The organism is Gaetbulibacter sp. M240, from assembly GCF_043876815.1.
Taxonomy (GTDB): domain Bacteria; phylum Bacteroidota; class Bacteroidia; order Flavobacteriales; family Flavobacteriaceae; genus Gaetbulibacter_A.
The window spans coordinates 115343-173013 of the sequence record NZ_JBAWKA010000003.1; the positions used below are offsets into that span (position 1 = coordinate 115343).

45 protein-coding genes and 1 tRNA gene (2 of these 46 running past the window's edge) are annotated in these 57671 nt (G+C 38.2%); 18 read left to right on the plus strand and 28 right to left on the minus strand.

Features of this window, described 5'->3' with window-relative positions:
• Nucleotides 1–715: the 5' portion of a porin gene (locus V8G61_RS09700; protein ID WP_394875394.1), read on the minus strand. It extends 476 nt beyond the left edge of the window; the window shows 715 of its 1191 coding nt (coding positions 1–715); the start codon lies at nt 713–715; the stop codon falls past the left edge of the window.
• A gap of 376 nt (nt 716–1091) precedes the next feature.
• On the opposite strand from V8G61_RS09700, the gene V8G61_RS09705 reads away from it, so the two are divergent.
• On the plus strand, nt 1092–1409 hold the full coding sequence (locus V8G61_RS09705; protein WP_394875395.1) for a toxin-antitoxin system YwqK family antitoxin: 318 nt from the start codon (nt 1092–1094) through the stop codon (nt 1407–1409).
• A gap of 73 nt (nt 1410–1482) precedes the next feature.
• Here V8G61_RS09705 and V8G61_RS09710 read toward each other — a convergent pair whose 3' ends face one another.
• The 3 genes from V8G61_RS09710 to V8G61_RS09720 all read right to left on the minus strand — a co-directional run bounded on the left by V8G61_RS09710 (nt 1483) and on the right by V8G61_RS09720 (nt 6141).
• Nucleotides 1483–2652 carry a multidrug transporter gene (locus V8G61_RS09710; protein ID WP_394875396.1) on the minus strand — a complete coding sequence of 390 codons (1170 nt, stop codon included), beginning with the start codon at nt 2650–2652 and terminating at the stop codon, nt 1483–1485.
• Nucleotides 2653–2691: 39 nt separating this feature from the next.
• Nucleotides 2692–5502, minus strand: coding sequence for a TonB-dependent receptor domain-containing protein (locus V8G61_RS09715; protein WP_394875397.1), 2811 nt, complete (start codon nt 5500–5502; stop codon nt 2692–2694).
• A gap of 258 nt (nt 5503–5760) precedes the next feature.
• Entirely contained in the window at nt 5761–6141 is a 381-nt protein-coding gene (locus V8G61_RS09720; RefSeq protein ID WP_394875398.1) for a carboxypeptidase-like regulatory domain-containing protein, read from the minus strand.
• Nucleotides 6142–6300: 159 nt separating this feature from the next.
• Here V8G61_RS09720 and V8G61_RS09725 point away from each other — a divergent pair, with 159 nt between their 5' ends.
• The gene (locus tag V8G61_RS09725) at nt 6301–7641 is read left to right on the plus strand and encodes a deoxyguanosinetriphosphate triphosphohydrolase (protein WP_394875400.1); all 1341 of its coding nucleotides are present in this window, start codon (nt 6301–6303) and stop codon (nt 7639–7641) included.
• A gap of 350 nt (nt 7642–7991) precedes the next feature.
• Here the strand turns inward: V8G61_RS09725 and V8G61_RS09730 are convergent, their stop codons facing one another.
• Both V8G61_RS09730 and V8G61_RS09735 read right to left on the minus strand, forming a co-directional pair.
• The gene (locus tag V8G61_RS09730) at nt 7992–8441 is read right to left on the minus strand and encodes a nucleoside deaminase (RefSeq protein WP_394875401.1); all 450 of its coding nucleotides are present in this window, start codon (nt 8439–8441) and stop codon (nt 7992–7994) included.
• 61 nt (nt 8442–8502) lie between these two features.
• Complete coding sequence (locus tag V8G61_RS09735) at nt 8503–11202, minus strand: T9SS-dependent M36 family metallopeptidase (protein ID WP_394875402.1); 2700 nt, start codon at nt 11200–11202, stop codon at nt 8503–8505.
• A 184-nt stretch (nt 11203–11386) separates the two neighbouring features.
• Between V8G61_RS09735 and dxs the strand changes: the two genes are divergently transcribed.
• Nucleotides 11387–13147 carry a 1-deoxy-D-xylulose-5-phosphate synthase gene (dxs, locus tag V8G61_RS09740; RefSeq protein ID WP_394875404.1) on the plus strand — a complete coding sequence of 587 codons (1761 nt, stop codon included), beginning with the start codon at nt 11387–11389 and terminating at the stop codon, nt 13145–13147.
• Nucleotides 13148–13622: 475 nt separating this feature from the next.
• On the opposite strand, the gene V8G61_RS09745 is transcribed toward dxs, so the two are convergent.
• From V8G61_RS09745 to aspS, 3 genes are read right to left on the minus strand one after another with little or no spacing between them, the layout of a single operon-like run.
• Complete coding sequence (locus tag V8G61_RS09745; protein WP_394875405.1) at nt 13623–13871, minus strand: hypothetical protein; 249 nt, start codon at nt 13869–13871, stop codon at nt 13623–13625.
• A 1-nt stretch (nt 13872) separates the two neighbouring features.
• Nucleotides 13873–15660, minus strand: a complete 1788-nt coding sequence (locus V8G61_RS09750; protein ID WP_394875406.1) for a chloride channel protein — start codon at nt 15658–15660, stop codon at nt 13873–13875.
• 43 nt (nt 15661–15703) lie between these two features.
• Nucleotides 15704–17458, minus strand: a complete 1755-nt coding sequence (gene aspS / locus V8G61_RS09755) for an aspartate--tRNA ligase (RefSeq protein WP_394875407.1) — start codon at nt 17456–17458, stop codon at nt 15704–15706.
• A 311-nt stretch (nt 17459–17769) separates the two neighbouring features.
• On the opposite strand from aspS, the gene V8G61_RS09760 reads away from it, so the two are divergent.
• Complete coding sequence (locus tag V8G61_RS09760) at nt 17770–20571, plus strand: TonB-dependent receptor domain-containing protein (protein ID WP_394875408.1); 2802 nt, start codon at nt 17770–17772, stop codon at nt 20569–20571.
• 317 nt (nt 20572–20888) lie between these two features.
• Here the strand turns inward: V8G61_RS09760 and V8G61_RS09765 are convergent, their stop codons facing one another.
• From V8G61_RS09765 to V8G61_RS09780, 4 genes are read right to left on the minus strand one after another with little or no spacing between them, the layout of a single operon-like run.
• Complete coding sequence (locus tag V8G61_RS09765; protein ID WP_394875409.1) at nt 20889–24404, minus strand: efflux RND transporter permease subunit; 3516 nt, start codon at nt 24402–24404, stop codon at nt 20889–20891.
• 20 nt (nt 24405–24424) lie between these two features.
• Nucleotides 24425–25600 carry an efflux RND transporter periplasmic adaptor subunit gene (locus V8G61_RS09770; protein ID WP_394875410.1) on the minus strand — a complete coding sequence of 392 codons (1176 nt, stop codon included), beginning with the start codon at nt 25598–25600 and terminating at the stop codon, nt 24425–24427.
• Between the two features lie 15 nt (nt 25601–25615).
• Nucleotides 25616–26959 carry a TolC family protein gene (locus tag V8G61_RS09775; RefSeq protein ID WP_394875411.1) on the minus strand — a complete coding sequence of 448 codons (1344 nt, stop codon included), beginning with the start codon at nt 26957–26959 and terminating at the stop codon, nt 25616–25618.
• Nucleotides 26960–26978: 19 nt separating this feature from the next.
• The gene (locus V8G61_RS09780; RefSeq protein ID WP_394875413.1) at nt 26979–27599 is read right to left on the minus strand and encodes a TetR/AcrR family transcriptional regulator; all 621 of its coding nucleotides are present in this window, start codon (nt 27597–27599) and stop codon (nt 26979–26981) included.
• A gap of 122 nt (nt 27600–27721) precedes the next feature.
• Between V8G61_RS09780 and V8G61_RS09785 the strand changes: the two genes are divergently transcribed.
• The 4 genes from V8G61_RS09785 to odhB all read left to right on the plus strand — a co-directional run bounded on the left by V8G61_RS09785 (nt 27722) and on the right by odhB (nt 33248).
• A complete protein-coding gene (locus V8G61_RS09785) occupies nt 27722–28696 on the plus strand; it encodes a polyprenyl synthetase family protein (RefSeq protein WP_394875414.1) in 975 nt (324 codons plus the stop codon).
• Nucleotides 28696–29046 carry a hypothetical protein gene (locus tag V8G61_RS09790; RefSeq protein WP_394875415.1) on the plus strand — a complete coding sequence of 117 codons (351 nt, stop codon included), beginning with the start codon at nt 28696–28698 and terminating at the stop codon, nt 29044–29046. The genes V8G61_RS09785 and V8G61_RS09790 overlap by 1 nt, the downstream gene beginning before the upstream one ends.
• Before the next feature lie 199 nt (nt 29047–29245).
• Nucleotides 29246–31987, plus strand: a complete 2742-nt coding sequence (locus V8G61_RS09795) for a 2-oxoglutarate dehydrogenase E1 component (protein WP_394875416.1) — start codon at nt 29246–29248, stop codon at nt 31985–31987.
• Nucleotides 31988–32021: 34 nt separating this feature from the next.
• Complete coding sequence (gene odhB, locus V8G61_RS09800) at nt 32022–33248, plus strand: 2-oxoglutarate dehydrogenase complex dihydrolipoyllysine-residue succinyltransferase (RefSeq protein WP_394875418.1); 1227 nt, start codon at nt 32022–32024, stop codon at nt 33246–33248.
• A 380-nt stretch (nt 33249–33628) separates the two neighbouring features.
• Here odhB and V8G61_RS09805 read toward each other — a convergent pair whose 3' ends face one another.
• The gene (locus V8G61_RS09805) at nt 33629–34069 is read right to left on the minus strand and encodes a retropepsin-like aspartic protease (RefSeq protein ID WP_394875419.1); all 441 of its coding nucleotides are present in this window, start codon (nt 34067–34069) and stop codon (nt 33629–33631) included.
• A gap of 82 nt (nt 34070–34151) precedes the next feature.
• Here V8G61_RS09805 and V8G61_RS09810 point away from each other — a divergent pair, with 82 nt between their 5' ends.
• From V8G61_RS09810 to V8G61_RS09845, 8 genes are all read left to right on the plus strand, one after another.
• Nucleotides 34152–34919, plus strand: a complete 768-nt coding sequence (locus V8G61_RS09810; protein ID WP_394875420.1) for a TatD family hydrolase — start codon at nt 34152–34154, stop codon at nt 34917–34919.
• Nucleotides 34920–34921: 2 nt separating this feature from the next.
• On the plus strand, nt 34922–35953 hold the full coding sequence (locus tag V8G61_RS09815; protein WP_394875421.1) for an asparaginase: 1032 nt from the start codon (nt 34922–34924) through the stop codon (nt 35951–35953).
• Nucleotides 35954–36029: 76 nt separating this feature from the next.
• Nucleotides 36030–36117: transfer RNA gene (locus tag V8G61_RS09820), tRNA-Ser, on the plus strand.
• Nucleotides 36118–36192: 75 nt separating this feature from the next.
• A complete protein-coding gene (locus V8G61_RS09825) occupies nt 36193–36969 on the plus strand; it encodes a MotA/TolQ/ExbB proton channel family protein (protein WP_394875422.1) in 777 nt (258 codons plus the stop codon).
• Between the two features lie 24 nt (nt 36970–36993).
• Nucleotides 36994–37422 (plus strand): hypothetical protein, encoded by a 429-nt coding sequence (locus V8G61_RS09830; protein ID WP_394875423.1) that lies wholly within the window; start codon nt 36994–36996, stop codon nt 37420–37422.
• A gap of 3 nt (nt 37423–37425) precedes the next feature.
• The gene (locus V8G61_RS09835; protein ID WP_394875425.1) at nt 37426–38037 is read left to right on the plus strand and encodes an ExbD/TolR family protein; all 612 of its coding nucleotides are present in this window, start codon (nt 37426–37428) and stop codon (nt 38035–38037) included.
• Nucleotides 38038–38059: 22 nt separating this feature from the next.
• Nucleotides 38060–38533 carry an ExbD/TolR family protein gene (locus tag V8G61_RS09840; RefSeq protein ID WP_394875426.1) on the plus strand — a complete coding sequence of 158 codons (474 nt, stop codon included), beginning with the start codon at nt 38060–38062 and terminating at the stop codon, nt 38531–38533.
• Between the two features lie 107 nt (nt 38534–38640).
• Entirely contained in the window at nt 38641–39342 is a 702-nt protein-coding gene (locus V8G61_RS09845; RefSeq protein ID WP_394875427.1) for a porin family protein, read from the plus strand.
• Here V8G61_RS09845 and V8G61_RS09850 read toward each other — a convergent pair.
• The 11 genes from V8G61_RS09850 to rplM form a co-directional block, all read right to left on the minus strand.
• Nucleotides 39337–39945, minus strand: a complete 609-nt coding sequence (locus tag V8G61_RS09850; RefSeq protein WP_394875428.1) for a hypothetical protein — start codon at nt 39943–39945, stop codon at nt 39337–39339. The genes V8G61_RS09845 and V8G61_RS09850 overlap by 6 nt on opposite strands.
• Entirely contained in the window at nt 39942–41402 is a 1461-nt protein-coding gene (rpoN, locus tag V8G61_RS09855) for an RNA polymerase factor sigma-54 (RefSeq protein WP_394875430.1), read from the minus strand. Before rpoN ends, V8G61_RS09850 begins: the two co-directional genes overlap by 4 nt.
• A gap of 80 nt (nt 41403–41482) precedes the next feature.
• Entirely contained in the window at nt 41483–42916 is a 1434-nt protein-coding gene (gene asnS, locus V8G61_RS09860; RefSeq protein WP_394875431.1) for an asparagine--tRNA ligase, read from the minus strand.
• 78 nt (nt 42917–42994) lie between these two features.
• Nucleotides 42995–45403: an RND family transporter gene (locus V8G61_RS09865; RefSeq protein ID WP_394875432.1), complete on the minus strand. Its 2409-nt coding sequence runs from the start codon at nt 45401–45403 to the stop codon at nt 42995–42997.
• 47 nt (nt 45404–45450) lie between these two features.
• Nucleotides 45451–46722 carry a hypothetical protein gene (locus V8G61_RS09870; RefSeq protein ID WP_394875433.1) on the minus strand — a complete coding sequence of 424 codons (1272 nt, stop codon included), beginning with the start codon at nt 46720–46722 and terminating at the stop codon, nt 45451–45453.
• 53 nt (nt 46723–46775) lie between these two features.
• Entirely contained in the window at nt 46776–47333 is a 558-nt protein-coding gene (gene frr / locus V8G61_RS09875; RefSeq protein WP_394875434.1) for a ribosome recycling factor, read from the minus strand.
• 41 nt (nt 47334–47374) lie between these two features.
• Nucleotides 47375–48082 (minus strand): UMP kinase, encoded by a 708-nt coding sequence (pyrH, locus tag V8G61_RS09880; protein ID WP_394875435.1) that lies wholly within the window; start codon nt 48080–48082, stop codon nt 47375–47377.
• A gap of 152 nt (nt 48083–48234) precedes the next feature.
• Complete coding sequence (gene tsf / locus V8G61_RS09885; RefSeq protein ID WP_394875436.1) at nt 48235–49209, minus strand: translation elongation factor Ts; 975 nt, start codon at nt 49207–49209, stop codon at nt 48235–48237.
• An 81-nt stretch (nt 49210–49290) separates the two neighbouring features.
• Nucleotides 49291–50067, minus strand: a complete 777-nt coding sequence (gene rpsB, locus V8G61_RS09890) for a 30S ribosomal protein S2 (RefSeq protein ID WP_394875438.1) — start codon at nt 50065–50067, stop codon at nt 49291–49293.
• Between the two features lie 189 nt (nt 50068–50256).
• Entirely contained in the window at nt 50257–50643 is a 387-nt protein-coding gene (rpsI, locus tag V8G61_RS09895; protein ID WP_394875440.1) for a 30S ribosomal protein S9, read from the minus strand.
• Nucleotides 50643–51098 carry a 50S ribosomal protein L13 gene (gene rplM, locus V8G61_RS09900; protein ID WP_394875442.1) on the minus strand — a complete coding sequence of 152 codons (456 nt, stop codon included), beginning with the start codon at nt 51096–51098 and terminating at the stop codon, nt 50643–50645. Before rplM ends, rpsI begins: the two co-directional genes overlap by 1 nt.
• A gap of 307 nt (nt 51099–51405) precedes the next feature.
• On the opposite strand from rplM, the gene V8G61_RS09905 reads away from it, so the two are divergent.
• Nucleotides 51406–51969, plus strand: coding sequence for a type 1 glutamine amidotransferase domain-containing protein (locus V8G61_RS09905; RefSeq protein WP_394875444.1), 564 nt, complete (start codon nt 51406–51408; stop codon nt 51967–51969).
• A 60-nt stretch (nt 51970–52029) separates the two neighbouring features.
• Here V8G61_RS09905 and V8G61_RS09910 read toward each other — a convergent pair whose 3' ends face one another.
• From V8G61_RS09910 to polA, 3 genes are all read right to left on the minus strand, one after another.
• Nucleotides 52030–52992 carry an L-threonylcarbamoyladenylate synthase gene (locus tag V8G61_RS09910; protein WP_394875446.1) on the minus strand — a complete coding sequence of 321 codons (963 nt, stop codon included), beginning with the start codon at nt 52990–52992 and terminating at the stop codon, nt 52030–52032.
• Between the two features lie 81 nt (nt 52993–53073).
• Complete coding sequence (locus V8G61_RS09915; RefSeq protein WP_394875448.1) at nt 53074–53709, minus strand: GDSL-type esterase/lipase family protein; 636 nt, start codon at nt 53707–53709, stop codon at nt 53074–53076.
• An 8-nt stretch (nt 53710–53717) separates the two neighbouring features.
• Nucleotides 53718–56567 carry a DNA polymerase I gene (polA, locus tag V8G61_RS09920; protein WP_394875450.1) on the minus strand — a complete coding sequence of 950 codons (2850 nt, stop codon included), beginning with the start codon at nt 56565–56567 and terminating at the stop codon, nt 53718–53720.
• Nucleotides 56568–56735: 168 nt separating this feature from the next.
• On the opposite strand from polA, the gene V8G61_RS09925 reads away from it, so the two are divergent.
• Nucleotides 56736–57671, plus strand: the 5' portion of a protein-coding gene (locus V8G61_RS09925) for a metallophosphoesterase (RefSeq protein ID WP_394875452.1). 306 nt of this gene lie beyond the right edge of the window; the window shows 936 of its 1242 coding nt (coding positions 1–936); its start codon is at nt 56736–56738; the stop codon falls past the right edge of the window.

The window sequence follows — 57671 nt, forward strand, 5'->3', positions numbered from 1 at the left end:
ATGAAAGTTTAGGTTTTTGTTCTCTGTTTAAAGCGGCACCTTTATAATCTCCCTTGCTTTTGAAGTTGCCAAAAGGGAATAACTCAAGGCGTCCGGTATATTGATACCCTCCTAAATTTCCAGTTGTTATATTACGTCCTTCGCCTTGAGCTAAGGATAATATTTCTTTAACAACAAAGGTGTTACTCAGATTAAAATGATGTCGAAGTTGAAAACCCATGTCCCGATCGATATTAAATCGACTATTTAGTAATGATCGATCAACCTGTTGTAAATTAGCCGAGGAAATAACACGCTCCCTATTACCGGGAAGTTTGGTTTGCCCGAACCAAAGCACGAAGTTATCATAGAAGTTCCACATCACAACAGCATCGAGAATGTATCGGGGGGCATTTCCGGTATATACAGAAGCACCGGATATATCCCTATTCGATAAGCCCAGCTCAATTTTATACTTTAATTTAGGGCTGTAGGCATAGCCATCGAATTTTAACCGGGATCTTCTAACCAAAAAACTGGTCTCATTGGCCTCGCCTTCATTCCACATAGAAGTTGCTAGTAATTGAGCACGTAAACCTACTTTCATAGTCCAGGAACTATCCTTGCCTACAATGTTGAATAGACCCTTTCCAAATTGATTTGATTTAATCTCTTGTGCTGAAGAAAAATTTATTACGAGAAGTAAAAGCCCTATGAAGGGAATTTTAGTTTTCATTCTATCTTAGTTTTTGTCGCTGCAAAGAACCAAAACGTATGTTAATTAAATGTTTCTTAAAGGTTAACTATCAATAAAAAAAGACTGCCTTGGCCAAAAGCAGTCTATTAGAATTCATAATCATCTAGTCGACAAAAACTAAAGCATTTTATGAAACACTAATTTAAGTCGTCTTAAGACAATCCAAATATCATGGATTAACTTCATTTAAATGTAAACCAAATATTAATTTTTCATTAAAATTAGCAAATTATTCGAAATATAAAACACTGAAAAACAAGTATTTAAAATTTTAATGTTAAATTAACGTTACTTGTATGTTGCATTAATGTTATCTAAATTGTATATTTAATCACGAATTTTAACCCACTACATCATGAAATATATTTTAACCATTCTTTTAGCGTTTTTTACAACGTTTGCATTTGCACAAGATGAAAATCGGGAATTAACCTTCAATAAGGAAACTAACTTAATTGACGTGGTGTATTATCACGATAATGGGAAGGTGAGTCAGACGGGGTCTTATACTGCCGATGGTAAGTTGGAAGGTAAATGGTTAACGTTTAACGAGGAAGGTAAAAAAACTACTGTAGCCTATTATAAAGAAGGTAAAAAAGTAGGAACATGGACCTACTGGATCGATGGTAAAGTAAAAAAGGTAGACTACACCAACAATGTAGCCTCTTTATAAAATCAAGCACCATAAAAATAAAAAAAGCATTACGCTACAGCGTAATGCTTTTTTTATTTTAGAAGAACAGAGCTTACTCCTTAGACCAACCAGCACCCCAGGTCGCAAAATCGGTCATCGTACCTGCGCCATCGTTGGTTACAAAATCAGTAACCGTGAAGGTTTCTGTGGTTTGATTATCTAATTTGATATTGATATCATTAAAAGTAACATCTGTGGCATTTAAGGAATTGTCTAATACCCAAGCTCCTGTTGGATTATCCCCAGCATCACCATGAATACCAAATCCTTTATTATAACCTTGTAAATAAATGTTATTAAAAATAGCCTTGGTGCCTACTCTTAAACGAATAGCTTCACCACCGGTTGATGCGCCATTCCCGATAATAGTAATATTGGTTAGCGTTGGATTTGACCAAAATATTGGACTCGCATTATTGCCGTAATCCGAATTGTAACCATCGGCTTCAATACCTTTGTCGTGACTGGCACCATGTTTTACATAGGCATCGGTTATGGATCCTGAGTAACCTTCGGTCCAGTCAATAGAATCATCTTCATTATTAATAGCCACCAAGTGAGATACGTTTACGGTACCACCGAAAAATTCGATTCCGTCATCTTTTCCAGCGAAAGATTCTATATAATCAACTAAAGTACCAGCGCCTACACCGTAAAAAGAGATACCGTTATTCTCAGAAGAACCGTCAGCAGCACCACCTGAATACTCTACGCGAACGTAGCGCAGGATACCGGAGTCGTCATTAGCATTTGTTCCGCCGTAAGGCAAACTTCCAATTTCAGAAGTAGACGAATTTCCGGATGTTACCGAGTTGATAGGTGCTCGACCTAAAAGGATCAAACCTCCCCAGTCGCCCGGAGCAGGAGAAGAAGCGTTGGACGTTAAAACGATAGGCTCAGAAGCGGTTCCCTGGGCATCGATCCTAGCCCCTTGAGAAATAGCGATATATACACTTGCACCTGTAGCTAAAGCTTTAATGGTCATACCTGCCGGAATGGTTAAAGTAGTTCCGGAAGTCATGATTAATGGACCATTAAGTACATAGGTATTGTTTATATCAAGCGTTAGATCTTGTGTATAATTACCTGAAAGGAATATGGTTTCACCATTAATATCGTCAGTGCCACCGTAATTATTTATGATGACATCCGAAGTGCCGTCTGTTGTACAGGAGAATAGCACAGAGATCAATGCTAATCCTAATATTAAATTTTTTTTCATCATTCTTTGTTTAATTAATTTTTGATTTAATGGTTATAGCTAAAATTTATATTTCAATTGGAGGCCAATATTCATCCCGCGTTGGTAGTTTGAGATTCCTTTACCATTGGCTGAGGTTACCTCGACATTACCAAGTGTAGTTTCTCTAACATACCTTACTTTAGGATTTAATAAGTTCATGACACTTAAGTTTATTTCAAAAGCATCTTTTAGTTCATTCTTCCAAATAAAGTCTAAAGTTGGAATACCTTTTTCTATCACATTTCCTAGTTGTCCTGAGCCCAAAGCGTCAATACGATCAGAGAAATATGAGAATACGAGGTTGGCTGTAGGTTTATAGTTTTCAAATACCGGAGAATAATTGATATCCGCATTTAATATGAATGGTGATGCCCCTTGAAGTGCTTCAGTGCTCCTGTTAAAGGATAAATTATAGGTTCCGCTAATATTTGGATACAGGTCCTGTTCGGTTTTCATGTAAGTGGCATTCAAACCGGCTGAAAGACTGGTGTTATCATCTTCATCCGTAATCAGATTTTTTCTAATTTCCAATTCTACACCATAAATGGTAGCCTTATCACCAGTTCTAAAGTAGCGCTGTGTTCCTGTAGCATCCGCTCCTACAACCAGGTTGATAGGGTCTTTGATCTCTTTGGCGAAAGCTGAAACGGCCAAAAGCTCACTTTTGCTGAAAAACCATTCGTATTTTAGATCGATGTTGAAAATTTTTGAGTAGCCTTTTTGTAACAGATCGGGGTTACCACCAATACGGCTTGCCACATTTTCGTACACAAAGGGAGCCACTTCTTTAAACTCTGGAATTGATGCCGTTTGACTCGCTGTAAAACGTAGGTTCTGATCATCGTTCAAGGCATACTTTACATTTAAACTTGGCAACACAAAGGTGTTATTCGAGTTGATGCTAGCAACACCATTATTACCCAAGTTGATCACATCGTAACTGATAGCTTGTTCCACCGATTCAAAACGTATCCCGGGAACGATCAACCATTTTTCACCAAGTTTGATCTCGGTGTCCACGTAAGCCGCATTGATGTCTAAAGTACCATCATAGGTGTTTTCAGGTAAGCCCGGGCGATTGGTATTTGAAAGCCCTGGAATAGTGTTGATCACTCGAATTTGATATACCCCATCGTTATCGTTTGGATCCACACGCAGATTATCTAATGTAAATATAGAATTGAAATTATTCACATTGTCAATGGTATAATTAGGATCTACGATATCGTAGCCATACCGAATGTTATCAAATGCTCGTGATTTACTTTTACCATTATAACCTACATTTAATTTCAATTCGTCAGTGAAGGTGAAGGCGAAATTTAAACGGCTGTTGAACTCGTCATCCTTGATATTTTGGAAATAACGTTGGTTATCGAAAACCACGTTACTGTAAAAACTTGGATTGGTATTGGGGTCATTGTCTAATGCGAAATGATAGCTTTCCAAACTGATACGTTTTCTATCGGGTTGTTTGTTGTGTACCACGTTGTAACCCATAGCCCAATTGATATCTAGAATACCATATTTATGGTCACCTTCCAATTGGTTTACAACCATTTGCGTTTGATCGAACTGTACGTTCATTTGATAAAATCCTATTTCAGAATCTACAATGGCATCGCGGTTTCTACCGTTACCATCAATACCAAAATAACCTACAACATCAGATGAATTGTTTACAAATAGAGAGGTTAATTTTAAACTGTTATGGTCGTCAATACGGTATTTCGCTGTACCCATAACTGTAGAGTTTGTGGTATACTCGTATTCCTCAGCTGCTTCAAATGCTTTTTTCTCTACAAGGGTATAATCGATGGCGGAACCTTGTCGGTATTCATAGCCATTTTCAAAAGAGCCGGTTAAAAAGAGGCTCAATTTCGAACCATTCTCAAAATTGAATGACTTTCCTGCAGCCCCCGAATAGTTTATATTTATTGGCGTTCCGGCATCTTGAGGGTCGATACCATGTGATAAGATAACCGCAAACGGATTGTGCTCATAACGTCCATAATAACCCCAGTAACCGGTACCTTCACTTCTTACAAAGTTCTTACCAATCGCATTGGTGTTGAATCCTGATCCGGTATTAAATTCCAGCAGCTCCTTACTGGTAAAATCTTTAGAGGTAATATCGACATTTCCCGCAGAGAAATCACTGTAATATTTTGCAGAGTAAGCTTTAGCTACAGATACATTTTCGATAACATCTGTTGAGAACAAGCTCAGGTCGATGTTCTTTTTATTGACATTATTTGATGGTAATGACAAGCCGTTCATCGTCGTGTTTTGGTAACGATCACCCAAACCACGTACATAAACATTACTGGAACCTTCTTGTTTAGAAATTCCTGATATTTTTGAAATAGCCGCCGCCGCGTTACTCACCCCTTTTCGAGATAATTCCTGGGCACCAATACTTTGTTTTATTTCAACAGCCTTCTTTTGATCCAATAACAAAGCAGTTTCACTTTCTTTGCGCGTGGTCGTTGTAATCACAACTTCGTCTAATGATGCCGCACTGGCGCTCATGGTTATATCAACCTCAGTCTCTTTTCCTACGGCAACCGTTACCGGAATTTCCTGCGTGGTATATCCCACAAAACTGAATATTAAAGTATAAGGTCCCGGATCCAAATCATTAAAACTATATAAACCATCAAAATCAGAGGTTGTTCCTTTCGTGGTTCCTTTTATTAGGACATTGGCGAAGGCCAGAGGTTCATTATTATACTCTTTATCAATCAGCTTTCCTACAATAGAACCCGTGTTCTGTGCGAAAGACAATGAGGTGATTAAGACTATAAATAATAAGGTTATTTTTTTCATTAGTATTTCTAAATTTCTTGGTGCAAAGAAACCACCAACATGTGAATACAGTGTTACCTCAAGATTAAAGAACAGTGATAAAAGTGTTAGGATAATGTTACCATAATCAGCATATGTTTTTTATTCATTACGTTCTCTTAACATTTAAGCCTTAAAGATTTTAAAGAGATATTAAAAATGGGAGCACTAAAAAAGAAAAGCGCCGCTTTCGTAAAAAAGCGGCGCTTCAAGTTGCCCTATTTTTATTTTGCAATGTGTTTAGTTATCGGATACTGATGCAGTTTTTTGCCCGGCACTGGCCAAGGATACCAGATCTTCTAATGAGATGGAACTGGCAGCCATTTCTAAAGTAACGGTGTTTGTAGTTTCAGGTTTTACTTCAACAGTGATCTCTTTAGGGTCATAACCAACAAAACGCGATACCAAGGTGTAGGTGCCGGGTTTAAGATTATCAAATTTAAAATGACCCTGAGCGTCAGATACAGTTTCCGTATTTAAACCTTTCAAAGTTACTTTAGCCATATTAAGCGGTGCTTTATTCGATTCCAGATCTAATAAATTACCGGAAATACGTCCCGTATTTTGCGCAAATCCTGTTGCAGTAATCACTAAAAAAACAACGGTGTAAAATAATTTCATTGACTTTCTCTAATTGTTGTTACAAAGAACACATTAAAGCTTTAATTGAATGTTATCCTAGCATTAAACAAAAGTCATGTTTATGTTACTTTAATGTTACCAAATCCAGCCTTCTTTTTTTACCTAATTTAGTTATCTTGCCAGCATTAATTATTTACCATGAACTGGGAGCAACTTTTATCATTAAAACGCTACGGCGATACAAACAAACGTTTACGAAAAGAGCAGGACGATACCCGACTGGGATTTGAGGTGGATTACGACCGCGTGATCTTCTCGGCCGCCTTTCGTAGTTTACAAGATAAAACCCAGGTGATCCCCTTGTCGCAAACCGATTTTGTACACACCCGCTTAACCCATAGTTTGGAGGTTAGCGTAGTAGGGCGTTCCTTGGGGCGTTTGGTAGGTAAAAAGCTCATTGAAAAACATCCGCATTTACAAAAGGTGCACGGCTATCAGGCTAATGATTTTGGAGCCATTGTCGCAGCAGCAGCTTTAGCCCATGATATTGGGAATCCTCCTTTCGGACATTCAGGAGAGAAAGCTATTGGCGAGTTTTTTAAAACGGGAGTCGGAAACCAATTCAAAGATCAGCTTACAACAAAAGAATATCAGGACCTTTGCGATTTTGAAGGTAATGCCAACGGCTTTAAATTACTAACCGAAAGTCGTCCCGGGCGTCCCGGGGGTCTACGTCTTAGTTACGCCACGCTCGGGGCATTTATGAAATATCCCAAAGAATCGCTTCCTAAGCGTCCTACAAATCATATTGCTGATAAAAAATATGGCTTTTTTCAAAGTGAAAAAACGGCGTTCTCTGATGTGGCTGAAGATCTTGGGTTGTTGAAACAAAAGGGATCAGATCTTCGATATGCCAGACACCCATTGGCCTTTTTAGTAGAAGCAGCCGATGATATTTGCTATACTATTATTGATTTTGAGGATGGGATCAATCTCGGTCTAATTCAAGAGGAATATGCTCTCGAGTTTTTGTCCAAGATCATCCGCAGCAACATCAAACCCGAAAATTATTATGCGCTCTCTACCAAAGAAGACCGTATAGGTTATTTGCGTGCTCTGGCTATTGGCAACCTCATTAACGAGGCGGCGAGTATTTTTATGCAAAATGAAGACGCCATTTTACAAGGGAATTTCCACACGGCGCTTTTAGATAAAAGTCAATACGACGCCCAGATCAAGGATATTATTAAAATAAGTGTTCAAAACATCTACCAATCAACAGAGGTGGTCGATAAAGAAATTGCCGGATACCGCGTCATCAGCACCTTACTCGATACCTACACCCGGGCGCTAAACAATCATTTCAACAATACGGCTGCGCATTACGATAAGCTAATTCTTAAAGGTTGGTCGCCCAATCTCAAGCTCGAAACCTCCACGCTTTACCAACGTCTTTCCAGTGTTTGTTTTCACATCGCCTCGCTATCCGACAGTCAAGCGATCAAGGAGTACAAAAAGATCCAGGGGATCGAGTTGTAATTTTACCGTCATTGCGAGCAAAGCGAAGCAATCTTTATGATGAGATTACTACGTCGCCAAATCTCTTCGTAATGACTAAAAACATGGAAGCCAGTAAAATAAAGGATATATTTTGGGCGTTACCCTTCGGGTCGCGCTTTCCGTTATATCTTTTTTTCGAAACTCAAAAAAGGATGCCACTATAATCGCTAACGCGGGCTTTTTTGCTAGCCTTTGTTTAATTTCAAAGCTCCTTAATTCCTGTAAAGGCAGGAATCCACCATATCAGATTACCACGTCGCTGCGCTCCTCGTAATGACGATTATACGGGCTGTTAGTCATGCTAAGCAATCTTTAATTTCTAAAAATAATTAGTTTAAATTTCGTTTTTCAATAAAGAATCGTTTCAACAAACTTGCAGCCTCTTCTGCCAGGATACCACCCGTCATTTCAGTTTTAGGATGCAGTTTTGTTTGTAAAGCAATACAGCCCCGTTCTTCATCACGGGTGCCATAAACAATTTTTGAGATCTGACTCCAATACAAGGCCCCGGCGCACATTTGGCAGGGTTCTAGGGTCACATAAAGCGTACAATTCAAAAGATATTTACCACCTAAAAAATTAGCAGCCGAAGTAATAGCCTGCATTTCGGCGTGGGCTGTAACATCGTTCAAAGTTTCCGTGAGGTTGTGGCCTCGCGCAATAATTTTATTATCAATAACGATCACGGCACCTACAGGAATTTCACCTTTTTCAAAAGCCAATTCAGCTTCTTGCAAAGCTTTTTTCATAAAATACGTATCGTCAAACGGTGTTATCATAAGTGCAAAAATAAAAAAAAGAGCCAAGTCGGCTCTTTTTTTTTAATTCAACATTATCAGTTTACTCAATTAATATTTTTTCATTAGTGTTAATAAAATCACCATTAATATTCAAAATATATAATCCGGTTTGTAAGCCACTAATATCCAGTGTTACAGTATCGTTAAAGTTTGTTTTATTCTGCAATACCGTTCTACCATTAATGTCAACCAATGTCATGGTAACATCACCTAAAGCCATTTTTGGTTTTATATTAATCAGGTTATTAGCCGGATTCGGATAGATCTTATAATCTGAAGTTCCAAATTCTTCAGAGCTTAAAGTCGTGCAATTCGCTAAACTTGGGTCTGATGTATCTGGTGTATCAAAATTTTCAATTTGATCATTTCGCAACAGAGAATCTTGTTGATCAGCATTCACACCCAAACCTCTTCTGGCAAATACGTCCCAGATCATACACTGGTCCTGGCCTCCGGTAAGCGCTAAATCAGCTGCCAAAATAGCATCCCGTCCATCAACAAAGCCTGGGCCTGGTTCACAAGGTTGTAATTTTAAAGCATCCAAAACAATTTGCATGATCTTGTTATTCCCTCCAGTGCCGTTATAAAAGTCAGGATCAAAACCATATTTGTCGATGTAGCTCCAGGTAAGATCCCAAAGCATGGTACACCATACTGAGCCCACACCATGAGGCGCACTTATTTGCACCGTGTTATTGGTGTCATTATAGGTGAGTGGGTTAACACTCATATCTGTACTATATCTAAAAGGACGTATTCCGGGGCCATTTATAGGCTGTTCGGCATCATAGGTGGCTATACCCCGTCCTGTAGCCCCATTATCTGTCGATTTCATGGTAAGCATCAAAGCGAACCAGTCTGACCAGCCTTCGCCCATTTGCTCAGTGTAGGTTCCTTCAACACATTTGCCATCGGAATCACGCTCAGTACAGGTTCTTAAACAGTTCACTTCTTTAGCTCCGCCCGTTAAGCGAATGGAGATTCCATGACCATATTCATGAATGATAACCCCATTGTCGTAACTCCCGTCAATATAAGGAGGTAATACTAAAGACGCACTAATCGTTTCAAATCGTAACGCTGCTATAATAGCAACACCATCGGCACGACTGATCATAATACTGGGAATGGTCACTTGGTCACCATCGTCCCCAGCACCCATAATAACCACAGGTCTGTCGTCTGTGATTACGATAGCTGCAACAGCTCCTTCGTTCTGAACGGCTAGTATTTTGGTTCCGAAATCACAGGATCCCCTGTTAATTATGGCAATCTTACCATTAAGACTAGCCCCATCAATAATCGGGTCACAGGCATCATTAATATCTGTTGAGGTTCCTGAGTTATCATCAAAGGTCAAGGCCAGCTCGGCTGTAAGCGGATCGATTGCTGGAAGTTCATCACCAAAAGCTGCAGGAATGCCTACATAGCTTCCTGCCAATGAGCCATTGTTGATAGTTAATGTGTTTCCATTCGAGGTATTCCACAGGAACATTTGCATACGTGGGTTATTCCCATCAGGAGGCGTTGAAAAATTAGCATTATTAAAATCACTACCATCCAAACCATCCGCGATAACAGGATCACCGGCACCCGCAAGGTTGACACCAGCATAGTCGGTTTTTTGAAAGTTCCCGGATTCCTCATCAAAACCATAATAGTACATGATATCATGCACCATATTATTGACGTAAAATAAATTCGTTAACGATGCATCTCGGGAAACTACGGGTTGTGAATCAAAATCAATCGGGAAATCAAAATTTAAAGACGCACCTCCATCAGCTGAGTAAGCTATAGAATTCGTACCGTTAGAATCGTCGTAAACCAGTACGTTGTTTCCTTTGGTTGTCGTATATTCTGTACCTGCTATACCATTATCATCATGCCAACCAAAGGGGGAGGCTAGAGGATCGGCAGGTTCAGTAACCAAAGTTCTGGGACCGTGATTAGGGCTTTCCGTAGGTAAGGCATATACATTGTATTGTGATCCATCAGTCATAATAGAACTATTGGGTTTGAAAAGTTCCGGACTGGTAGTAGCTCTTGAGCTTGCGCGGTGTTGATGATTCGCATGATCGTTATCTCCAAAGGTACACTCCAGGGTCCAATCGTTAATATCTAAAATTGCACCGGTCTTAGCATCCAATCGAACACTCCACCAATGTTTACCATCCTGAGTTAGAATACTTAAGTCCCAAGCCAGTTTTATGTTGCCTTCCCGGGTTTTAAAAAACACTTGCTCGACCGGAATATTCTCTTTGGAAATAGCTCCTTTGGAATACACCGATTTATTGGTGTCGGTACTTATTAAATTAAGATTTCCAACGGATCCTAGTTTGAAATGGTTGGCTACTTTTGCAATGGCCTCTGTTGGTGACACCGACGGTATTACGATATTTATTCTTTGGGCAATATTCGCCTCCAAGGTACCCGCCATGTGAAACACCTTATTGTTTTTTACAGCGATACTGGTTGAAACATTAACCAGTTTTATGCCTTTGTAATATTGATTTAAATATAAATTAGTAACTCCTGTTTTTTCTGAAAACGTTTCGTTGGAAATATATAGGTCCTGTATGTCAGTTGCCGATAATTTTCCTGTTTTAGCGCTTGTATTTAGATAAGAAGAAATAGCTGGGCCGTGTTTCGATTCTGATAGTTTTATTTGGGCCGAAGCGGAAAACGATAGAAAAAGACAAACAACTCCTAGAGGGATAGTCTTGTAAAATTTTCTCATTTCAATTTTTTTTCTTGAAATATACTAATATCTAATAATAATTATGATATCATTTAACAATAATTATTCCTTTTTAGTATTGATTATCAAAAATTCAAATTCAAATACATCGATAAACTTCATGTTTATAGGCAGGTGCGAAAATATTTTGATATGGCTCTCGTAAAAACTGTACTTTTGTGACGTGAAATACCGCTTTTTACATACGATTAACACACCGGAAGATCTGCGGCGATTACCTCCTGAAGCATTACCAATACTCGCTCAGGAACTGAGGGATTTTATCATCACTATTGTGGCGACCAAAGAAGGCCATTTAGGTGCTAGTTTAGGTGTAGTAGAGCTTACTATTGCCCTTCATTATAGCTTTAATACTCCAAATGACCTGCTTATTTGGGATGTGGGTCATCAAGCTTACGGCCATAAAATTTTAACTGGACGTCGCGACACCTTTCATACCAATCGGGAATGGGGTGGTATAAGTGGCTTTCCAAAACGCAGCGAAAGTGAGTTTGATACCTTTGGAGTAGGACATGCCTCCACCTCAATTTCTGCAGCTTTAGGAATGGCACTCGCTTCGAGACTAAAGGGCGATTTTGAAAAGCAACATATCGCTGTTATTGGTGACGCTAGTATCGCAGGAGGAATGGCTTTTGAAGGTTTGAATCATGCCGGAGTTACCGATGCTAATTTACTGGTTATCCTGAATGACAATGCTATTGGAATCGACCCTAGTGTAGGAGCCTTAAAGAACTATTTAACGAATGTAAAGAAAGGGACCCAAAAGCGAAACAATATTATTGAGGCTTTAAATTTTAATTACTCGGGCCCCATAGATGGCCACGACCTACCAAAATTACTAAAGACCCTTAAGCGTCTGAAAAAAGTAAACGGCCCTAAACTTTTACATATTATAACGACTAAAGGGAAAGGTTTGAAACAAGCGGAGACCGATCAAGTGACCTATCATGCACCGGGGAAATTTAATGCCGAAACCGGAGAATTACACCAAGTTGTTCCATCAGAAGGGCCTATAAAATTTCAGGATGTATTTGGTTTATCTCTGGTAGAATTGGCAAAGGAAAATAAAAATATTGTAGGCATTACCGCAGCCATGCCAACAGGAACCTCCCTCAAATATTTAATGAAGGTTTTTCCTGATCGCACTTTTGATGTAGGAATTGCAGAGCAGCATGCCGTTACCCTGGCCGCAGGAATGGCTACTCAGGGATTGGTGCCATTCTGTGCCATTTATTCAACGTTTTTACAACGGGCCTATGATCAGATCATTCATGATGTTGCCTTACAAAAACTACCTGTAATTTTTTGCCTGGACCGTGCCGGTCTGGTGGGAAAGGACGGTGCTACTCATCATGGAGTTTTCGATCTGTCGTATCTGCGCTGCATTCCGAACATGATCATTGCTGCACCACGTAACGAGGTGGAATTGCGAAATATCATGTATACAGCACAGCAAGGTCTGGATGGCCCGATCGCAATAAGATATCCTCGTGATAAAGGAGTTATTACGCACTGGAAACAACCTTTTAAAACGCTGGAGATCGGAACGGGTGAAATGCTTAAAAAAGGAACTGATATTGCGGTACTCTCCATTGGTACGATGGCTAAAAATGTAACAGAAGCCTTGCAGGATCTACCTGCAGCGCACTACGATCTGCGTTTTGTAAAACCTTTGGATGCCGAGTTGCTTCATGCAGTTTTTGAAAACTTCAATACCATTATTACCGTTGAGGATAATAGTGTAAAAGGAGGATTCGGGGCTGCTGTTTTGGAATTTGCGGCAGAACATAAATATAGCAATAAGGTAAACTTATTAGGCATTCCCGATACTTTTATAGATCATGGTAATGTGGATCAGCTTCAGAAATTTGTTGGCCTAGATGCAGCGAGTATTAAAGCTGCTGTTTTGAGGAAACTTCGCTAAATTTTAAATGACAATGTTATCATTTTGAACAGGTTGCTTCGCCGTTTTTGTAATGATTGTGGTTTTTGTCATTCAGAAGGAGCTAAGCGACTGAAGAATCTGTTTAACTATTTTTTGAGATTCTTCGACTCCGAATACATTCGGAATGCTCTGAATGACAACTGCAATTACAATGAGCGGATTGCTTCACGCTGTTCGCAATGACGGCATGGAACGTCATTACGAGGAGCGTAGCGACGTGGTAATCTCATCGTTAAAAACTGAGACTCTTCGCTCCATTTCATTCCGCTCTAAATGACAATACATTTCTTTTGAGTAGATTACTTGGTTTCCCTCGCAATAACGGTATTCGCGTTAGACCTATCATTAGGCAGGGAATGCGTTAGGGATTGTAGTGGAAAGCCCACAGCGCTTGGCGCGAGGACTTGTAGCGGAAAGCCCGACAAGCGCGCTTTTTGGCGCGCGAAGGAACGCCCTATTTATTTTTATCCTTTTTGTTCGATTTTTGATTGTCGCGCATCTTGTCAAGATTCTCTTTGGTAAGCATGTAATCCTTGATATCTCTATCTTTCCAGCGGTACCAGGTAAACAGGGGAAATACAATAATAAAAAGACCTACAACGCCCAATCCGATGAGGGTTTCGTTATTTTCTTCGGGTGCGCTAAAACCGGCAATGATACTGCCCATAGAAGCGATAAAAAATATCCAGATCAGGTATTTCATTTTACTTGGTAAAATTAATTAATTGCTGCCTGTAGGCGGTTAGTAATTTAGATTTTGAGATATAGCCATAGTACTTACCGTTTTTTGTTACGGGTAAATTCCATGCACCACTTTTTTTAAAGGTATCCATAATATCTTGCATGGAATCGTGGTCGTAATCTATAATTCCTGCATCGGCGTGCATTAAACTTGCGGCGTCTATTTCGTCATAGATATCGGTATCGAACATCATATGCCGAATGTCGTCTAAGCGTATTACACCTAAAAACCTTTGATCTTCATCGACCACGGGAAAATGGTTTCTGGACGATTTTGCAACGGCATTTTCCAGGATATGGCGTAATTTCATTTCTGGCCTGAGGACAATAAAATTGGTTTCTATGACCTTATCGATATCCAGAACCATAAGGACATTCTGATCTTTATCGTGGGTCATGAGCTCACCACGTTCGGCTAATTTGAGGGTATAAATGGAGTGGGCGGTATAATATTTGGTTATGGAAAATGAAATAGCCGAAACGAGCATTAAGGGTACAAAAAGTTCGTAACCCCCGGTGATTTCCGCAATGAGGAATATGGCTGTTAGAGGCGCATGTAAAACGCCGGCCATAAGTCCTGTCATTCCAATTAAGGTGAAGTTCGATTCTGAAACCTCAAAGTTTAATCCAATATTATTAATAATTTTTGCAAAGGCATTTCCTATAGCACTTCCCATAACCAGCGTAGGGATAAAAACACCACCAACACCGCCGGCACCAAAAGTAGTGGTCATGGCGATGGCCTTAAAAACGGCTATTCCTAACAACAGGCCAATAACTACCCATACATTATTGAGATCGAGGTCGAAAGGGGTTTTGCCTATGGCCGCCAAATGATCCCCTTTTAACAAATTATTCATAATACCGTAACCTTCACCGTATAGGGGCGGTATAAAATAAAGAATCGTTCCAATGGCTAAGGCGCCTATTAAAAGGCGTACCGCTCTGCTTTCAAATTGTTTAAAAAAGTTAGATATCGTAAAAAACACCTTTGAGAAATACACCGAAGCAAAAGCTGTTGCTAATGCTAAAATGATATAAAACCCTATATCTGTTATTTCAAATTTATCGGTAAGCTGGAACCTCAATAAGATATCAGTTCCCAGGAAAAAATAAGAAGTTACAACCGCTGAAACCGAAGCCAGCAAAAGTGGGATTAAGGAAGTGAAAGCGATGTCTAAACTAAAAATCTCCACAGCAAAAATAATGGCTGCGATGGGGGCCTTGAACATAGAAGCCATAGCTCCGGCTGCGGCACAACCAATTAATAACATCCTTGTTTTTTGGTTCATGTGAAACATACGGGCTGCATTAGACCCTAAGGCAGATCCTACACTTACAGCTGGTCCTTGCAATCCAACGGAACCACCAAAACCGGCGGTTAAAGGAGCCGTAATTAAAGCAGCATATATATTATACCTGGGGATGATACCCCCTAATTTTGAGATCGCATATAAGGTTGAAGAAATCCCGTGGCCAATATGTTTCTTTAGCCAGATCTGTTTTATTAGATAAACCAGAAACAGACCAATGAGCGGAAAAATAAAGTAAAGCGAGTTCTGATAATTTTTAAAAAGCTCAAGTTCAAATAACAATTTAATGTAGTGGGTGAGGTTTTTAAGTGCTACCGTACCCATACCTGCCAAAAATCCAACGAGGATACTTAACATAAAAACGAACTGTCGCTCGGAGATATGTTTGTATTTCCAGATCAGGAATTTTCGTAATAGATTTTTAGAACTAAAAGGCATAATTAAAATTACCTTAATGCCCTGCTTTTTCAGGACGTCATTTTTATGCTTTTAAGTTTAGTTTTAAACTTAATTCTGACAATTGTTCGTTGTCAATGGGTGCAGGCGCATCGATCATCACGTCGCGTCCGTTGTTGTTTTTTGGGAATGCAATAAAATCGCGAATGGTTTCTTGTCCGCCTAAAATAGCGACCAAACGGTCTAGACCAAAAGCCAGGCCGCCATGTGGTGGCGCACCATATTGAAAGGCATCCATTAAAAATCCAAATTGTGCTTTCGCTTCTTCAGGAGTAAAGCCTAAATAATCGAACATTAAGGATTGTGTGGCCTTATCATGAATTCTGATCGAACCTCCGCCAATTTCGTTTCCGTTCAACACTAGGTCATAGGCATTGGCCTTAACAGCTCCGGGATTGGTTTTAAGTAATTCGATCTGGTCTGCTTTTGGCGCCGTGAATGGATGGTGCATGGCATGATAACGCTCGGTATCTTCATCCCATTCTAATAATGGAAAATCAACAACCCAAAGCGGTGCAAATTCGTTTGGTTTGCGCAGGCCCAAGCGTTCTGCCATTTCCATACGCAAGGCACTTAATTGCGGACGAACTTTATCGGTTTCGCCGGAAAGAACACAGATGAGGTCACCTGGTTTTGCACCGGTAACTTCTGCCCATTGGCCAAGATCGTCCTGATCGTAAAATTTATCGACAGACGATTTGAAACTACCATCGTCGTTGCAGCGGCAATAAACCATACCAAGAGCTCCGATTTGTGGACGTTTTACCCAATCGATCAGTTTATCGATCTCTTTTCTTGTGAGACTGTTACCACCCGGAATAGCGATGCCAACAACTAATTCAGCAGCGTTGAAGACATTAAAATCTTTATGCTGCGTCACGGCATTCAATTCGCCAAAGGTCATCCCAAAACGAATATCAGGTTTGTCGTTTCCGTATAAACGCATGGCTTCGTCGTATGTTAATCTTGGAAATTCAGCAACCGAAACACCATTGATCTCCTTTAGTAAGTGGCGCGTTAAACCCTCGAAAGTATTTAAAATATCTTCCTGGTCAATGAAGGCCATTTCGCAATCGATCTGCGTGAATTCCGGCTGTCTGTCGGCACGCAGGTCTTCATCTCTAAAACACTTTACAATTTGAAAATACTTATCCATACCGCCAACCATAAGCAGTTGTTTAAAGGTTTGTGGCGATTGTGGTAAGGCATAGAATTGTCCGGCATTCATTCGGGATGGTACAACGAAATCACGCGCACCTTCCGGAGTCGATTTAATCAAATACGGAGTTTCCACTTCAATAAAATCTTCACCCGAAAGATAGGTTCTAACGGCTTGAGTAACTTTGTGCCTGAATATTAAATTATTTTTTACCGGGTTCCGGCGGATGTCCAGATAACGATATTTCATCCGTAATTCTTCACCGCCATCGGTTTTGTCTTCAATAGTGAAAGGAGGTAAAAGCGCTTCATTTAAAATGCTAAGCTCAGACACCAAAATTTCTATGTCTCCCGTTGGGAGATTAGGGTTTTTTGATGCCCTTTCAATAACTGTTCCTTTGACTTGAATAACAAATTCGCGCCCCAATTTCTGGGCCTGTTCCATCATGGACTTTGGGCTACGTTCTTCGTCGAAAACCAATTGTGTGATTCCATAACGGTCACGTAAATCGACCCAAACGATAAACCCTTTGTCTCTGATTTTTTGAACCCAACCGGATAATGTAACCTCTTTATTTATATGTGATGCGTTCAAAGCACCACAATTATGACTCCTATACATGGTTATAAAATTTTAGCGCTCTGCAGATTGCAACGCAGGTAGCGCATAAAAGTGCAAATTTAGTAAGATATCTTTTCAAAAAACTAAGAAATCAGGGGATATTTTTAATGTGGTTAATTAATTGAGTTGGAAACGTGGGTATAAATGTATTGTAAATGCACATAGCAATTTAATATCCTCAAAAATTTACGGAAAAACCTCATATATTTCAAACAGAATCAAATCATTTTTAAGGATATTTTATAAATATGTTAATTTTTTTGCTTTTAATATACCTATATTAGCTTTTCTAATTTAAAAACTCAATAATTATGGTTAAATTTTTACATGTTAAAGGGCTTGTTTTTCTGTTCTGTTTTGCAGTAACCGGATTGTTTCATGCTCAAGAAGTTACAGGTACCGTTAGTGACGATTCAGGTCCGCTACCTGGGGTATCAGTAGTTGTTAAAGGAACGACAACAGGAACAACAACCGACTTTGATGGTAAGTATTCAATTTCGGCAAGTAATGGTGATGTTCTCGTGTTTACTTACGTAGGCTATGAAAAACAAGAAGTAACTGTTTCAGGACGTACATTGAATGTTACAATGAAATCCGGAGTAGCTTTGGATGAAGTTATTTTAGTAGGATCGCGTACGGCACCTCGAAGTAGTGTAGATACGGCTCTACCAGTAGATGTGCTTGCTGCAAAGGAATTAACATCAACAGGACAAGTAACGTTCGATAAGGCTTTGCAATATAGAATTCCATCTTTTAATACAGTGCAAACACCGGTTAATGATGCGACCTCGCTTTTAGATCCGTATGAGATCAGAAACATGGGACCGAGTAGAACCTTAATTCTTATTAACGGTAAACGTAAAAATTTAAGTGCATTACTTTATACACAAACCTCTCCGGGTCGCGGTGAAACAGGTGCAGATATTTCTGCAATTCCTACAGATGCTATCAAGAGAGTTGAAATCCTTCGAGACGGGGCCTCAGCACAATATGGTTCTGATGCTATCGCAGGTGTTATGAACATCATTCTTAAAGATGACGCTAATTTTGGTTCAGCAACCTTAAGAACAGGTGTGACCTCAGAAGGTGATGGTGAAATGGTTGGTTTTAGTGTGAACAATGGAAGTGCTATTGGAGACAATAAAGGTTTTATTAATTATACTATAGATTTTTCTAAAGTGAATTTAGCAAACAGACCAGGAACAGTTGATGCTGCTGGTGAAATTGCTGATTTTACAGGAGGTACAGCTGCCGATGTGGCTTTTGTAAATGAGTTCTTAGGTAGAAAACCTGACGCAGGAAATATAAATGGATCGCCAGAAACGGCTTCATCTAAATTTTTAATTAATGGAGGATTGGATTTAAGTGATAATACAGAAATGTATTTTAATGCCGCTTATGTATACAAGAAAGTAAATAGTTTTGCAAACTACAGAACACCATATTGGAGAACTATTGATGATTTTCCATACCTAGCAGACTTTTTCCCGGGGAATAACCCAAACACAGCCGGTGGTTATGATGGGTATGTGCCAACTTTCGAGGGACTTTTGAATGATTACAATGGTACCGTAGGGATTAAAACCAAAGTAAACGACTGGAATGTAGATTTAAGTTACACCACAGGGGGTAATACACAAACCTATACCGTAAATAATTCTCATAACAGAAATTTTGTTTATTCACCCTCTACTTGGGTTGATGCAAATAATAATGGTACAGTTGATGATGGAGAAATTACAGAAGGTTCTCAATTATACAGAGAAAATAGCCAGCAGTCTTTCGATCCGGGAGGAACTCGTTTTACTCACAATGTAGGAAACATTGATATTTCCCGAATCCTTTCTGATCAAATAAGTATAGGTTTTGGTGCTGAGTTTAGAAATGAAACTTTTGAAGTTATTGAAGGTGAATTAGCATCTTACGATGGTGGTGGCGCCGATTCATTTGCAGGTAACGCTCCTCAAAATTCAGGTAAATTTAACCGTTACAATTTTGGTGGTTACTTTTCTTTAGATTTTGATATTTCTGATGCTTTCTTAATAAGCGGAACAGTGAGAACGGAGAACTATTCAGATTTTGGAAATACGTTTGTATATAAGTTTAGCTCTCGTTTAAAAATAACAGATAAGTTAACAGCTAGAGCTTCTGTTTCTTCTGGATTCAGAGCGCCAACGTTACATCAAATTTATACCCAAAAAGCACAATATAGCTTTGTGCCGGGGCAAGGTATTCAAGTGGGCGGTTTAATTAATAACGTGTCTACACAAGCCAAGCTTTTAGGTATTCCTGAATTAGATGCTGAAACGTCTAACAACTTTACGATTGGGTTAGGGGGTCAATTAACCAACAACCTAAGCTTTACAGTAGATTATTATAATATTGCAGTAAAAGACCGTATCGTATTAGGTTCTGAAATAGGTCCAAGTGGTGACCCCTCAAACCCATTAGATATTCTTTTAACTAATAATAATTTATCTGATGTAAGTTTCTTCTCGAATGCCATAGATACAAGAACATCAGGTATTGATGTTGTACTTAGCCAAAAGAATATCCTTATTGGATCAGGTGATTTGGATTTAAACTTGTCAGGTAATTATACTATTGAAAATGAAAGAGATGGCGCTGTTAAGGATATTCCTTTAGTAGCTAATTCAGGTCAATCTGTTGTAAACGCAACTCAAGAAGCTTTATTTTTTACTTCCAGACCACAAACCAAATGGATTTTAGGAGCGAATTATAATATCAATAAATTCGGCTTTTCTTTAAACAATACTTATTTCGGAAAAACAACATTTAAGCAACAAGGAATGAGCAATGATTTAAGAACAGAGTTTACGCCTAAAATTGTAACTGATTTAGGCATTAATTTCAATGCTACAGAGAAAATAACCATAGCATTAAACGTTAATAATCTATTGAACGTTTTACCGGAATGGAGCTTTAAAGCAGAAAACGCTGCCGGTGCGGCTATTTTAGCTGATCCAGCACAAACTAAAAATCAATCTAACTTAATTACGTTCAACCAGCGTTATTCTCAAATGACCTACGATGGTTATCATTTTAGTCAATTAGGTACGATGTTTAACCTATCTCTTAATTATAAGTTTTAAGAAATAGATTTTAATTAATACAAAAATGCTGCCCGAATTGGGCAGCATTTTTTTTGTCAAATATCTAAATAATGATTAAAAAATTATTGTGGTTACTAATGGTCGAATAAAAAAAGGGCTGGTAGTCAAAATTTCGAAACCCAACTAGTTTAAGATAAAAAAGCGACTGAAACTCCAGACGTTCACAGCAATTCGGGATTGGTGGTCGATTCTTATTTGCACGTGTTTCCTTCAAACTTTAAATAGCAAACTAATTTTTTTATATTGAAAAGCCTCAACAATTGTTGAGGCTTTTTTTAATCAATACCTGATTCAAATTATATGATATCAGTACTTTCAGTTGGACTGAGGTTTGACATATCAACAACCCGATCCTTATACATCCACATTTTAAACTTCATGATCAAGAAGAATAAAATGGGAACAACGATAAGGGTAAGGAATGTAGCTACAACCAAACCATAGATTACGGTCTTAGCCAAAGGCCCCCAGAATATAACGTTATCACCACCAGTGTAAATATTCGGATCAAGATCACTCATTAAAGTAAAGAAGTTGATGTTTAAACCTGTAGCCAGGGGTATCAGGCCTAAAATAGTTGTGATTGCCGTTAACAAAACCGGACGTAAACGGGCTTTTCCACCCTTGATAATAGCTTCTAATAAATACGGTGTTTCTAAATATTGTTCATCTTCCAGATCGTAGGCTGCTTTTTTACGGTCGATCAGTAATTGGGTATAATCCAGAAGAACCACGCCATTGTTCACCACGATCCCCGCGAGGGAAATAATACCCATCATGGTCATCATGATCACGAAAGGCGCTCCGGTTATAACCAGACCAGCAAATACACCAATCAAACTCAGGAAAACGGCCATCATAATAATACCCGGTTTTGAAACCGAGTTGAATTGGAAGATCAGGATAAAGAAAATCAAACCTAAACCGGTAAAAAAGGCACCCATTAAAAAGGCCATTTGTTTGTTCTGTTCTTCAATTTGTCCCGTATAATCTACCTTTATATTATTAGGCATTTGATTAAAGCCCTGCATTTCATTTTGAATTTGTGAAACTATCGCACCGGCGTCATTATAGCCTGGGGCCAAAGCCGAGTAAATGGTAACAACCCGCTTGGTATCTTTATGTTTTATGGAACTAAAACTGGAATTGTTACTATGCTTGGAAACTGCGGATAAAGGAATTTCCTTGATTTGACCACTAGACATATCTCTGAATGTAATTCTTTGATTGAATAGCGCGCTCGTGTTGTAGCGGTTCTCTTCATTGAAGCGCACATAGATATCATAATCATCACCATCTTTTTTGTAAATACCGGCTTTAGATCCAAAAATAGCATCACGAAGTTGTTGTCCTACTTGAGCTGAATTCACGCCGAGCTCACCCGCTTTTTCCCGATCGATCACCACGCGCATGGACGGTTTCGATTTATTAACATCCACTTTTAATTCATCAATGCCGCGAATATTCTTTGAATTGATATAATTGACCATAGTTTCAGCAGTAGCGATCAATTCATTATAATCATCACCTTCCAGTTCAATGTTTATTGGATAGCCTACAGGAGGACCTACGGGATCTTTTTCAACTGAAATAGCAACACCCGGATAAATGCCCTGCAGTGCTTCTTGAATTTTATTGTAAAGTTCCTCACTATCTTTTCCTCTACGATCTTTATACTCGCGCATGGTCGCAACAATTTTACCACGATTCGGCATTTCCGCCTGTGAGCCACCATCGGTTTGAGGGTTTCCGGCACCTTCACCAACCTGAGACACGGCGCTCTCAGTTAAGAAATTATAGCCTTTGTCCATGTATTCTGGTGCATTGATGATCTTATAAACCCGCTCCTCAATATCTTTGGTAATGGCATTGGTTTTTTTAATATCCGTGCCTTCCGGATACTGGATATACACAATGATCTGATTTGGCTTATTACTTGGGAAGAATTCTACCGTCGTACGCTGGCTTCCTATAGACGCTCCAAAACTTGCAAAAGCTACGATCAACAAGGAAACCATACCTATTACAATGTACATGGGTCTTCGGCCTCTTAAAGTAGATTTCAGCATATTCTCGTAAAAGTTTTCCCAACGCGGCAAACTGTTTTTTTGAAAATTATTGGCCCAATCACGAAGTTTTAACCTGTATAGCCACAATAGTAACACGGTAACCAGCATTAGAGTTCCCAAGCCACGATATGGCCCTCCAATAAGATATATCAAAATGCCAATAACTCCGAAAATCACAGAGACTTTAACGATCCGCTTTAACGGCATTTCTTTGTCTTCAACGGTCATTAATTGAGATACCATTACTGAGTTAAAAAAGATCGCCACAAACAATGAAGAGCCCAGAACCACAGATAAAGTAATTGGGAAGTATTTCATGAATTGACCCATCAATCCCGGCCATAAACCTAAAGGAATAAAGGCCGCTACGGTGGTTGCTGTAGAAATAATTATAGGAAAGGCAATTTCACCAATACCCATTTTGGCGGCTTTGATACGAGGCACGCCCTCCGACATTAAACGGTACACGTTCTCTACGACCACAATACCATTATCTACGAGCATTCCCAGACCCATAATAAGTCCGAAAAGAATCATGGTATTCATGGTATAGCCCAGTTGATGTAGGATCATGAGCGACATGAACATCGACATTGGTATGGCAAACCCAACGAACAAGGCATTTTTAAAACCTAAAAAGAACATAAGAACCGTTACCACCAGGATGATACCAAAAATAATGTTGTTTACCAGATCATCAACCTGTCCAATTGTTTTTGCAGATTGATCGTTGGCGATTGTTACTTTTAAGTCTGGTGGGAAAATGTTTGCTTTGGCCTTTTTAACAATAGCCTCGATTTGTTCGGCGGCAGCCACCATATTTTTTCCGGAGCGTTTTTTCACATCTAGCATAACAACAGGGTCTCCAAATTCTCTGGCGTAGGTGGTTTTGTCTTCATCTTTAAAGGTTACTGTAGCAACATCCCTTAAATAAATGGCGTTGCCAAACTCTGCCTTAACCACAAAATTATTGAGCTCTTTCGGGTCGTCAATTTCACCAATAATTCGAATGGTACGACGTTGGCCACTGGTTATTAAATTGCCTGCCGACATGGTAACGTTTCCTTGTCGGATCGCATTAATGATGTCGCTAAAACTTACCTGAGCAGCCATCATTTTATAAATGTCTACAGCGACTTCCACTTCTTTTTCCTGAGCGCCTCGAATATCTACTTTTTTGATCTGATCCAGACCTTCAATTTCATCCTGTAAATACTCTCCGTATTCCTTAAGTTTATCTACCGGATAATTTCCGGAGACATTAATGTTTAGAATAGGCATTTCTTCCGATAAACTTAGGGCAAAAATATTAGGCTCTACCTTTGCGCCGTTGAATGTAGGCCAGTCTTCACCGGAGGTTTCCGTATCCACTTCATCCTTTACTTTCTGTTTCGCGTTTTCCACAGTAATATTCTCATCAAATTCTACGATGATAATGGAATAATCTTCTTGTGAGGTGGACGTAATATCGACAACATTACTCACCGTTTTCAGCTTGTCCTCAATGGGGTCGGTGATGAGCTTTTCAATATCTTCAGCTGTGTTCCCGGGATAAATAGAACTGATATATATTTTGGTTTCCTTTACTTCAGGAAAACTCTCTCGCGGCATATCGAAGTAGGCTTTGGCTCCTAAAAATAGAATCACAGCCATGAGAATGTACATCGTGGTTTTGTTGTTAATAGCCCACGAAGAAAAAGGAAACTCTTTATCTACTTTTTTCTTTTTTTTATCTTGTGTCATTGGTTTAAGTCTTTGAATAATTAGCTAGCCGTATTTACATCAAGAATTTTGACGGTCTGACCATCTTTAACGCTTCGTGCACCTTCATCGATAATTTCTTCACCATCCTCAATACCGGATAACACCTCAATAAAATCACCTTGAGTTTTGCCTGTAGTTATAATTTCACGTTTTACGGTAGCTTGATCACCATCTTTATTTATAACGGTATACACATATTGTTCACCGCTAGCATTTTCCGAAATGATACTTTGAGGAATTAGCAAGGCTTTTGAATTGGTATAATCGTTAATTTTTAACTTGGCTGTTAAGTTCGGTTTAATGGTTTTTTCTTTATTGTCGATACCTACTTCAATTTTAAAAGTTCTGTTCGCCGGATTGATAAAACTGCTTGCCTGGCGTACTTTAGTATCCACGATGGTGTCGAGTACCGGAAATTCTACCCGAACTTCTTTTCCTTTAACGATCGTAGAAATGTAGCGTTCTGGAACATCGGAATCGATATACATTTCAGAAAGGTTCACAATCCGGAACAAAGGTGTTTGACCGGCTCCAACGACACTACCCTGGTCGGTGATTACATCGTCTATGATTCCCGAAAAGGGTGCACGCACTACCGTTTTAGCCACCTGTTGATCGAGTTGTTTTACCGCTTCCTGTTGGGCTTCGTATGTGGTTTTGGCCTGCAAGTATTGAATTTCGCTACCAATTTTTTGTTCCCATAAGCGACTCTGCCGTTCAAAGGTTGTTTTAGCCAGAGCAGTTTGAATTTTTAATTGTGCTAACTGCTGGCTTAAGCCTCCATCATCAATTTTTGCCAGCATTTGACCCTGAGTTACCTGCTGACCTTCTTTAACAAAAACCTGTTGTAATACGCCTGAAAATTCAGGGTAGATCACAATATTTTGTTTTGTACTCACACTTCCTTGTAATTCAACAAAATGTGTAAAAACAGTGTCTTTTACTTTAAAGGTTGTGATTAATGGAATTTTTTCCTGTGGATCCAGCTCTCTAATTTTAGCCTCCAGTTGGTTCAATTGCTCGGTAACCTCCAATTTGGTGGTTTCTAATTCGTTTCGCTTTTCCTGAATGAGTTCAAGATTATTAGTTTCAATGATCTCATCTACAGATTTCTTTTTATCCCCACAAGATGCCAGCAGGAGTGTTACGATGATTAAAGTTGATATATGTTTCATTTTCAGATTGATTTTTTAGTTGTTAATAGCATTCGTGGCAGTCTCTAATGCAGCTTTGTTATTGATAACATCAAGCATGGATTGAAGGTATTCTTGCTGAGCACTGTAGAGTTGCATTTGAGCCTGTCTTAATTCAAAACTGGACCCGATACCTTCGAAAAACTTGGTCTCGTTTTTCTTTTCAATACGCTCTGCTAGATTTAAATTTTGCCGTTTATTTTGATAATCTTCAACCGCAAATTCGTAATTGCTTTTCGCTGAAGCGATCTGTAGTTTAATTTGTTGTTCGGTTTCCAGAAGATCAGCCTTTGATTTTTCAAGCTCAATTTTAGCGCGTTGTGTGGCCGAGCTTCGTTGTAAGGAACTAAAAATGGGTATATTCAGGCTTACGCCGAAAAGTGACGAACCGAACCATTTTTGATCTCTATCGGCAAAGGTGAAGCTGTTGCTAAACCCAACATAGCCGCCATTAATAAAAGTGTTCAAAGTTGGTAGTGCTTTACTTTTTTCGAATTTTAAAAGCAGCTCTTTTGATATTTTTGTGTTCTCCGCAATTTTAAAATCAATGGTATTTTCAGGATTAAAATTGGCTTGTATTAATGTGAGATCAATATTCTGATTGGTCAGACTTTCCAAACTATCTGTTAATACAGTTTCAGAATAAACATCCAAACCAAGAGTAATATTTAACATTTGATAAGCCAGAGTTTTCAAGCGTGTGATATTATTCAAGTTACTTTTAACTCCTGAAAGCGTGATCTCCAGTTGTTCTACACTTTCCTCTTCTTCTAAACCATTCTGATAAATCTTTCGAATGTCGGAAAGGTTTTTTTCCAAAGTTTCTACGTTATCTTTCAGGATTTTTTCACTTTCTTCTGCCATCAAAACATTCCCATAAGCTTGAATAACTCGTTTTCTAACTTCTAGGTCCGTTTTCACCTTGGCATTTTTTGATATTTGTAAATAAACTTTTGCCGACTGCAGTCCTACCAGATATGAGCCGTCAAAGATCTTTTGTGTAAGGGTTGCGGTAGCATTTACACTTTGTTTGGTGCCAAATATGACTTCTGCAAATTCACCGGGGTTACCTCCAAAAAATTCAGCGGGAATTAATGATACTTGTTGTTTCAAAAAGTTTTGGTAATCTACGGTAGCATTAATTTGAGGCAATCCCGTTGCCGTAGTTTCCCATTTTCGTTCCACGGCAGCATCAATATCTTTAATAGCATTTTGAGCCGTTCGATTGTTTTCAAGGGCAAAGTCAATAGCTTCCTGCAGTGAAAATGCCTTTGGGCTTTCTTGAGCAAAAAATTGACCTGACACCAAAAGGATAAGTGTCAATAAGTGTTTTAATTTCATTTTAAGATTGATTGTGTAATTATGATTGATTATTTACTTGTATTTGAGTTGATAATACTTTGTCTAAAACTTGGAGGCCCTTTTTGGTGACAATGGCACGTAAATGGTATTCCAAATAACTTTCCATAAGATATTTCATGTTGTATTTTTCTTCAGGAAAAATGAAGTGATCCTTGATACCATTCATTCCTATGAAATAAATGCGCGATATAAAGTCGACATCTATGCTCTGGCGGAATAATTCGGTTTCCACGCCGCGTGTGATACTAGCTTTTACTGATTCATGCATTTTTTCGAATTGCTTTTTTTGAAGGCTTTCGTAAATTTTAGGATAGTATTTTTTTAACTGAAAATGAGGTGATGATTTTTCATTTTTCAAGTAGTTCATCACAAACATTTTAATTTCAAAAAGTTCCTCTATTGGGTTTTGTGATGCATTACAAATACAATCGATCCCTGAACAAACGGTTTCAAAAACCTCAAAAGTAACGGCTTCCACAAGTTTTGTTTTGTTTTTGAAATGCACATAAATTGTTTTCTTCGATATTCCCATTTCCTGAGCGATATCATCCATAGTGATACTTTTAAATCCAAAGTTTAAAAACATCTCGGCGGCCTGACGTGTGATTTTTGCTTTCATAATCGGGTGCAAATATATAACCGGAAACTTTAAAAACAAAAAAAGTTTCCAAAGTTTTATAAAATTTAATATTCTTTAATCTAAAAGATTGGATAAAGCGTTATAAAAACTATTTTTGTGCTATGTTATCCATCGAAGACTATCAGGCTTATTTTGTCTTGCACCTCAAAAATTATGAGGTAACACGACACCCCAAAAATCTTTATGAACCCGCAGCTTATATTTTGAATTTAGGCGGAAAGCGGTTACGACCTGTTCTTACCTTGATGACCGCTGATATATTTGGAGGCCATTATAAAGCGGCCTTACAAGCAGCGATGAGTGTTGAAGTATTTCATAATTTCACTTTGGTTCACGACGATATTATGGATGCTGCGCCTCTGCGCCGTGGACATGAAACGGTGCACGAGAAATGGGATGTGAACACCGGGATTTTATCAGGTGATGCTATGTTGATCATGGCTTACCAGTTATTTGAAACCTATCCGCCCGAAACCTTTAAACCGTTGATCAGTATTTTTAGTAAAACCGCTTTGGAGGTTTGCGAAGGCCAGCAATACGATGTTGATTTTGAAACCCGCGATGATGTTACGATTGAGGAATACCTGAAAATGATAGAATACAAAACCGCAGTTCTGGTAGCTTGTGCTATGAAAATGGGAGCCATTATTGCCGAGGCCCCGGAAGCTGATCAAAATCGTATTTACAACTTCGGTAAAAATCTTGGGATCGCTTTTCAATTGCAAGATGATTATTTAGATGCTTTTGGTGATCCAAAAACTTTCGGAAAGCAAGTAGGAGGGGATATTATTGAAAATAAAAAGACCTATTTATATTTGAAAGCTCTGGAGTTCTCTAATGATGCGGATATGGATAATTTAAAGAATCTGTTTGCCTCAAACCCTGAAGATAACACTGAAAAAATAATAACAGTCAAGGCTATTTTTAAAACTTCAGGTGCGGCTGATGAAACCAGAAAAGCGATTACGACATATACAAATAAAGCCTACGCGGTGTTAGACGACCTTGCTATTTCTGACGAAAATAAACAGCTACTGAAAGCTTTCGGAAACAACCTCATGAATCGCACTGTGTAATGCAAGTCCCCAAAACATTCGACGACTTATTTGACGAAGCTCAACAACGTGATTTGTATACTAAATTAGTTTTACAGCTCAATAAAGATTTTCATCTTGCTAACATTGATGTTGAATTTCACGAATCTATTCTGCCAGACAGTTTAAAACTCATTCTTCATGAAGCAATTTATAAATTGATTCAGGAAAAATTTGCCGATTACCTCAATCTTCTTTACATCATAGACGTTTCGGAAAAACAGATTCGGGAGTTAAATGGTGATGATATGGTAGCTTTGGCTGAAGCCGTTTCGTTTTTAATTTTAAAACGGGAGTGGCAAAAGGTTTGGTTTAAAAACAAGTATTCTTAATACTGTTTTTTTCATTATATTTTCAACAATTTAAAGTATTAAATTCAATCAAAATTTTACCAAAATACAGGTATAATTGGGTGTGTAACAAAAACATCAGCAAAGCATTGATAAATATGGGAAAAGAAACTTCTTATTTTACTAAAAGTTGTATTTTTGGAGAATATTTTGACGAACCGTTTCGGTATTAAATATAACAATGGATAAATTTTCCTTTTTAAATGCAGCTCATACGGCATATTTTGCCGATTTATACGATCAATATTTAGAAAATCCTGATTCTGTAGAACCAAGTTGGCGGGCCTTTTTTCAAGGCTATGATTTTGGCACGGAAAGCTATGGTCTTGAAGGTGAAATTATGGAAGGGGTTTCTACTCAGATGCCCGAGCTTTTGCAAAAAGAGTTTCATGTTGTGCGCTTAATTGATGGGTACCGGATGCGTGGTCATTTATTCACGAAAACAAATCCAGTTCGTGAGCGAAGAAGTTATTCCCCTAATCTCGATATTAAAAATTTCGATTTATCGGAAAGCGACCTAGACACGGTTTTCAACGCCGGGGAAATTTTAGGTCTGGGACCTTCAACGCTTCGCGACATAATTACACATTTAGATCGGATTTATTGCAGTGCCATTGGAGTGGAGTACATGTACCTCAGAAATCCTGAAGTGATCTCATGGTGGCAGGAGCAACTCAATAAAAATGATAACCAGCCTAGTTTTTCAGAGGAGACCAAAAAATACATTCTGTCAAAATTAAATCAGGCCGTTAACTTTGAAAACTTCTTACAAACAAAATATGTTGGACAAAAACGCTTTTCCCTGGAGGGCGGCGAGTCTCTGATCCCTGCGATTAGTAACGTACTTTTTTATTCTGTAGAAAAATACGGTGTTAAAGAATGTGTTATTGGTATGGCACATCGTGGGCGACTAAGTACTTTGGTAAATATATTTAGAAAGCCGCTGCGCGAATTATTTAGTGAGTTTGAAGGTAAGGATTTTGAAGATGAAAATATCGATGGTGACGTAAAGTACCATTTGGGCTTAACGCTGGATAAGACCTATCAAAACGGTAAAAATATTAAGATGAATCTGGTGCCTAATCCATCGCATTTGGAAACTGTAGCGCCTGTAGCCGAGGGTATTACTCGAGCTAAAATAGATGCCGATTACGACGGCGATAATTCAAAGATCATTCCTATTATTGTTCATGGTGACTCTGCTATTGCAGGACAAGGGATAGCTTATGAGGTCGCCCAAATGAGTCAGTTGAACGGATATAAAACCGGCGGGACCGTGCATATTGTTGTGAACAACCAAATTGGTTTTACAACCAATTACTTAGACGCCCGTTCTAGTACCTATTGTACTGATGTGGCCAAGGTAACTTTGTCTCCCGTACTTCATGTGAATGCAGACGATGCTGAAGCAGTAGTTCATGCTGTTGAAATGGCTTTAGAATATCGAATGCGTTATCAAAAGGACGTTTATATCGACTTGTTGGGTTATAGAAAATATGGACATAACGAAGGAGATGAACCACGTTTTACGCAACCAAAACTCTATAAAAAAATATCCAAGCACCCGAATCCCTTCAGTATTTATGCTGAAAAGCTTATTGCTGAAAATACAGTAGATAGAGCTTATGTTGATAAGATCCAGGAAGATTTTAAAGCAACCTTAGAAGAAGAATACGAAAAATCTAAAGTAGCGGAGGCTTCAAAAGTAAGAGAATTTATGCCTGACCGCTGGTCTAAGTTCAAGCGTCAAGGCTTGGAGGCCATGTTAAAACCTGTTGAAACAACATATTCAAAAGAACAACTAAAATCTATTTCAAAAGTAGTGTCTACTGTACCGGAAGGAGCCAAGTTTTTGCGAAAGGCGGAGCGTATTCTTGAAGGAAGGGCGAAAATGGTTTTTGAAACCGACAATCTTGATTGGGGTATGGCTGAAACGCTTGCCTATGGTAGTTTGATGGAAGAAGGCTTTAATGTGCGTATCTCAGGGCAGGATGTTGAGCGCGGTACTTTTAGTCACCGACACGCTATTTTAAGAGATGAGATCTCCGAAGAACGCATTAACCTATTGAATACCAATCCAAACAATAAGGGTAAAATGGATATTTATAACTCCCTGTTATCCGAGTATGGTGTTTTAGGATTTGACTATGGTTATGCCATGGCGAACCCCAACACCCTAACGATTTGGGAAGCCCAGTTTGGAGATTTTAGTAATGGAGCTCAAATTATTTTTGATCAGTACTTAGCAGCTGCTGAAGACAAATGGAAATCGCAGAATGGTATTGTAACCTTATTGCCACATGGATATGAAGGTCAAGGGTCAGAACACTCTTCCGCACGAATAGAGCGCTATTTACAATTATGCGGAAAAGATAATATGACAGTGGCGAATTGTACAACTCCGGCAAACCTTTTCCACTTGTTTCGTCGTCAAATGAAACGTAATTTCAGAAAACCCTTAGTGGTATTTACACCAAAAAGTTTACTGCGTCACCCAAAAGCGGTGTCATCTTTGAGTGAACTTGCTGAAGGTGGTTTTCAGGAAGTTGTTGAGGATACCATCGACCCGAAGAAAGTTAAGAAATTGGTATTCTGTACCGGTAAGTTCTATTACGATCTATTGGCTGAACGCGAAGAAAAAGACCGTGATGATATTGCCTTGGTACGAATTGAGCAGTTGTTCCCATTACATTTAGAGAAAATTCAAAAAAGTATTGATAGATACCCGAACGTAAAAAACTATGTTTGGGCCCAGGAGGAACCACAAAATATGGGTGCCTGGAGTTTCATGCTTCAACATATGAATTTAGTAAAACTGGAGGTTTGTGCGCGTGATTTTAGCTCTGTGCCTGCTCCTGGATCCAGTACCCGAGATAAACGGAGACAACGCCGTGTTATTGATGCTGTTTTCGAAAAACAATAGATAAAATAAACCTAGATAATTAATATTATTACCAATGATTTTAGAAATGAAAGTCCCTTCACCGGGGGAATCCATTACCGAAGTAGAAATAGCAACCTGGTTGGTTGAAGATGGAGATTATGTTGAAAAAGATCAAGCTATTGCTGAGGTAGATAGTGATAAAGCTACTTTAGAATTACCAGCCGAGGCCAGTGGAATTATTACCTTAAAAGCCGAAGAAGGCGATGCAGTTGCTGTAGGTGAGGTGGTATGTTTAATAGATACTGATGCAGAAAAACCTGAAGGCGAGACTGCACCTAAAAAAGAATCTAAAGAAGAGGAGTCAAAACCTGCCGATAAAAAAGAGGATACTTCAAAGGCGAGTCAACCAGAAGAAAAAACCTATGCAACAGGAACGGCAAGTCCTGCTGCTAAAAAGATTCTTGCCGAGAAAGGCATGGAGGCTTCTGCGGTAAAAGGGACTGGAAAAGATGGTCGTATTACCAAAGAAGACGCACAGCAAGCGGTGCCTTCGATGGGAACGCCAACCGGAGGAAATCGTGGTACTACAAGAAGTAAAATGTCTATGCTTCGTCGTAAAGTGGCGGAACGTTTGGTTGAAGCCAAAAACACCACAGCGATGTTAACAACCTTCAACGAGGTGGATATGACACCTATTTTTGAACTACGTAAAGCCTATAAAGAAGCTTTTAAAGATAAACACGGTGTAAGTCTAGGGTTTATGAGCTTCTTTACATTAGCTGTGGTTCGTGCCTTAAAAATGTATCCCGCAGTAAATTCGATGATCGACGGGAAAGAAATGATAAGCTACGATTTTTGTGATATTAGTATTGCTGTTTCAGGACCGAAAGGCTTAATGGTACCGGTGATCAGAAATGCGGAAAACTTGAGTTTCAGAGGTGTCGAAGCTGAAGTAAAACGATTGGCACTTCGCGCTCGTGATGGAAAAATTACGGTTGATGAGATGACTGGAGGAACCTTCACCATATCAAACGGAGGGGTGTTTGGAAGTATGCTTTCAACGCCAATCATTAACCCACCGCAAAGTGGTATTTTAGGAATGCACAATATTGTTGAACGTCCTGTTGCTGTTGATGGTAAGGTAGAGATCAGACCTATTATGTATGTAGCGCTATCTTATGACCACCGAATTATAGATGGAAAAGAAAGTGTTGGTTTTTTAGTAGCTGTTAAAGAAGCGCTGGAAAGTCCTGAAGATCTATTAATGGACAACGATGTAAAAAAGGCTTTGGAATTATAATATTTCAAAAGCATAAATTTTAAAGAAGCTATCTCAATTTGAGGTAGCTTTTTTTATTTGTTTTAAGAGAAGATCGGTAATAAGAAAAGACCGCCAAATAATATTATAGAAAGCTCATAAAAACGCAGAAGCTCCTAACCACGAGAGTCAAGAGCTTCCATTAATTCTCCCTAAGAACTAATTAATAGCAGCGTAAATATAATATATCATAACCAATTAAAAAAGAATATTTTAACAGTATTTTAATTTAGAATATTAAAACGAGACTTTTAAATTAGGGATTTACAGCAATTTAGCTTTAAAAAGCCGCCAAACTAATTATATAAAAGGGAAAATTATTTTTTAAGCCAATAAGAAAACAATTAAAAACCTTCAGAATATTACAACTTGAGATATAAATATTTTTTCTGATAATCGATAATACCTTTTGCTTTTTTAAGAATATCAGCTCCTATAATACCGTCAACAGGTTTAGAATCGTGATTTGTCAAGGCGGTGTTGACGTGGGTTAAATTAAACAGAACGAGAACCGCCTTATTATGGCGCCATTTTCCAATTTTAATTTTATTTCTTTTCGACATTTTAGTTTCCATATCAATGGCACCTGCTCCAGCGGCTTTGATCTCGGATATCTCGGCATCGAGTTTAAAGGTTTCAATACCCTCAAATCCTACACAGGAATTTGAAGCCCCGGTATCTAGAATAAATAAGCCTTTCTCCCCATTTATAGAAGCCTTTATTTCAAAGTGATTGGTTTTAGTTAGATGTAATTTAACTTTAGTGTAGCCCTTCTTCAACAAAAATTCTTGTAACGATGCCATGTATTTTGTTTTCAACAAATATAATGATGTAAAAACAATTATTTTTGCGTAACCTTATAACGGATTCAAAAAAAATTACGATTTGATTATTACGGATACACATGCCCATTTGTACAGCGAGGAATTTGATAACGACAGAGAAGCAATGATGCAGCGTGCTTTGGATGCTGGTATCACCCGATTTTTTATTCCGGCCATCGATTCAAGCTATACCCAGGCCATGTTGGATCTGGAACAGGCTTATCCGAGTCATATCTTTTTAATGACCGGTTTACATCCTACCCATGTTAAGGCTGATTTTAAAGAAGAACTCGAGCATGTTGAAAAGCAATTATCCGAACGAAAATTCTACGCGGTAGGTGAAATTGGTGTTGACTTGTATTGGGATAAAAGTACGTTGAGGATACAACAAGAAGCGTTTAAATTTCAAATTCAGTTAGCCAAAAAATATAAGTTGCCTATTGTTATTCATTGTCGTGATGCCTTTGATGAGGTTTTTGAGGTTCTGGAAAGTGAAGTGGGAGAAGATCTGTTTGGAATTTTTCACTGCTTCACGGGAACCTATGAACAGGCTCAAAAAGCCTTGTCATATAATATGAAGCTTGGCATTGGAGGGGTAGTAACCTTCAAGAATGGAAAGATTGATCAGTTTATGAATCAGATTGACCCAAAACATATTGTATTGGAGACTGATGCTCCTTATTTAGCACCAACACCCTTCCGCGGAAAACGTAATGAAAGTTTCTATATAACAAAAGTTTTAGAAAAATTATGTGCGCTATATGAAATGTCAAAGGAAGAACTAGCAGTCATAACCACTCAAAATTCTAAGGATGTTTTTAAAATTTAATAATGTCAAATAAAAAACCGAACATATTACTCGTATACACAGGTGGTACCATTGGGATGGTAAAAGATTTTAAAACGGGAACCTTAAAAACCTTCAACTTTAATAATCTTTTAAAACGTATTCCGGAGCTCGAGTTACTGGACTGTGATATTAATACGGTATCTCTGGAAGAACCCATAGATTCAAGTAACATCAACCCCACGTACTGGGTGAAAATCTCAGAAATCATAGAACAACATTATGATTATTTTGATGGCTTCGTTGTTTTACACGGAAGCGATACTATGAGTTATACGGCTTCCGCTTTAAGTTTCATGTTGGAAAACCTTAAAAAGCCGGTTGTTTTTACAGGAGCGCAATTGCCCATTGGCGATCTCCGAACTGATGCCAGGGAAAATCTAATTACCTCTATTCAGGTAGCTTCACTTCAGGAAAACGATGCTCCATTAATTCAGGAGGTGTGTTTATATTTTGAGAATAAACTATATCGCGGCAACCGAACAACTAAAATTAATGCCGAAAATTTCCAGGCTTTTAAGTCCTTTAATTATCCCGAGCTCGCCGAATCGGGCGTCCATTTAAAGGTAAATGAAAAATATTTATGGCGATCAAAAACGGATGCACCGTTCAAACTACATAAAAATTTGGACACCAATATTGCCTTGATAAAGTTATATCCGGGGATTTCCGAGGCCGTTATATCCAGTATTTTAAAAACCCCCAATTTAAAGGCGGTTATCCTTGAAACTTTTGGAGCAGGAAATAGTAGTACCGCCTCATGGTTTATTAATTTGCTATCGACGGCTATTGAAAACGGGATCCATATTATTAATGTTACCCAATGTTTAGGAGGAAGTGTGATTATGGGGCATTATGAAACCAGTAATCAGCTAAAGCGTATCGGTGTTATTTCAGGAAATGATATTACTACTGAAGCTGCTTTAGGTAAGTTAATGTTCCTGCTTGGGAAGGATGTTTCTGATAATCAATTCAAAATGAGGTTTGAAACCCCTATCTGCGGGGAATTGACTTAAAATTAACTGTGAAAATTTTAGTGTTTGAACTTTTTTTTGTTATTTGAGCCCCTGTAATTTTAGAACAGGAAAATAAAGAGAGGTGGCCGAGTGGTCGAAGGCGCACGCCTGGAAAGTGTGTATACGTCAAAAGCGTATCGAGGGTTCGAATCCCTTCCTCTCTGCTGATAATTTTTACACTTAAATTACTTTTTTTTTATATCTTTAACACTTTAACTAATAAAATTAAGATCGAGAACATGAAAAGATTATTTTCTATCCTTGCCATCACAGGTTTAATGGCATTTGGAACAGCTAACGCAACTACAATTGCAACTACAACTACAACGACTGCTACCACTGTAGCAACACAGGATGACACTCCGGCTGCAGCCGCAGCGGAAAGTGAGAGTTTTCATCAAGAATTAAAGAAACGATTTATTGAAGGAGACCCAGCGTTTATGGGCATTGTTTTATTATGTTTAATTTTAGGTTTAGCTATAGCTATCGAAAGAATTATCTTTTTAAATCTTTCTACTACAAATACAAAGAAATTAACTCAAGCCGTTGAAGATGCGTTATCTTCAGGTGGTGTTGAAGCTGCAAAAGAAGTGTGCAGAAATACAAAAGGACCTGTTGCTTCCATATTCTACCAAGGATTAGATCGAACTGATGAAGGTTTAGAATCTGTTGAAAAAGCGGTAGTGTCTTACGGAGGTGTTCAAATGGGACAATTAGAAAAGAATGTATCGTGGATCTCATTGTTTATCGCACTAGCACCGATGCTTGGTTTCATGGGTACGGTAATTGGTATGATCCAGGCCTTCGATAAAATTGAAGCAGCCGGAGATATGCAACCATCTCTTGTAGCAGGAGGTATTAAAGTAGCCCTTTTAACAACTGTATTTGGTTTGATCGTTGCTATTATACTTCAAATCTTCTACAATTATATTATTGCTAAAATTGATAGTATTGTTAACGATATGGAAGATGCTTCTATCACGCTAATGGATCTATTAATTAGAAGTAAAAAGTAATAATCTAATATTTAAACGTACATTATGTTACAAAAAATTATAAAAATAGTAGCCTTTGCTCTCGCCATTCTGGGTGCCATATTAGCACTTATGATTATGGGCGCCGACGAAGGAACTGAAGGTAACCTGGTAAGTAACATGCTTTATGTATCCTATGTGGTTTTAGCTATAGTGCTAACCTTGGTTGTCATATTTGTTGTTAAAGGGTTATTCTCGGGTAATATCAAGAAAACCCTGTTAACTGTTGGAGCCTTCTTGCTCATTGTTTTAATTTCCTATAGCGTGTCTTCAGGGACAGATCTGGATTTAACAAAATTTACTGCAAAAGGGCAAGATGTGTCAGAGCAAGCGTCTAGATACGTAGGTACAGGTTTATACACATTTTATGTTTTAGCCGTGATAGCCATACTATCTATGTTGCTTTCTAGTGTTAAAAAAATATTTAATAAATAGACTATGGCAAAACGAGCAGCACCAGAAGTAAATGCAGGCTCTATGGCCGATATTGCGTTCTTATTATTAATTTTCTTCTTAGTTACAACCACGATTGAAACTGACTCTGGAATTAACAGAAAGCTTCCGCCAATGGAAGAAAATGAGGAAGATGTGGTTATCAAGCAAAAGAATATTTTTACTGTGCTATTAAATGGTAAAGATCAATTGCTTGTAGAAGATGAATTAATGGAACTTAAGGATTTAAGAGAAGCTGCAAAGGAGTTTTTAGATAATGGAGGAATCCCCAATGGACAAGAAGGATATTGTGATTACTGCAATGGAAAGCGTGATCCTTCATCCTCAGATAATCCTGATAAAGCGATTATTTCATTGGCTAATAACAGAGAAACCTCGTACAAAATGTATATCGCTGTACAAAATGAGTTGGTAGCGGCGTATAACGAGTTACGAGATAGAAGAGCTGAAGAATTGTACGGAAAGACCTTTTTACAAATGGAAGCGAATTACAATGACGTTAATTGGCCAGGTAATAAGGAACAACTTAAAGAAAGGATCGAAAGAATCAAAACTGAGTATCCTCAGAAGCTTTCCGAAGTACAAGACACGAAGTAAAATTTAACATTCAAAAAATAATATGTCTAAATTCAAAAAGAAAAAAGGAGGCGATTTACCTGCAGTGAATACGGCATCTTTACCTGATATTGTATTTATGCTTTTATTCTTTTTCATGGTAGCAACAGTAATGCGGCAAAATACCTTAATGATTCAGAATAATTTACCATTCGCAGATCAGTTGGAGAAGCTAGATAAGAAAGATTTGGTAATGTATGTTTATATTGGTAAACCTAGCGAGAACTATCGTCAATACGGTACAGAAGCAAGGATTCAATTGAATGATAAATTTGCTGATGTTTCTGATATTCCTGCATTTATTAATGCCGAGCGCGCCTCGAAGCGTGAGGAGTTAGTGCCATTTTTAACTACTGCTTTAAAAGTAGACAGTGATGCCAATATGGGTATTGTAAGTGATGTGAAACAAGAATTACGAAAAGTAAATGCACTTAAAATTAATTACACCACCAAAAAAGGAAGTGTTTTTGGCAGATAATTAGTTTTAGAAATTCTTAATTTTATAAAAAGGCGTTTTGAGTTTCAAAACGCCTTTTATTTTAGATCAAAAAGCTTTTATATTTTTAGTAAATTCAAGCACTTGGAATGGAACTCATTATGAAGTATATCGTGTACATTTTGTTTTTATGTCCTCTCTTCGGGATATCCCAAATGGACGTTGCCCCGACGGAGATAGACAGCTTGTATAGGGAAGATCAATTTTATATTGGCCTTACTTATAATCTCGTTGGAAATAAACCTGTGGGCTTTTCGCAAAATGGTTTCTCTCTCGGTTTTAATATGGGTTTTGTTCGCGATATGCCTATTAATAAAAAACGTAACTTGGCTTTAGGTATTGGCTTAGGCTACGCTACCAATTCTTTTAATCAAAATATTTTAATTACCAAAACTGCTTCTGGTAGTTATAACTACAGTACTCTGAATGACGCTCAATCTTTTTCAAAAAATAAATTCTCAAATCAATTAATTGAAGTTCCTATCGAATTCAGATGGCGTACATCAACCGCTACCACATATAGTTTTTGGCGCATTTATACAGGTTTAAGAATTGGTTATGTGTTTTACAATACTGTAAAATATAAAGGGGATCAGGGGGAATTCAAGCATATAAATGTAAGTGATTTCAATGAATTCCAGTACGGACTCACCCTGAGTGTGGGATATAACACATGGAATTTACACCTTAATTATAGCCTTAATTCCATATTTAATGATCAAGCTGAGATCGATGGGAAACCAATTGATATGAATACTATTAAATTGGGTTTGATATTTTTTATTCTATAACCAATACTTGACTAAAATAAGTTGTGGTAATAAGCCGATAAAAAAGCCCAGAATAAGTTCGGTAGCATTATGTGCTTTTAAGTGAAGTCTTGAGGTGGCAACAGCTCCTAAAATAACGACCATTAAGGCTAATGTGCCATTGATATTTATGCTAAAATGAATGCTAATCGCAATAAAGAACATAAATACACCCGAAACAGCAATCATATGAATGCTTGCCTTAAATTTCATTATAGCCAATATTAAGCACGTAATATTCGAGATCAGGATTCCAACAAAAAAATAGTACAATTCTATAATTTGTGTGGGTGTTATGATGCGCTTTAAAATAATAAGAATAATAAGGCTGTTTAAAGCTAACGGAAGAATACGCTCTTTAGTTGTTTTTAAATAAATAGAGTTGGCCTTTCTGATGGTATTTAGTAAAAAATAAATGAGTATCGGTAAAATTATGGTAAGTATTCCCAGAGAGATTAATTTGGCACGCATCACTTCTTGAGGTATAAACCGTGGTGTTTTAGAGAAATAGAAGATAACCCCTAAAAGCGGCATAAAAAGTGGGTGAAAAAAGAAGGAAATACCTCTAAGTATTTTATCGGTCATATTTTTTTGCGTAAGCGGGCTACGGGAATATCCAGTTGTTCGCGATATTTTGCCACGGTTCGTCTAGCTATGGGATAACCTTTGTTTTTAAGAATGCCCGCCAGAGTTTCGTCAGTTAGTGGTTTTCTCTTGTCTTCTTCCTCAATAACAGTTTCTAAAATCTTCTTTATTTCTCGGGTCGACACATCTTCTCCCTGATCATTTTTCATCGATTCGGAAAAGAATTCTTTAATCAGTTTAGTGCCGTATGGCGTATCCACATATTTACTATTGGCCACTCGGGAAACTGTAGAAACATCCATATTAATTTCATCTGCGATGTCCTTAAGAATCATAGGTTTTAAATTACGCTCATCACCCGTCAGGAAATACTCTTTTTGGTAATTCATAATGGCGCTCATGGTTACAAATAATGTTTGCTGACGTTGTTTAATGGCTTCGATAAACCATTTCGCAGCATCCAATTTTTGTTTTATAAATACCACCGCATCTTTTTGGGATTTTGATTTTTCCTTAGCTTCTTTATAACCTTTCAGCATGTTACTGTATTCTCGGGATACATGTAATTCCGGTGCATTCCTTCCGTTGAGGCTTAGCTCAAGTTCGCCATCCACAATTTTTATGGCAAAATCCGGAATAACATGTTCCACAATACGATTGTTTCCAGCATACGAACCTCCTGGTTTAGGGTTGAGATGTTCAATTTCAGATATCGCATCTTTTAGCTGGATCTCTGTGATATCGAATTTTTGAAGTAGTTTTTTATAATGTTTTTTCGTAAACTGATCAAAGGCCTCATCAATGATCTGAATTGCTAATTCTGTGTCGGGTGTCTTTTCTTTTCTGTGCAATTGAATACTTAAACATTCCTGTAAATTTCTGGCACCTACACCGGCAGGATCTAATTGTTGTACCGTTTTTAAAACAGATTCGATTTTTTCTTCCGAAGTAAAAACATTTTGTGTAAAGGCCAGGTCGTCCATAATATCCGGGATTGTTCTACGGATATAACCACTTTCATCTACACTACCAACAAGGAATTCAGCAATATCTTCCTCTTCTTCAGTTAAACGATAGGTGTTTAATTGATTCAATAAATGTTGGGTAAAAGAAGTTCCGGAAGCATATGGGACGTTTTTATCCTCGTCGTCGCTACTATAATTATTCGATTGGGTACGATAATCAGGAATCTCATCATCACTTAAATAGTCATCAACATTGATGTCATCAGCATTGATGGATTCATTGTCATCGTAGTCGTCGTTGGCATTATCAAACTCCGAATCAAAGTCTTGTTCAGTTTCTTCCTTACCGCCTTCTAAAGCAGGATTTTCTTCAATTTCCTGTTTTAGACGTTGCTCAAAGGCCTGTGTTGGCAGCTGAATCAGTTTCATTAACTGAATTTGCTGCGGCGACAGTTTTTGTGATAACTTAAATTGTAAGTGTTGCTTAAGCATGCTTTGATTTGGTTTAAGCTAAATTTAATAAAAATCTTTCACCCTAAAGGTAAAGCAAACCTAATAGTTTATTAAAATTACTAAAACTCGGCATTTTGCGGTGTTCTTGGGTAGGGGATCACATCTCTAATATTGGTCATGCCAGTAACAAACATAACTAATCGCTCAAAACCTAAACCGAAACCGGAGTGAACAGCTGTTCCAAATTTACGAAGATCCAAATACCACCATAAATCTTCCTCGGGAATATCGATGGCCGCCATTTTTTGTTTTAAGACTTCTAAACGTTCTTCACGTTGTGCACCTCCCACGATCTCACCAATGCCAGGGAATAAAATATCCATAGCTCTCACCGTTTTCCCATCATCGTTAAGGCGCATGTAGAAGGCTTTGATATTGGCCGGGTAATCAAAAAGTATTACCGGACATTTAAAGTGTTTTTCAACTAAATAGCGTTCGTGTTCACTTTGAAGATCGGTTCCCCAATCTTCAATGATATAGTTGAACTTTTTCTTTTTGTTCGGTTTTGAGTTGCGCAAAATATCGATTGCCTCGGTATAACTTACACGTTTAAAATTATTTTCCGTTACAAACTTTAACTTCTCGATCAGGGTCATTGGGTTTCGTTCTGCCTGTGGTTTACGCTTATCTTCATCTTGCTGGCGCTTGTCTAGAAATTCCAGATCTTCTCCGTTGTGCTCCAGAACATACTGCAAAACATATTTCATAAAATCTTCTGCCAGATCCATATTCCCGGGCAGATCCATAAAGGCCACCTCAGGTTCTATCATCCAAAACTCAGCTAAATGACGCGAGGTATTCGAATTTTCTGCCCTAAAGGTTGGGCCAAAAGTATATACTTTTCCCAGCGACATGGCATAGGTTTCAGCCTCTAATTGTCCGGAAACAGTCAAATTGGTTTCTTTTCCAAAAAAATCTTTAGTATAATCGGTTTGGCCTTTCTCGTTCTTTGGCACGTTATTCAAATCTAAATTCGTCACCTTAAACATTTCTCCTGCTCCCTCAGCATCACTTCCTGTAATTATCGGGGTATGCATATAGTAAAAACCGTTTTCATTGAAGTATTTATGTATGGCAAAAGATAAAGCTGAGCGTAAACGCATCACAGCACTAAAAGTACTGGTTCTGGTGCGCAAATGTGCTTGTTCTCTTAAAAATTCCAGGGAGTGTTTTTTAGGTTGAATAGGATACGTTTCCGGATCTGATTCCCCAAGAACTTCTAATGTTTTAACTTGAATTTCAACATTTTGCCCTTTTCCCAAACTTTCAACTAATTCTCCTTTAACATGAATGGCAGCACCGGTATTGACCTTCTTTAATAGGGCTTCATCAAAATTTTCAAAATCTACAACGCATTGAATATTTTGAAGGGTTGATCCATCATTCAAGGCAATAAAACGATTGGCTCTAAAAGTTCTTACCCAACCTTTTATATCGACTTCAGGTATAGTAATATCTTGAGATAACAGGTCTGCAACAGTACGAGAGTTCATGTATTCGAAATTTTTAGACTGTAAATATAAATCTTTCGAACCTCAATAGCCACTGTGAATGACTATTTTTAGATATTTTTATGAGTTCTCATCGTCTTCGTCGTCCTCGTCATCTTCTGATGGAATGATATTTATGGTAGGCTCTCGTAATACCTCTTTATTGGCAATACAGCGCTCTAATGATAACAGAAGTGATGGCAATAATAGCAGGTTAGACAACATGGCAAATAATAGTGTTGCTGATACCAGGGCACCTAAAGCTACAGTACCTCCGAAACTGGAAATAGTAAATACCGAAAACCCAAAGAATAGAACGATCGAGGTGTAGAACATACTTACCCCTGTTTCGCGCAGAGCCCCATAAACAGACGTTTTAATTTTCCAATGATTCTGTAATAGTTCCTGTCTGTATTTCGCCAGAAAGTGGATCGTGTCGTCTACGGAAATACCAAATGCAATACTAAATACCAAAATAGTGGATGGTTTTATGGGTACACCCAAATAACCCATTAACCCGGCTGTAACCAGTAGTGGTAGTAGGTTAGGAATAAGTGAAATCACGATCATACGAAACGATCGGAACATATAGGCCATAAATAGGGCAATAAGAAAAACAGCCAGAGATAAAGAAAGCACCAGATTTTTTATAAGGTACTTAGTGCCTTTTTGAAACACTAGGGCCTTACCGGTCATAATAACATTATAGCGATTTTCCGGGAAAAGTTTCTTTATTTTTTGTTCCAGATTTTCCTCAATGCGTTCCATTTTGTCGGTCCCAATATCTTTCATAAAGGTTGTGATACGAGCATATTGCCCGGTACTATCTACAAAGTTTTTCAACAGGTTAACATCCGACGCAGAGTTCCTCGCATAGGAAAGAATAAAACTGTTCTCATAAGAAGTGGGCAACTGATAATACTTGGGATTTCCATTGTAATAGGCCTGTTTGGAATACTTCACTAAACTCACAACCGATATAGGTTTCGAAAGCTCCGGAGTTTCTATAATGAGTTCTTCAAGCTCGTCCATTCGCTTCAAAGTTGCTAATTTCATAACACCTTTTTTGCGCTTCGTATCCACCATAATTTCGAGTGGCATAATCCCGTTGAACTCATTTTCAAAAAACCGGATATCTTTAAAGAATTGAGCATTTTTCGGCATATCCTCTATCATACTTCCCGATACTTTAATTTGATAAATGCCGATGATACTTACAATCATTAAGAGAACGGATATTGAATAAATAGTGATTCTTTTATGACGTACCATACGTTCCATCCAATTTACAAAACCACCGATCCAGCGTTTGTTCAAATGTTCTAAATGCCTGTCTTTGGGTAGTGGTGAAAAGGCGTAAATTATAGGAATTACTAGAATACAAAGGATGAAAATAGAAAGAATACTCAAGGAAGCCACAAGACCGAATTCCTTTAAAAGTTTACTTTCTGTAATGATAAAGGTGGCAAAACCCGAAGCCGTAGTCACGTTGGTCATCAAAGTAGCATTCCCTATTTTAATAATAACACGTTGCAAAGATTTCACCTTATTTCCATGCTTTTTTACCTCGTGCTGATATTTGTTTATAAGGAAAATACAGTTTGGAATTCCTATAACAATGATAAGCGGCGGAATCAAAGCCGTTAGAACCGTAATTTCATAATTAAGCAACCCAATGATACCTAAGGTCCACATAACGCCAATACAAACAACTACTAATGAAATTAAAGTAGCTCTTACCGACCGGAAAAAGAAAAAGAAAATAAAGGAGGTCACTAACATTGCGGCGGCCACAAAAAAGCTGATTTCATCAACAATGCTTTTTGAGTTTAAGGTCCTTATGTATGGCATGCCGGAAACACGCACTTCCAGATTGTTTGCGTTATTAAAGGCCTCAACTTTTGGGATTAGCTTATTAAGAACAAATTCTTTACGGGCCTCTGTATTTATAATATCTTTTTTCAGATAAATAATGGAACGGAGTGTCTTGGTTTCTTTGTTGAATAAAAAGTTGTCGTAAAACGGATATTTATTAAAGAGTTCATCTTCGAGCTTATCGATCTGAGCTTTGGAAGTTAGCGAATCCCTGATAAATGGTTTTAAAACGAATTTTTCGTCCTTAGTATCTTTCTCAAGTTTTTGTAGATCTTTCAAGGCGATAACGGCTTCTACTTCGGGATCTTTTTTAAAAGCATCAGAAAGCCGGTTCCAGGCATTTAGTTTATCTACGGAATATAGGGAACTGTCTTTAACACCCAGAACAATAATGTTTCCTTCTTCACCAAAAATCTCCAGGAATTGATTATAGGTAATATTTACCTCGTGATCATCGGGCAGGAGGTTGGCTTCAGTGTAGCTCATCCGCATTTTATCCCACTGCTGACTGAAGAAAAATGTAGCCCCGATTATAACGATTAGAATACCAATTTTGTTACGCAAAATCAGTCTTGCCGTAACATTCCAAAAGTTTTTTGAAAATAGTTTTAACATGCTATTATTTAGAGATGCGCAAAGGTAGAAAAAAGCTTAGAGTTAAATCATAAACTCATATTAAATGTAAACTTAAAAGCGATATTATCACCAAATTCAGGTAAATGATAAGCGCCATAGCGGTAGCTCAGACTTAAACCGAAACCAAACAATAATTTATTGATCTCAAAACCTGATTCGGTGTACCCTTTTTCCAGGGTTCCAAAACTGATGTTTTGATGCCGGTTGAGGTTGTCCATATCACCTACGGCATACCGGGTAATTAGAACGAGTTGGGGCCGATAGTGTGGAGAGATCTTAAATGGTGCTAGGTAGTGTTTGAACTGTAGCGTCACAAATCGATCTGAAAAAAACTCATTAAAATACATGGTTTCAAAACTGTTGATACCTGCTACTGAAAAACGTTGGAGGATCGTTTCTTTGGTAATATTATTGGGGTAGGCATGGTATAAATGGGTAAGTGGTGCATTTCCAATGGCTAATCCACTAACCACGGTGACCTCTGAAAAATGATCTTTAGATTCACCAAAGCGTTGAACCGTTTTAAAATCAAGTTTTGTGAAATTAAAATCACCGCCCAAGGGACCTTCAAAACTTTTAGCTACCTGTAAGGTCAATTTTGGAAATCCAACCTGTATTTCTTTAATGCCATTTTCTTCAAATGAAAAGGAACTAAACGGACTCCAGTTTAAGGCGATCTGTGCTTTGCTAACTATGTATTCGGAGTAAGGCACATCGTTCATGACGTATGCATATCCGAAAGTAGGTGTAATATTACTTCTCGAAACTTGAGTTGCAGTAAGTAATTTTGAGCCTAATTGGTGTTCTAATGTAATCGCTTTGGTAATGTGTTTGTAGAACAGATCGATATTGATCAATCGGGGTTGGAACAATTGAAAAATACGTTTGTCTGTTAAATAATTTGAACTTCCTGTTTCTTCAAGGTCATTAGTGTAGCTAACGTTTAACCAGGTATTTGTTTTTTGAGCCAAGCGAACCCCACTTCCAATACTGTATTTGAAATTGTGATCTCTAAACCCATAGACGATATAACCGTTTACACGGAATTTATTGGAGAACGTACTATTCGTTTCGCCACCAAATCCGGATCGGAGCCCTTCGTACTGATTGAATTTTATAAGGTAACGAAGATCAATATTGAAGTATTTGGTAGGAAAGAAGCCATTACCCAAATACTCACGGAATTCGGGATTTATTAAAGAATCAGATTTTTGATTCGTTGTATTTTGGGGTTCTTTTTGAGCCTGAGTTAAAACAAAGCTTAAAAGAATTACGAGAGAAATAAGTGGTTTTACCATGAGCTCATAGCATGAAGGTCAAAAAAAAAAGCGACGTGATCGTCGCTTTTGAATTATACGGTCATGATTTCCTTTTCCTTATTTTCAAATATGGCATCAATTTTCAGGATAAACTTATCGGTGATTTCCTGAACATCAATTTCAGCATTTGATTTTAAATCTTCTGAAACATCATCTAATTTCTTGATTTCGTTATTTGCATCTTTTCTAGCGGTACGCACACTAATTTTAGCTTCTTCAGCTTCAGCTTTTGCCTGTTTCGCTAAAGTACGTCGACGCTCCTCTGTCAATGGTGGTACGTTGATGATTATAGATTCTCCATTGTTCATAGGATTAAAGCCTAAATTAGCAACCATAATACCACGCTCAATTTCTTGAAGCATGCTTTTTTCCCAGGGCTGTACGGTAATAGTCCTTCCATCAGGTGTGTTCACATTGGCCACTTGATTCAATGGGGTTTGAGACCCATAATAATCTACCATAACACTTCCTAACATAGACGGGCTGGCTTTACCGGCTCTGATGTTAACCAATTGCTTTTCTAAGTGCTTTATGGCATTTACCATGGCTTCATTTGCCGTATCTAATATAAATTGAATGTCTTCGTTCATGTTTATTATCTTTTAGATCAGTACAACTTTTAAGGTTTAATTTAAAGGTTTACTTCGGTACCTACTTTCTCACCGGAAACGACTTTCAGTAAATTCCCTTTTTTGTTCATGTCAAAAACAATAATAGGTAATTCATTCTCCTGACTTAGTGTAAAGGCGGTGGTATCCATAACTTTCAATCCTTGCTTTAAAACCTCATCAAAAGATATAAAATTAAATTTAATTGCTTTCGAATCTTTTTCAGGGTCGACGTTATAAATCCCATCTACACGGGTACCTTTCAAAATAACATCGGCTTCAATTTCTATGGCGCGCAGAACTGCCGCCGAATCGGTTGTAAAATAAGGATTTCCGGTACCTCCTCCAAAAATAACCACTCGTCCCTTGGCTAAATGACTCATGGCTTTTCTGCGAATAAAGGGTTCGGCCACCTCATTAATTTTGATAGCCGTTTGTAAGCGCGTTTGTACATCGGCATCTTCCAAAGCACTTTGCAACGCCAAACCGTTTATCACGGTAGCTAACATACCCATGTGATCGCCCTGTACACGATCCATCCCATTACTGGCTCCGGCTACACCTCTAAAAATGTTGCCCCCACCAATAACAATGGCTACTTGCACACCGCGTTCTGTGATTTCTTTGATGTCCTGGGCATATTCTGCCAGACGTTTGGGGTCAATGCCATATTGACGTTCACCCATTAGGGCCTCTCCGGAAAGTTTGAGTAGTATTCTTTTGTATTTCATCAATAATGTCTGTTCCCTGGGTTATGAAGGCAACACCTTCTATTTCAAGTTACGCAAATATAAGCAATATCTTAATTTGCTGCTGTGGATTTTAGGTATAAAAAAACCATCACTTTTTTAGTGATGGTTTTTTTAATATCGCTTTTTTAAGCTTAGCCTACAGTGACACGTTTAAAACTTGTAATTTCAACATCGCCATAAGTCGCTACGTATTCCGCAACGTTTTGCTTATCATCTTTAATGAACTTCTGGTCCAATAACGCTTTCTCTTTATCTAAAGTAGTGTTATCAGAAAGGAAACGATCCATTTTTCCAGGAAGAATACGGTCCCAGATCTGCTCAGGTTTACCTTCAGCTTTTAATTCAGCTTTGGCAGCTTCTTCAGCTTCAGCTAAAACTTCAGGAGTAATTTGTGACATCGAAATGTACTGAGGTACATTTTTCAAGGTCTTTCCTAAACGCTCTAATTCTTCATTATCTTTTTTGATCTCAGCAATTCTGGCTTCGGTTTCAGAAGCTACAAATGCAGGGTCAAAATCTTTGTAAGATAAGGTTGTTGCTCCCATAGAGGCAACCTGCATGGCTACATCTTTCACTAGTACATCAGCCTTATCAACTTTAGCGGATAAACCTACCAAAGCAGCAATCTTATTGATGTGAACGTACGCACCAACAAAAGGGGCTTCTAGTTTTTCAAACGCAGTGATGTCAAGTTTTTCACCAATTACACCAGTTTGTTCAGTTAATTTATCAGCCACGCTCATGCCACCAAAATCAGCTTCTAAAAAAGCCTCTTTTGAATCGTAGTTCAAGGCCAATTCAGCCAAATCGTTAGCTAAAGCCACGAACGTTTCGTTCTTACCAACAAAGTCTGTTTCGCAACCTAATACAATGGCTACACCTGCGGTTTCATCAGCATTGATCTTCGCCACAGCAGCACCTTCAGAAGAGTCTCTATCGGCTCTTTTTTCAGCTACTTTCTGTCCTTTTTTACGTAAAACCTCGATTGCTTTATCAAAATCACCTTCAGCTTCCACTAAGGCTTTTTTACAATCCATCATCCCCGCTCCGGTAGCTTGTCTTAATTTGTTTACTTCAGCGGCTGTTACTTTTACTGTAGTACTCATAATGATTTTTTATTTTAAATGTCGTCTGTTTTTTTACGCTTTTGCGGAAGTGTGAAACGACGCTTTAATTTTAGTTATTTGTTATTCTTCTTCTTCAGCAGTAGCTTTTACTTTTTCTGCCTTCTTAGCTTTTTTAGCTTTTGGTGCATCTTTATCTGAAGCATCTTTTTCCGCTTTACGCTCGGCTAAACCTTCAGCAACAGCATTGGTTACATGCGTTAAGATTTTATCGATCGATTTTGAAGCATCATCGTTGGATGGGATCACGTAATCTACCTGACGTGGGTCAGAGTTCGTGTCTACCATCGCAAAAATAGGAATGTTTAATTTTTGAGCTTCTTTAATCGCGATATGCTCACGCTTAATATCAACCACAAATAGAGCACCAGGCAAACGGGTCATGTCACTTATAGATCCTAAGTTTTTCTCTAACTTGGCTCTTAAACGATCTACTTGTAAACGCTCTTTCTTTGAAAGGGTATTAAAAGTACCGTCTTTTTTCATTCTGTCAATCGACGCCATTTTTTTAACCGCCTTTCTAATCGTTACAAAGTTGGTTAACATACCACCTGGCCATCTTTCAGTGATGTAAGGCATGCTGATAGCGCCTGCTTTTTCAGCTACGATATCTTTTGCTTGTTTTTTGGTTGCCACAAATAGGATCTTACGACCAGAGCTTGCAATTTTACTTAACGCTGCTCCGGCTTCTTCTATTTTAGCTGCCGTTTTGTAAAGGTTGATAATATGGATGCCGTTGCGCTCCATATATACGTAAGGTGCCATGTTTGGGTCCCACTTACGTGTAAGGTGTCCGAAGTGTACACCTGCTTCAAGTAATTCTTTTACTTCTACTGCCATTTTTGTAATAGTTTACGTTCTGTTGAATTAGCAATGATTAAGTGGTCATATTTTATTCGCCTTAATCATTTAGATGCTAAACTAAGTCCTGTCATTTTTTAGACTAGGAACAACAATAACTAGTTTTTAATTGTTTTAATTGTGATACAGGACCTTTGGAAAAAATAAGTCCAATATCGAAATAGAATATTAACGTTTTGAGAATTGGAATTTCTTACGCGCTTTCTTCTGACCGAATTTTTTACGCTCTACCATTCTTGGATCTCTGGTTAATAAACCTTCTGGTTTTAGGATACCTCTATTTTCAGCATCAATTTCGCACATCGCACGAGAAAGTGCTAAGCGTACAGCTTCTGCCTGACCGGTAATACCACCACCATATACATTAACTGTAATATCAAAGTTGCCGTCATTGTTGGTCAATGCTAAAGGTTGTTTTACTTTGTACTGTAACGTAGCTGTAGTAAAATAATTAGCAAAGTCCTTTTTGTTTACTGTAATGTTCCCTTTTCCTGGGGCAACATAGGCGCGTGCAACAGCCGTTTTTCTACGGCCAATTTTGTGAATTACATCCATTATTTGAATTCGTTTAAGTTAATTGTCTTTGGTTTTTGAGCTGCATGAGCGTGCTCTGAACCAACAACAACTGTTAGATTACGGAATAAATCGGCTCCTAATTTGTTTTTAGGAAGCATTCCTTTAACTGATTTTTCTACCACACGAGCAGGGTCTTTCCCATATAATTCTCTTGCAGTTAAACTTCTTTGACCTCCAGGATATCCAGTGTGACGAATGTATGATTTGTCATTCCATTTGTTTCCGGATAAGCTGATCTTTTCTGCATTGATAACAATTACGTTATCGCCACAATCAACATGAGGTGTGAAGTTTGGCTTGTGTTTCCCTCTTAAAAGTTTTGCAACCTTTGAAGATAAACGACCAAGCGCCTGACCTTCAGCATCAACAACAACCCACTCTTTATTCACAGTGGCCTTGTTGGCTGAAATCGTTTTGTAGCTTAATGTGTCCACACTTAATTAATTTTTTATTATTAAACATTCCTCTCCCAAAAAGAGTTTGCAAATTTACGATTATAAATTTGATAACCAAATAGTGAAACACATTATTTTTCTGTATAAAATCATCGAATTTTTAAGGTTTAAAAAGTTACATTTCAAATAGTTAAAAATCAGACCTTGTTTTTGATTTGAATTAGCATTTTAAGGGCTCTTAACAGCTTATGTTAAGGTCAGGTTAAACCGCTCGTAATTTTTGGATTGAGGACCCTTTTCTTGTATCTTAAAGTAAACGAATTATTAATCATTAAAAATTTACGAAATGAAGAATTTAGAAAGAAAGACCGTTGCTATTCTGGCAACCAATGGATTTGAGGAAAGTGAATTGATAGAACCTAAAAAAGCTTTGGAAAAGGCTGATACCGACGTTCATATTGTATCGCTTAATAAAGAGGATATCAGAGGATGGACTGATGGCAATTGGAGTAAAGAAACTATTAAAGTAGATAAAACGATAGATGAAGTTACACAGGATGAATATAATGCCCTCGTATTACCGGATGGCTTAATTAATCCCGATGTATTGCGTAGAAATGAACACGCAGTGAATTTTGTAAAATCGTTTTTTGAAAAACGTAAACCGGAAGCAGCTATTTGCCATGGACCATGGCTATTGGCAGAAGCCGATGTATTGCGTGGTAGAAAAATTACCTCATTCAATTCGATCAAAACTGATATGAAAAATGCCGGTGCATACTGGGTTGATGAAGAAGTTGTAGTAGACGAAGGATTAGTTACCAGTAGAAGCCCGAAAGACTTGCCTGCATTTTGCGAAAAGTTAGTTGAAGAGGTTTATGAAGGTAAACATGAAATGCAGACTGCCTAAGTTTGTAATCTGTTAACCGGATGAAGAAAAGCAGAATTTCAATTTTGGAATTCTGCTTTTTTATGTGCTAACCGTGGCACGCTCTAAGCGATCATTGATAGATCTACCCAAACCATAGTCAGGAAGCCGTTCAGCGATAATCACATCTAAATCCTGTTTATCCATGTCGTGCAGCGCATCGTAAAGACGGGCGGCTGCTTCATTTAAATTACCATTTTCCGACAGGATAATGTGATATGCCACCGTGCTATCCTGAACAGGTGTCTTAAAAGCCAAAACACCTATTTTCTCTCCAGGATGTTTTTTAATTTCTTCGATAACCGAATCCACTAAAATCGTTTGGGTTTTCGGGGCATAATGCCGTTCCAACATGCCTGGAGCGTCAGGGGCTTGTTCTTTTTTGTTCTTTACTAGTATACTTCCAACAACAGCTTCCAGATCTTCCAAGGCGATAGAACCTAAACGGTAAACCACAGGATTTTCGCCCTCGAAACCTACAATAGTCGATTCTATACCGTGCTGACAGGGACCGCCATCTAAAACCATTTGGATATCATTTTTAAAATAGGTCTCCACATGTTTAGCGGTAGTCGGGCTGATGCTCCCAAAAGGATTAGCGCTGGGCGCTGCTAAAGGAAAATCAAGAGATTCTAAAAGCTTTAATGTCAGCGGATGATTCGGGATTCGCACAGCTACGGTATCTTTTCCGGCTGTAATAAGGTCGGGGATATTCGCTTTTTTTGGTAAAACTAAGGTAAGCGAGCCCGGCCAAAAAGCCTCAGCCAATTGTCGCGCCTTTTCAGGAACGTAGGAAGCAACGTTTTCCAAATAATTAATATGAGGGATATGAACTATAAGGGGATTAAAAAACGGACGCTTCTTTGTTTCAAAAATAGCCTTTATTGCCTTTTCACTGTAAATATTTCCCGCCAGACCATAAACGGTCTCCGTAGGAATAGCGACCAAATCGTTCTGTTCCAAAATAGCTTTCGCCCGGGTTATATCTGTTGAAATAATGCTCATACCTTTAAAATGATGGCAAAATTAGCTTAAAAAATTAATTTCAAAGGTATGAAGTGGATTAATTACTATCAGTATTCCAGATTAAATGATACGCTCGTCTATTAAAATACCCATCCAATGCTCATAACCTTTTTCATTTAAATGAAGCCCATCTGTAGTAAAGGCTGAAATTAGCTTGTTATCCTCATCTAGGAAATCATCGTGAAGGTCTAAGTAATTAAAGGTTAATTCTGAAGGCGGTCGAACCAACTCGCGATTGATATTCTGAATGACCTCAGCATTATCAAAGCGTGCTTCGAAATCTGGAATGGTATTATTTACTGGTAAAATACTTTGCAAGAAAATTGGTGTTTCCGGTAAGCTATGGTTAAGCTGGCGGATGATCTCAAAGGTATTTTCGATCACTTCATTTTCCGAAATGCCTTTGGCCAGATCGTTGGTACCGATCATTAATAAAATCGTTTTTGGCTGTTGCCGAATAGTTTCATCCAAGCGCCTTAAAACACTGATACTGATATCACCCTTGATACCATGATTGACCACGGTGCTTCCCTTCACTCTTTCGGGCCAGTTACCTTGTTCAGTAATACTATCTCCCAAAAATAAATAGTCCGGTTTTAGCACTTTAGATTCCGACCAGTTTGCTACCATTTCGTCATAATATTCCGGGCAAAATCCGATGGTCTTATCGTTCAGTGGATCGTATGAATTTGTCATAAGTTATATTAATGGGCTTCCAGCCAGTTTGCTCCGGTATCAATGTCTACATCCAAAGGAACCTCGAGCGTGTAGGCGTTTTCCATTTCCTCTCGGATCATTTTAGATACTTTTTCCATTTCAGGTTTATAAACATCAAATACCAATTCATCATGAACCTGTAAGAGCATTTTGGTTTTGAAATTTCCTGTATTTAATTTTTCGAAAATACGGATCATGGCGATTTTAATAATATCGGCAGCACTTCCCTGAACAGGTGCATTTACTGCGTTACGTTCGGCGGCACCACGTACCACGGCGTTTCTGGAATTTATATCTTTTAAATAGCGTCTTCGGCCTAGAACCGTTTTAACGTAACCGTGATCGCGAGCAAAATCAACCTGTTTACTAATGTAATCCCTCAATTTTGGATATGTGGCATAATAAGTATCGATCAATTCTTTGGCTTCGGTGCGATTCAGGGTGGTTTGATTACTTAAACCAAAAGCCGAAACTCCGTATATAATACCAAAGTTTACCGTTTTAGCCTGGCTACGTTGTTCCGGAGTCACTTCTTCTAAAGGTACATTAAAGACTTTTGAGGCCGTTGAAGCGTGAATATCTTCCCCGTTTTTAAAGGCTGAGATCATTGTTTCTTCTTCACTTAAAGCTGCAATAATGCGTAACTCAATTTGAGAGTAATCTGCTGCCAAAAGGGTATAATCTTCGCTTCGCGGAATAAAGGCCTTGCGCACCTGGCGTCCACGTTCCGTTCGGATCGGGATATTTTGAAGGTTCGGGTTATTACTACTTAAGCGTCCTGTGGCTGCCACGGTTTGCATGTAATCGGTATGCACCCGACCGGTGCTTTCTTCCACCTGGTTAGGCAATGCATCAATATAGGTACTTTTTAATTTGGCTAAACCGCGATAATCCAAAACGGCCTTAACGATTTTATGGTCTTTAGCCAAATAGCTTAGAATATCTTCCGAGGTAGAATACTGTCCCGTTTTTGTTTTTTTCGGTTTGTCTACCAATTTTAGTTTATCAAATAAGATCTCACCGAGCTGTTTAGGTGATGCGATATTAAATTCTTCACCGGCTTCTTCGTATATTTTAGTCTCAAGGTCCTTAATGTCTTTATCCAATTGATCGGAAAGTGAATGGAGGAATTCCTTATCGAGGTTGATACCTTCCAACTCCATGGCAGCGAGTACGCGAAGAAGCGGAATTTCGATCTCATCAAAAAGCTTTTGAGTTTGGGCTTCACCGAGTTCTTTTTCAAAATAAGCCTTTAATTGCAGCGTGATATCAGCATCTTCAACGGCGTATTCAGTTTGTTCTTCCAAAGGCACCTCCCGCATCGATTTTTGGTTTTTCCCTTTTTTACCAATAAGCGATTCTATAGAAATGGGCGAGTAGTTTAAATAGGTCTCAGCCAGAACATCCATATTATGGCGCATATCCGGATTGATGAGGTAATGGGCAAGCATGGTGTCAAATAATTTGCCTTTAACTTCCATGTTGTACTTGGCAAGCACTTTAATATCGTATTTTAAATTCTGTCCCACTTTTTCAATAACCTCACTCTCAAAGAACGGACGCAATTGTTCGAGGAGTTCCTGAGCTTCGTTTCTGTTCTCGGGAAAAGGTATGTAAAATCCTTTACCTATTTCCCAGGAAAAAGCAATACCTACCAACTCGGCAGTAATCGGATTTAATCCGGTGGTTTCGGTATCAAAACATACCGATGTTTGCCCCATCAAATTCTTTATAAATAATTTAGTGGCCATTCCAGGTGCTATACTTTGGTATAGGTGTGATCTGGTCTCGATCGTATCCCTTTGTTGCGGTGTTAAAGGTTCTGAATCGTCGGCTGAGTCATCACCAAAAAGTGAAAATTGCCCTTGGCCGGCAGTTGTTGATTTACTTGGTTTTTTAGTTTCTGTGGCTATCGAATTGTTATTACTTGTATGCGGTGATTCGGATTCCGATTCAGCCTCAAAAGTTTTTAAAAAGTTTTCTGTAAGACGTCTGAATTCCAATTCCTGAAAGATCGCTTTTACAGCTTCCACGTCAGGGTGGTTCATTTCAAAATCTTTCTCATCAAAATCTACCGGAACATCTAGCATAATGGTAGCGAGCTTTTTCGAAAGAAGTCCAAGTTCTTTATTGTCCTCAATTTTCTCTTTCATTTTGCCTTTAAGTTCATGCGTACTGTCCAGAAGTTTTTCCATACTGCCATATTGGGCAATAAACTTTTTGGCTGTTTTTTCCCCAACGCCTGGAAGTCCGGGAATATTATCACTCGAATCTCCCATCATGCCTAAAAAATCAATCACCTGAAGCGGGTCTTCCACCTCAAATTTTTTCTTCACCTCGGGGATGCCCCAGGTTTCATAACCGCCGCCAAAAACAGGGCGGTACATGAATATGTTCTCAGAAACAAGTTGGGCAAAATCCTTATCAGGTGTTACCATAAAGGTTTTATAACCTTCTTTTTCGGCCTGCTTAGAGAGCGTTCCAATAACATCATCAGCTTCGTAACCTTCTTTCACCATAATAGGAATATGCATGGCTTTTAGAATATCCTGAATGTACGGTACCGCTATTTTAATAGCTTCCGGAGTTTCGTCGCGGTTGGCTTTATAGGCCTCATACATTTCCACACGGTCGGCACTGCCGCCTTTATCAAAACACACAGCTAAATGATCAGGACGTTCACGTTTTATCACATCAAGCAGCGAGTTCATAAACCCCATAATCGCTGAGGTATCCACCCCTTTTGAGTTTATTCTGGGATTTTTAATGAAAGCGTAATACCCACGAAAAATTAAGGCGTAGGCATCAACTAAAAAGAGGCGTTTTTGATCGGACATGTGTTCTTTTTTGATAGAAAATCAAAACTACAAAAAGTTATCATTAAAACTAAGTGTCCCGGATTTTCATTTCTACCTATATTTTTAAAACCTTAACAATTAGTTAAATAAGATCACGCGTGAAATAATTCCGTTATAATACTATTATCTTTGCAAATAAAAGGCCCTATGCTCCGCTGGATTATTTTTATAGCATTTTACAGTTTTATAACTTTTTATGGATTTCAGGCCATTAAAACGATAACCAAATATTCGTGGATTCATTATGTTTTCTTTGGTGTAGCCATTCTGATACTTGGAAATTTTTTATATCAATTTCTGAGTGCAAGTGAAGGTCGTGTATTAACCCCAGCAAAAAGTTATGCTTTTGGTTTCATTATAACCTTTATCGCATTAAATCTGGTTATTGTCCCTATTCTTTTCGGTGAAGATATTATGCGCTTAATCCTTGGTTTGTACGATAGATTGGTGACAAGCAAGGATAGTTTTTATATACCGTCAAGGCGGAAATTTGTGAGTCAGATCGCTTTGGGTCTTGCTGCCATTCCTTTTACGGCTTTATTGTATGGGATGTACCGTGGAAAATACCGATTTAGGGTATTGAAATACACGCTGACCTTTGATGATTTGCCTGAAGGTTTTGATGGCTACAAAATAACACAAATCAGTGATATTCATTCAGGAAGCTTTGATAATCATGAAAAAATTGAATATGGTGTAGATTTGATAAATGAACAGAATTCAGATGCTATTTTATTTACTGGCGATCTGGTTAATAATAAATCTGATGAAATGCTACCTTGGAAATCGTTGTTTGGGCGTTTGGAGGCTAAAGACGGCGTATACTCCATTCTTGGGAATCATGACTATGGTGATTATGTAGATTGGAATTCTGAGGCTGAGAAAGAAGAAAATCTTAATAAATTGAAAATGATTCAAAAAGATATGGGCTTTGACCTTTTGTGTAACGAAAGTCGGTATCTTGAGCGCAATGGTGAACGTATTGCTTTAGTTGGGGTTGAGAACTGGGGTGTCGGAGGATTTAAAAAAGCTGGTGATTTAAAAAAAGCTACAGAGAACATTGATAAAGACGATTTTAAAATT

Coding starts and splice junctions, on each gene's coding strand:
- tsf (WP_394875436.1), bottom strand. CDS start 49,209: ATGAGTACTACAGTAAAAGTAACAGCCGCTGAAGTAAACAAATTAAGA.
- pyrH (WP_394875435.1), bottom strand. CDS start 48,082: ATGAAATACAAAAGAATACTACTCAAACTTTCCGGAGAGGCCCTAATG.
- frr (WP_394875434.1), bottom strand. CDS start 47,333: ATGAACGAAGACATTCAATTTATATTAGATACGGCAAATGAAGCCATG.
- V8G61_RS09710 (WP_394875396.1), bottom strand. CDS start 2,652: ATGAAAAAAAATTTAATATTAGGATTAGCATTGATCTCTGTGCTATTC.
- V8G61_RS09760 (WP_394875408.1), top strand. CDS start 17,770: ATGGTTAAATTTTTACATGTTAAAGGGCTTGTTTTTCTGTTCTGTTTT.
- V8G61_RS09815 (WP_394875421.1), top strand. CDS start 34,922: ATGTCAAATAAAAAACCGAACATATTACTCGTATACACAGGTGGTACC.
- V8G61_RS09720 (WP_394875398.1), bottom strand. CDS start 6,141: ATGAAATTATTTTACACCGTTGTTTTTTTAGTGATTACTGCAACAGGA.
- V8G61_RS09865 (WP_394875432.1), bottom strand. CDS start 45,403: ATGTTAAAACTATTTTCAAAAAACTTTTGGAATGTTACGGCAAGACTG.
- V8G61_RS09770 (WP_394875410.1), bottom strand. CDS start 25,600: ATGAAACATATATCAACTTTAATCATCGTAACACTCCTGCTGGCATCT.
- V8G61_RS09915 (WP_394875448.1), bottom strand. CDS start 53,709: ATGACAAATTCATACGATCCACTGAACGATAAGACCATCGGATTTTGC.
- V8G61_RS09765 (WP_394875409.1), bottom strand. CDS start 24,404: ATGACACAAGATAAAAAAAAGAAAAAAGTAGATAAAGAGTTTCCTTTT.
- rpsB (WP_394875438.1), bottom strand. CDS start 50,067: ATGGCAGTAGAAGTAAAAGAATTACTTGAAGCAGGTGTACACTTCGGA.
- aspS (WP_394875407.1), bottom strand. CDS start 17,458: ATGTATAGGAGTCATAATTGTGGTGCTTTGAACGCATCACATATAAAT.
- V8G61_RS09705 (WP_394875395.1), top strand. CDS start 1,092: ATGAAATATATTTTAACCATTCTTTTAGCGTTTTTTACAACGTTTGCA.
- V8G61_RS09825 (WP_394875422.1), top strand. CDS start 36,193: ATGAAAAGATTATTTTCTATCCTTGCCATCACAGGTTTAATGGCATTT.
- polA (WP_394875450.1), bottom strand. CDS start 56,567: ATGTCCGATCAAAAACGCCTCTTTTTAGTTGATGCCTACGCCTTAATT.
- rpoN (WP_394875430.1), bottom strand. CDS start 41,402: ATGCTTAAGCAACACTTACAATTTAAGTTATCACAAAAACTGTCGCCG.
- V8G61_RS09730 (WP_394875401.1), bottom strand. CDS start 8,441: ATGATAACACCGTTTGACGATACGTATTTTATGAAAAAAGCTTTGCAA.
- odhB (WP_394875418.1), top strand. CDS start 32,022: ATGATTTTAGAAATGAAAGTCCCTTCACCGGGGGAATCCATTACCGAA.
- rpsI (WP_394875440.1), bottom strand. CDS start 50,643: ATGGATGTAATTCACAAAATTGGCCGTAGAAAAACGGCTGTTGCACGC.
- V8G61_RS09850 (WP_394875428.1), bottom strand. CDS start 39,945: ATGACCGATAAAATACTTAGAGGTATTTCCTTCTTTTTTCACCCACTT.
- V8G61_RS09775 (WP_394875411.1), bottom strand. CDS start 26,959: ATGAAATTAAAACACTTATTGACACTTATCCTTTTGGTGTCAGGTCAA.
- V8G61_RS09845 (WP_394875427.1), top strand. CDS start 38,641: ATGGAACTCATTATGAAGTATATCGTGTACATTTTGTTTTTATGTCCT.
- V8G61_RS09745 (WP_394875405.1), bottom strand. CDS start 13,871: ATGAAATACCTGATCTGGATATTTTTTATCGCTTCTATGGGCAGTATC.
- V8G61_RS09715 (WP_394875397.1), bottom strand. CDS start 5,502: ATGAAAAAAATAACCTTATTATTTATAGTCTTAATCACCTCATTGTCT.
- V8G61_RS09905 (WP_394875444.1), top strand. CDS start 51,406: ATGAAGAATTTAGAAAGAAAGACCGTTGCTATTCTGGCAACCAATGGA.
- V8G61_RS09805 (WP_394875419.1), bottom strand. CDS start 34,069: ATGGCATCGTTACAAGAATTTTTGTTGAAGAAGGGCTACACTAAAGTT.
- asnS (WP_394875431.1), bottom strand. CDS start 42,916: ATGAACTCTCGTACTGTTGCAGACCTGTTATCTCAAGATATTACTATA.
- V8G61_RS09830 (WP_394875423.1), top strand. CDS start 36,994: ATGTTACAAAAAATTATAAAAATAGTAGCCTTTGCTCTCGCCATTCTG.
- V8G61_RS09840 (WP_394875426.1), top strand. CDS start 38,060: ATGTCTAAATTCAAAAAGAAAAAAGGAGGCGATTTACCTGCAGTGAAT.
- V8G61_RS09910 (WP_394875446.1), bottom strand. CDS start 52,992: ATGAGCATTATTTCAACAGATATAACCCGGGCGAAAGCTATTTTGGAA.
- V8G61_RS09785 (WP_394875414.1), top strand. CDS start 27,722: ATGTTATCCATCGAAGACTATCAGGCTTATTTTGTCTTGCACCTCAAA.
- V8G61_RS09750 (WP_394875406.1), bottom strand. CDS start 15,660: ATGCCTTTTAGTTCTAAAAATCTATTACGAAAATTCCTGATCTGGAAA.
- V8G61_RS09790 (WP_394875415.1), top strand. CDS start 28,696: ATGCAAGTCCCCAAAACATTCGACGACTTATTTGACGAAGCTCAACAA.
- V8G61_RS09735 (WP_394875402.1), bottom strand. CDS start 11,202: ATGAGAAAATTTTACAAGACTATCCCTCTAGGAGTTGTTTGTCTTTTT.
- V8G61_RS09780 (WP_394875413.1), bottom strand. CDS start 27,599: ATGAAAGCAAAAATCACACGTCAGGCCGCCGAGATGTTTTTAAACTTT.
- V8G61_RS09725 (WP_394875400.1), top strand. CDS start 6,301: ATGAACTGGGAGCAACTTTTATCATTAAAACGCTACGGCGATACAAAC.
- V8G61_RS09870 (WP_394875433.1), bottom strand. CDS start 46,722: ATGGTAAAACCACTTATTTCTCTCGTAATTCTTTTAAGCTTTGTTTTA.
- V8G61_RS09835 (WP_394875425.1), top strand. CDS start 37,426: ATGGCAAAACGAGCAGCACCAGAAGTAAATGCAGGCTCTATGGCCGAT.
- V8G61_RS09795 (WP_394875416.1), top strand. CDS start 29,246: ATGGATAAATTTTCCTTTTTAAATGCAGCTCATACGGCATATTTTGCC.